We start from the raw sequence: 57,671 nt of genomic DNA, 5'->3' as shown, positions 1-57,671 counted from the left end.
CCTTCATCACAACAAGGCCATCTCGTTCGTAGCCACTCATTCGCGTTTGAGCTGTAAACTCTTGGAATGTCGCACCATCACGCAACGTATCATCAACGTGAATCCCCTTCGTAGTCGCGAGTGAAAGGATTGATTTTCCCTCTGGTGTATTGTCATCCAATGAAGCAATCACCGCATATTGTGCTAGCATTGCTTCTTGAATACCTGCGACAGGTAAAAACGCATAAGCCATTCGATTTCCATATGTAATGGTTCCCGTTTTATCTAAAATCATGACATCCACATCACCTGATGCTTCCACCGCTTTACCAGACATTGCGATAACATTAAAACGGGTAACTCGATCCATCCCCGCTATCCCAATAGCTGATAAGAGACCCCCAATTGTAGTTGGTATTAAACATACGGTTAAAGCGATCAAAATTGATGTCGGAATAGTGATGCCAACATACATCGCCAACGGTTTTAAACTTACAATCACAATCACAAAAATTAAAGTTAGTGAAACCAAAAGGGTACTTAAAGCAATCTCATTCGGTGTTTTCTTGCGCGATGCACCTTCGACCATCGCAATCATTTTATCGAGAAACGATGCCCCTGGTTCTGACGTAATTTCAATCAACAAGGCATCACTTGTAACAGTTGTTCCACCGGTAACAGAACAGAAATCGCCTCCGGGCTCCTTTACAACTGGAGCCGATTCTCCGGTAATTGCAGACTCATCAACCGTCGCAACCCCTTCAATAACTTCACCATCATTAGGGATTGTTTCTCCAGCAACAACGCGCACCCGATCACCTCTTTGCAACATGGAGGCTGCAATACGTTCAAACGATCCATCTGGCAAGATACGATTGGCCATCATGTCTTTTTTAGTTTGACGCAAAGTATTTGCTTGTGCTTTTCCCCGTCCTTCTGCCAAGGATTCGGCAAAGTTTGCGAAGAGTAATGTCAACAATAAGATGAACGCAACAATTCCGTTGATAACTTGCATAGATGCGTCTGGATCTCCGAAAGCAGTTGGCACAAAGGTCAAGATTACACTTAAGAAAAATCCAATTTCGACCACGAACATAACGGGGTTCTTGATCATATAACGAACATCCATTTTTTTGATACTATCAAGGAGTCCTTGTTTGATAATTTTTTTATTCATACGATACCTCTAGATTCCCATGCTTACTGCTTCTGCAATTGGCCCTAAGATTAAGGTTGGGAAAAATGTAAGTGCAGAAATTAAGACGATAATAACAATCAATGCAATTGTGAACAACGGCGTGTTCGTGTTTAATGTTCCGATAGATTCACTGATGCTTTGTTTCTTCAACATCATTGCGGCAATACTTAACTGGAGATACATCGTGACATATCGACCTACAATCATAACGATGCTTGTCGATACATTCCAGAATGTCGTATTGTCTGCTAATCCTTCAAAGCCCGAACCATTGTTCGCTGCCGCTGATGTAAATTCATAAAGTGCCTGTGACAAGCTGTGGTGACTCCCAGTACCTTGCATCATTACAACTGCGAGTGCAGTAAATCCTAAAATCAGTAAAGGGTGAATCACAATCACCATCGCAACACGTTTCATTTCCTGGCTTTCAATTTTTTTGCCAAGATAAGATGGAGAGCGACCAATCATAAGACCACACATAAAGACTGTTAAGAAGACATACATCATGACATTCATGAGCCCTGCACCCGAACCTCCAAAAACCACATTAAGCATCATTAGAATCATCGGTACCATGCCACCTAAAGGTGTCATTGAGTCAAGCATACTGTTGACTGAACCTGTGGTAAACGCCGACGATACTGTCGTAAATAGAGCCGTTTGGACTATTCCGAATCGGAGCTCTTTTCCTTCAAGATTCGCTGGTGAGTTCAATCCGAGATGCGTAAATAATGGATTACCTTGTGTCTCTGCAAAAACCAAGAGGACGAAAGCAAGCACAAAGAAAACGACAGAGGCTATTAGAATGGGTGTACTTTCGAGCCATCCTTTTTTTCCATGTTGTTTGCGTACATTGAAACCGAACACGAGTAACATACCGCCCGGAACCAACGTCATCGCCACCATGTTGATAAGATTACTTATAACACTTGGATTTTCAAAGGGCACTGCCGATCCTGCTGCGAAAAACCCACCACCATTTGTTCCTAAATGCTTAATGGCTTCGAAGGCAGCAACCGGTCCCAAATAGAGGGTTTGCGTGGATCCGCTGATCGTGTGCGCAGTCTGTGTCGCAAGCAACGTTTGTGGTGCCCCCTGCCAGACAAGCAAGAGACCAATTATGAATGCGATTGGAATCAGATAGCGAATTAACACGCGTGTAATATCTTTATAGAAGTTCCCAAGGGGTTGTCCGGATAATCCACGAATAAATGCAAATCCCACCGCGATTCCTGAAGCACTTGAAAGAAACATCATGACCATGATAACAAACATTTGTCCCAACATTGTTAGGCTGGTTTCAGGTGTATAGTGTTGCAAGTTGGTATTCGTAATAAAACTTGAAAGTGTGTGGATAACTTGTGATAAACTCATGTTTGATGTTATCAAAAGTATGAAACCTCCCAGTATCACAGCAATCAAGTTAATTTTAACAAGTGACCAAAAATAGGTTTTCCACGACATATTGATTTTCGAGCCATCACTCAGTGCGAGCAACGGTGACTCAACTTTAGAAAAGAATTTTTGCCCAATATGAGATGTATTGCTCATAATGGCATATAAGTAACGACCACTTAAATAAATTCCTGCAGCCGCCAAAATAAAAAACGATAATGTATACGTCATAACCATTCCCCTTAAAATTTTTCTGGATGAATAAGTGCATAAATGAGATATGCAAACACAGCAATAATTACGATACTCAGTAAGATCATAGAGAATCCCCCGTTTCTTGAGTATCCCCATTCTAGCACCAAGGATATTAAGGTGGCATTAATAATTTGACATAGAAAAAAGACCGGAAATCCGGTCCTATTTTTCATACTTTATCATGCGATAACCAACACCCACATGGGTTTGAAGGTACCGATTATCTGGATCATAATGTTCAATCTTCTTACGAAGCGTTGTCACAAAAACACGCAGTGCAGGAATGTTGTCGGAATACATGCCCCATACCTCGCGAAGTATTTTTTGGTACGTAATTACTTTCCCCATATTTTCAACCATAAGTAAGAGTAACTTATATTCTGTTGGCGTTACATGAACATCTTGGCCCGACACACTTACCGTTTTCGCGTCATTATCAACCACAAGATTGCGGTTTGTGTAGAGATTGGTCTCGTCTTCATGACGACGCATACGTCGTTGAAGAACCCGAATTCGAACCATCAATTCATCGGCTTGAAACGGTTTCGTAATGTAGTCATCAGCTCCTGCATCCAATGCTTCAATCTTATCTTTAACCTCAGCCCGTGCACTCACAATAATAATGGGGATATCAGAGCTGTTACGAATTTGGGTGACAACCCATACTCCATCTTTATCTGGAAGTCCTAAATCAAGAATCACACAATCAAACACTGCATCGTGAAACAGTTTCATCCCATGACGAGCACTTTTGGCTACAGTCACGGCATAGCCATCTTGAATTAGCGTATTCCGCATCAAATTTTGGATAACAGGATCATCTTCAATGATTAATAGCTGTGGTTTCATCAACATCATACCTCCTTAACATGATACTAAAGCACGCTCCATGCGGAAAAACATCCTCGACACTAATGCGGCCTTTGTGGGCTTTAACGATTTCATATACTAAAAATAGACCCAGTCCCAGGCCGCGACGACTGTCCTGGTCTTGCGTATAAAACATCTCAAAAATCTTTGATTTGTCAGTAATTCCCGGTCCCTGATCTTCAAAATGAACGGTAACCCATTCACGATCGACAATTTCCGTTGTTATCTTAATGAGCGTTCCTTTGGGAGTATACTTTAAAGCGTTGTCCAAAATATTCGTAAAAACTTGAATCATAAGCTTCGAGTCAACATTAACGGTTGCAAGGATATCCGAATTCACGACTTCGATGCGATGATTTTTCGCTTTCGTACGCACTCTCTGGACACTTTCGTCTACTAAATCTTCAAGGATTTCCCCTTCCATATGCAACATCACATGGTCTTGATCAATTTTCGTCATGGCTAAGATATTTTCAACCAAATCAATCAACCACAAGGCATCATTACGCACATCCTCATAAATCTCATGCGTTTTGACTGTATCTAGGGAAGCTTGCTGGAGCAAATCCATGTTCCCAAGTATCGTAGTGAGAGGCGTACGTAAATCATGAGAAATTGTTCGAAGTATTGTGGATCGCAACTTTTCCTGTTCAATCAACAACGCATTCTGATGTTGATCTTCATCCAACGACGCTTTCTCCAACGCGAGACCCCCTTCATTAATTAACGATACCAGAAGATTCTTTTCAAAGGGGTCCATGCCGTCTTCGTGATTCGCAAAACCAAGCACAGCTACAACTTTGTCTACAGACCGAATTGCAAGATATGTAAGTTTTGCGTTTGACAATGTATTGGTATGGGCACCCGCACGTTTGTTATTCTCAAAAACCCACTGTGCGATTGCACGTTCTTGTTGCGTTAAAAGTACGTCATGAATATAATCTGAACTTAAATCACTATACACAGTTGGGATAAGTTGGTCTGCTTCCAAAGTATAAATGATGACCGATGTATTGAGTAATTTCTTTACTTGATGACCCAGAGCATCGATAATCTCACTGCGATTAGATGCACTTTGCAAACGCAAACTAGTTTCAAGCAAAATATCAGTACGGTATGCCTTCTTCGCCGACTGAATATCTTTTTGCTTGAGTTTTGTGGTCAGTGTGCTGGTTACAAATGCTGCGATAAACATAAATAAAAAGGTAAAGGGATACCCAGTGTCATACGCTTGTAATGAAAATTGCGGTTGTGTAAAGAAATAATTGAAAACAAGAACGGATACTACCGATGCTAGCGATGACCAAATACGGCCCCGTGTGAGAATCGAGATGAAAAGTACCCCAAGCAAATAAACAACAATAATATTGGATTCACTAAAGCCTTGCTCGGCAAAAATTGCACCCACAGCCGTTGCAAGCGCGATGATGCCAAATGCTACAAACCCATCTTTCCATTGAAAGTATTCTTTTTGGATGATACTCGAGCGGCGATGATAATAAGATGACGCTTGATCCGGAATGACGTAAATATCAATCATCGGTGCAAATTCTGACATTTGGTCAATGATGCTTTGTCCTTTAAACAAACTTCGTTTACGAATACTTCGACCAATCACGATTTTTGAGACATTACTAATTTTTGCATACTCCGAAAGTTGCAACGCAATATCATCACCATATAATAATGATACTTGAGCATTTAATTCTTCCGCTAAACGTATATTAACTTTAAGTTGTTGGCGTGACACATCGTCCATCTCATCCGATTCGTCGTCGACATAAACTGCAGTAAACGTTGCATGAAAGGCATCTGCCATCCGAGCAGCCGTACGAATGACTTTCTCATTGGTCGGCGATGCCGAAAGACATACTAAAATGTGCTCTTTCGTAAAATAAGGGGATGTTTTATAGCTGTTTTGATTAATTTGATCAGCAGCTTTACGCAATGCAATCTCGCGTAGCGCGACAAGGTTTTCTTCTGTAAAGAAATTATCCAACGCACGCTTGGCTTGCTCCGTTTTGTATATTTTACCAGCATGTAAACGATCTATCAGATCACGCGGTGCAATATCTATTAATGCGATTGTTTCTGCCTCATCAAATATTCGATCTGGCACGCGTTCATTAACAACCACTCCTGTAATGACTTCGACGACATCGTTCAGGCTCTCAATATGTTGAATATTCACTGTTGTGTACACATTGATACCATTATGTAAAAGTTCTTCAATATCCTGATATCGTTTATGATGACGAACACCTGGTGCATTCGTATGTGCCAATTCATCAATCAAAATATACTCTGGATGGCGCTCTAAGGCAGCTTCAAGATTAAATTCTTGAAGGGCTACGTTTTGTCGATACACACTCTGTGGTTCGATTATTTCAAGATTTTTAATTTGCGCCGACGTTTCAGGACGTTGGTGTGGCTCAATGTAACCTGCTACAACATCATGACCATTTTGCTTTAAAGCATGAGCTGCCTCCAACATCGCATATGTTTTACCAACACCCGCAGCATAACCAAGAAATATTTTTAGACTTCCACGCTTCATCTGTATCACCTCATCCCAAACATACCACATACGGTATTAAGACGGTATTAAATAATACGCAACATAAAAAGCCCGTACAATGTTCCTTCTTCATCGTACAGGCTTCAAGGCTATTTAAGTGTTACTGCTACAAAATGTCCGGGGTCAATTTCATGCCAATCCGGATCAATTTGCCCTTCTCTAAAGGCTCTAAAATCAAATACCTCTGTTTCCGCTGAGAAGTAATCAAGCGCATGACGCTCTTGTGCTTTTCCAGCGATATCAGTTTTCAAAAACGCCGCAATCAAGCGTTTCGTATACGGGTGCGTGGGTTTATTGAAGAGTGCTGCGATTGGCGCCGCTTCCACAATCTTTCCCCCATGCATAACTATGATATCATCCGCCATTTGGCTAATGACACCCAAGTCATGAGTGATAAACATGATTGATGTTTTAAAATCACGTTTCAAATCATTCATTAACTTCAAAATCTCTGCTTGAATAATGACGTCCAAAGCAGTTGTTGGTTCATCCGCAATTAGTAATTTGGGATTGCATGCAAGGGCCATCGCAATCATGACACGTTGACTCATTCCGCCTGAAAGTTGGTGGGGATAAGACTTTAAGATTCGTTTAGCATTCGGAATCTTAACCGCTTCCAACATTTCAAGTGATTTCTGTGACGCTTCTTTTTTGGATAGTCCTTGATGGAGAATAAGTACTTCATTAATTTGACGTTCAACCGTAAAAACAGGATTCAAACTAGTCATCGGTTCTTGGAATATCATTGATATCTCATTCCCGCGAATCTGTTGAAGTTCTTTTTCAGGCATCGTCGAGATGGCTTTATCTTCAAAAGTTATAGTACCTTCATGAATTTTTTGATTGGCTGTAAACAGTTGGAGAATTGACATCGCAGTTTGACTTTTGCCACTCCCCGATTCCCCCACAATTCCCAAAGTTTTTCCAGCTTCAACTTTAAATGAAACACCATTAACAGCCTTTACCAATCCATGGCGGGTTGTAAAGTATGTGTGCAAGTTATTAACTTCTAAAATGCTACTCATGCTGCTTCACCTCTTTCTTTCAAATGACATGCGACAAAGTGTCCGGGTGATACTTCAAACCAATCTTTATCCGCTTCGCCCGTTTCATCAAATAAGAATTCAAATCGGGTGTCTTCACGGGACTCATACAATGGCTCATCTGCATTTAAGCGCGGAATTGCATCTAAGAGCCGTTTTGTATAAGGATGTTGTGGATTCGTAAAGATTTCATCAGCAGGTGCCAATTCCACAAGATTTCCAAAATACATAACTCCGATTCGGTCACTAATGTATCGGACAACTCCCAAGTCATGGGTGATGAATAGATACGTAAGATTTTCTTTCTCTTTTAGCTCCTGAAGTAAGTTAATGATTTGCGATTGAATGGAAACATCCAATGCACTAACCGCTTCATCACAAACAATGAATTTAGGCTTCAGTGCAACAGCGCGGGCAATCCCAATACGTTGTCGTTGTCCACCTGAGAATTGGTGCGGGTAACGATTTCGAAAGGACTTGCTAAGACCACATTTTTCCATGACATCTTCAATATATTCAATGTAACCATCACTCTTTTTACTTTCAAAAACACCATGCGTAATCAATCCTTCACCAATAATATCACCAACTGTAAAACGGGGATTTAATGATGAGTACGGGTCTTGGAAAATAATTTGGATATTATGACGTAATCCACGTAATTCTTTTGTAGATAGTGACGTTAAGTCGATGCCATGATCTAAAAATGATTCAAAGTACGCAAAGCGCTCATGACCACTTAAGGTTGCTTTCACAGTTTCTACCTCAGCCTCGATTGTTTCAAAGACTTTTGTTTCATCTGCAAACTGTGCTTGTAAACGTTTTTCATTGGCTTCTAATTTTGCATCAGTTCCAACAATTTTCAAACGGGCTTGTGTCATGTATAAATCCTGATGAATCTGAGCTAACTTTGATCCCGCACTGTATCGTTTAATCAGTAACTGACGAACAAAGTTAAGATCATCATGCACCAACAATCCACCTGCGAGCCTCAGTACGTTCCCATACTTCTTATTAAAGTCAATTTCTTTGAGACGATACGCATCGATGCTCGCTTCATCGTTTCGTTGTGCCTCCAATGCTTTTAACTCCGCAAAATCTTTATCATAGGATCCTGATATTTTCGGAATTGAGTCATAGGTTTCTTTAACGTAGGAAGGCATCAGATTTTCAATGGTATCACCATAAAACATGGTTGTACCACCAGTCTGTTCCTGAAGTTGAATTAACGTGCGACCAAATGTCGATTTACCGCATCCTGACTCACCTACAATTCCTAACGTCTCACCTTCAAATATTTCCAAGGAAATATTTTTGTTTGCCTTCACATACTCTTGGTGACGTTGGAAGACATTGGATTTTTTGACAGGGTAATATTTTTGTAAGTTTTGTATTTTAAATAATTGTCGTGTTGTCATCTTGAGTCCTCCTAATCACGCATCTTTGGATCAATTGCATCACGAATCCCATCACCCAATAAATTAAAGGCTAAAATGGTTAACATGATTGCAAGTCCAGGGTATACCGTAAGATAGGTATGTGTTCGAATATGTTCACGTCCTAAACTTAACATGGTACCCCATTCAGCAACGGATGCTTCAATCCCTAATCCGATGAAGCCAAGTCCTGCTGCAGATAAAATTGCGGAAGCAACACCCATGGTTGCCTGAACAATAACCGGTGATAAAACGTTGGGTACAATATGTTTTATCATGATTGATGTATTGGATAAGCCAATTGCATGTGCTGCTTCAATGAATTGTTTCTCGCGTACAGCCATAACTGCTGATCGTACAATCCGGGTATAACTTGGAATCCCACCAATACCTATCGCTAGAATTAAGTTCATTAAACTTGGACCAAATGAGGCAACTATCGCAATGGCAAGTAGAATCGATGGAATTGAAAGTAGTACATCTGTAAAGCGCATAATCACAGTATCGACTTTACCGCCGTAGTAGCCTGCTAGCAATCCAAAAATACCACCAAAGAATAATGAGATAATAACTGCTGAAATTCCGATGGTGACCGATACGCGAGCTCCGTATAGAATACGACTAAGAACATCACGTCCAAGCGCATCAGTACCTAACAAATGCGTTCCGTTAGGATGTTGAAGCGCATTCGACAAATTTTGTTCTGTCATGCCAAACGGTGCAATTTTGTCTGCAAAGATAGCAACAAAGACAAGAACAACAATAAAAATCAAACCTACAACCGCGCGTTTATTTTTGATTAATGCACGCCATATATCGCGAAATGATCCTTCAGGAGCTACCACGATGTCTTTCTTTTTATTTCGTTTAAACATATTGGATCTCCCTTCTATTTGTATTGTGAACGAATTCGTGGGTCAATATACCCGTATAGAATGTCAACACTTAAGTTCACAATCGTAAAGATAAAGGCAATAAAGAGAACCCCACCTTGAACTACAATTAAATCACGTTGACGAATTGCATTGACCATCAAGGTCCCAAGACCGTTAATACTAAAAACAGTCTCTGTCAGTACTGCCCCACCCAGAAGCGCTCCAAACTGTAATCCAATCACGGTTACTACGGGAAGTAATGCATTTCGTAATGTATGGACATAAATGACCCCGCGCTGGGATACCCCTTTAGCATGAGCTGTACGAATGAAATCTTGTCCCATCACATCCAGCATACTTGAGCGGGTAATACGCGCAATCGATCCTATTGAACTTGATGCAAGGGTAATAACTGGAAGGACCATTTGTTGCCATGATTCAAATCCAGTGGATGGGAACCATTTAAGTTGTAATGAGAAGACAATGATGAGTAGGAGCCCTTGCCAAAATGTTGGCATGGATACACCCAAAAGTGATACAAACATTGTTCCATTATCCACAGCTGAATAAGGCTTACGGGCTGCAAGAACTCCCAGTGGAATTCCAACGACTGCCGCTAATAAAATACTATATCCAGCAAGTTTCATTGTATTTGGAAAACGCGTCATAATCTCAGTGATGACGGGACGGTTATTGACAAACGAACGACCCAAATCAAATTTTAGAAACGCATTCCCAATATATTTGAAATATTGGATGAGGAAGGGCTGATCCAACCCCATTTCACTTCTTAATTGAGCAATTGCCTGAGGTGTCGCAGATTCACCAAGTATTAAAGTTGCGGGATCTCCTGGTGAATAGTGCATGATTGCGAAGACAATCAATGATACACCCAAGAGAATTGGAATGACCCATAGAAGTCTTTTTAGAACATATTTGTACATTGTACTCATCCTTTCTTTTAAAAAAAGAGTGGGGAGATTGTCGCCCCACTCAGTGTTAGTTACTCTCCAACCTTAACTTGGCTCAAGAAGTATGAACCTGTTGGATGGTGTTTAAATCCTTGAACATTTTTACGTGTTGCTGTGACATTCTCGCCATCTTGAACGAAAATCCAAGGAGCTTCATCACGAATGATGACTTGTGCTTCTTTATAAAGAGCTTCACGTGCTGCTGGATCCGTTGTTGTTTTACCATCATCTAGTAATTGATCAACCTTAGGATTACTGTAGAATGCACGGTTTCCAGCTTTACCAAATTGTGATGTATGGAACAATGGATACAGACCGTAATCAGCATCAGTTGTGACAGTTGTCCATCCTAAGATATACATATCACCTTCGCCTTTTCCGGTTGCATCTAAGTATGCTCCCCATTCTAATTGGTTAATTTCAACTGTAATTCCAAGTTTTGAAAGTTCTTCTTTGACAACTTCCGCAATCTTAATACGCTCAGCGTTGTTGTCACCAACAAGCAGTTTCAATGTAAACCCACCATCTGCATATCCTGCTTCAGCAAGTAATGCTTTCGCTTTATCTACATCATAATTGTATGGTTCTAATTCTGAGTTCGCACCAAATACAAGTGGATTTAACGGTCCTTGTGCGGCTTTACCAACACCTTGATATACCGTTTTAACGATTGCATCTACGTCGATAGCATAGTTAATAGCTTGACGGACGCGAACATCATTGACCGGTGTTTTACTTTGAGTGTTGAAACCAACATAGCCTGTTGATAAGTTAAGGTCACGGTAAAGTGCTAAGTCTTTATTTTCTTCAACTTTTGCAATGTCTGATGGTGCAACATCAAATGCGATGTCAATTTCACCATTCTCAAGTGCAATAAGTCGGACCGAGTTCTCTTTGATAACTTTAAATGTAATTGTTTCTGCTAAGCCTTTTTCCCCCCAGTAATCAGCAAAGCGTTCTACATTGACTTCACTTCCCGCAGTCCAGTTCGTAAATTTATATGGTCCTGTACCAACTGGTTGTGTTCCATAGTCTTGACCACCCTCTGTGACAGCTTTTTCGTTCATAATCGCTGTTGCAGGGTGTGCAAGGTGTGTTAGGAATGGTCCAAACGGTTCTTTAGTTCCAATTTGAATGGTATGATCATCAACAATTTTTACTTTTGCTGGATCAACAGCACCGACAATGTGTCCAATTTGCTCAGATGCAGCTGCACGGTTCATGGTGTATGCAACATCTTTCGCTGTAAATGCTTCTCCATTGTGGAATTTAACGTCTTTGCGAAGTTTAAATTCATAAGTTGTATCATCAATAGCAGTCCATGACTCTGCAAGTCCTGGCTCCAACTCAAGTTTTTCATTTTGTTTAATCAGTGTTTCATAGATTTGACGGGCAATTCGTGTTGTTGCTTGGTCATTCGTATTTTGGATGTCAAATGTTACGGCATCAGCACTTGATGCAATGATAAGTGAATCTTTTGCTCCTTGGCTTGATCCACTTGAACATGCGGTTAAAAATAATGCGAATGCTGCGATCATAATGATCGATAATTTTTTGCGATATTTCATATTTGTTCTCCTTCTCTTCACTGGTTTTCTCGAGTTTATCACATAACGCAAGCGCATTGCAAATATTTTCATCACAAATTGTAAAATTTTACATATTTGTAATGTAAACTTTTACATTCAGTCATTGAAAATAGTCTGTGAACAGTGGCGATTTCTTCACAATCGATAGTTTGTATTCCAAAACAATTATTAAGTAACTTTCACATTCCAAATAAGAATAAAAAAATCGGCCGAGGCCGATTAGTGTAATCTTTCAAGTAAATCAAATCTATAATAATGGTCAGTGTTTTGGGTAAAACGAACAGTGCTCACGTTTCTTATTTTCTTAAGCACTATTAAATAAGACACCAACAATTCAAAAAAACCATCTTTTTCAAAGTATGCTGCCGTACCACCAAAATCATGAATAAGCATTACATGTTCTTTTCCTTCATGCGTGATCTCCGCATGGATATAAAATGTGCGATCATCCTGGTACGTCCGCGACCCAAACTCAATGGCATCTGTGAATGTCGTATACGTTTTATCAAATACTTCGGAGACATCTGGATGTTGATCCATATACTTTGCAAAATATGCGCCTGTAAAAGCAACTAAATCTTTATTCATACATTACCCAATCTTGCATGTTTTATTGAGTTCACGATGCGTAAACCAAATACCCAGAGCAAGAATTCCTAATGATATTATTTTATAAGGTAAATTCGCTAGTGGCAAGGCATAAACAGAAAATGCAACGCCGAAGGACGCAAAGAATGCAATCACGCAAGGAGTGCAGCCATATGTCAAGATGCCAAAGATTATCGATATAAAACTAAAATTTTGGCTTTTGCTCTCTTTTCCGATGATGCTAAACTGTAAACTACTGATCATCATTAAGTAAGAAGATATACCTGCCATAACAATGTTGAGAATGATATTAATCATGACAAGTGCAAGTGAATACTGCGACTGCATTTCACCATAGCTTGTATTTAAATTATCAATAATTAGATTTACGAGTAAAAAGAAAGCAAAAAATCCGAGAAACTTGTATTTATTGTCGGTAATGTAGTTACGTATCATAGGTCACCTCATTGACTATAAATATACCACCCCCGGTATTTCATGCAAGCAACATGCTCACTCCACATGGGTAATAATCTCATCCACAACAATTGTTTTGTGTCGAATTTCGTTGAGAATCCCGATACTCAGGGCAAAAAGTACAAATAGGAGCAAAAGCATGATGACATAATGTTTATACTGTTTCATAGTAACCTCTGTGTGGAATTGTAAGTACCACCTCATAATGTGTTTCTGTATGACGGGTTGTTAGGGATCCGTTGTGGAGCTTCATTATTTTCTCTGTTAACGCTAAACCCATACCAAAGTTTTCTGATTTTGAAGTTAAGGAACGCGTAGATGTTATTCTATTTCTAATATGGAATGTGTAGTGTGTTGGTGCATCGATTCCACAAACGTGTATTGGTATCATACGATCCATCGTTGCTTCAATCGCATTCGTCATTACATTAAGAATCGCAATGTGGAATAGCCCTTCATCGAGTTCGAATGTTGATGACTCAAGTTCAATCGTAAGTGCTTGATGGGTCGACTCGGCAATGCTAACAATTAACTCAGATAGCCACTGTGTATCAAGCGTTACATTTTGAAGCACTTGCGTATTTTGACTATACAGCTTGAGTAATGAAACCGATAATGATTTGAGTCGATATGCTTCTTGATGGATTGCAACGAGCGTTGCTTCTACTTCTGGGTCTTTGTTTTGAGATAGCAAGCGGTTGATATTGCCCAATATACTAGTTAATGGTGTTTTGATTTCATGAGACAAATAACGAATGAATTCTTGTTGTGATGCGTTCGCATCCGTCAAACTCGAGAGTTGCTGGTTCACACTCGCCATCATTATATTAAACTGATGGGCTACTGCCGCAACCCGATTGCTATCAATATCATCAACCCGAACGGTTGTTTTGAGGTTACCTGCACGGACTTCAGCCATCGCTTGTGTTAGGGATTCTGTCGGTTTAACAACGTAGCGTGCTAAAATCCATGCAATAACCCCTGAGCCAAGTGTTGCAACAATCATGACACTCACGGCATTAAAGTATAAGACATTAATCGTTTGAATCGTATTCGTGAGGTCGTAGCGCAAGCTAATAACCAATGGACTAAATGCTGTTTCAATATACTCTTGTGTGACCAACATGGTTTCTGTAGGAGACTGGTAGGTTTTAATCCATACTTTGTCATAATTAACTGTACTCATGATTTCAAGTGGACCAAAAGCCGAATAGTCCTCTGATTTAAGCAAAATAGCACCGGATGTGGAACCAATGACATATTCACTCTGAAGAGTTTGGCGTAAATCATTTTCCAATGGTTCTCGGGGTGCGTCTTTTTCAATATCTGGGACCCGCTGCTTCGTTATATATTCAAGGGACTTATGTTCTTCTAGAGCCCGTTCTTGTGCTTGCTGCATGAGGCTTTGAGATGCGATGGTGAACCATGTTATCCCTACAGCACAGATAAACGTAACAAACGTTGCTAAAAGGATTGTAAAAATTTTAAGGTAAGGTTTCATAATATGTTATCCAAGATATAGCCAAATTTAAAAATAGTTCGAATATTTGTCTCGAGATGCATTTTTTTACGTAACCTTTGGATGTGTAAATCAAGCGTTCGTGTTTCATCATGATCTGTTTCCCAGATACTTTCAAGAAGGTACTCACGAGACAACGCAATTCCAGTATTTTCGATTAAAAATAACAGGAGACGGTATTCTAATGGTGTTAATGATACCGCATTTCCGTTCATCCATACTGTCGATGCCTCAAGATCAATTTGAATATTTTTATACTGTAGGTTAGTCATAGTGTTGTGATAACGTCGCAAGATTACTTTTACGCGTGCTAAAAGCTCAGGGACTTCAAACGGTTTTGTTAAATAGTCTTCGACGCCTAAGTCAAAGGCTTTAATTTTATCATCAATCGAACCGAGTGCCGTCAATATAAGAACTGGTATCTTATAGTCCTTAATCATTGGCAACAGGTCATAGCCACTATGAATCGGGAGCATAACATCTAAAATGATGAGGTCATACGAACTCGCTTCTATCGCATCGGCCCCGCGTTGGCCATCTTGCGCAACATCGACATCATAACCATGTTCTACGAGGGTTTGTTGAATCAATGAAAGAATCGATTTATCATCTTCAATAACTAATATTTTCATAAGCGCTCCTTTTAGTTCAGTATATCATGCGGTATTTTATTCTGGATACATTTCTGTTACAAGTCAGAGTTAAGATGTTTACGGAGGAATTTAATATGAAAAAATATACCCTTTTACTTTTTATACTTGGACTTTTAACTAATATGAATGTATCTACCCTAGCAGTATCTGAAACCTATTACTCAACGACGTATCTTTTGGTCAACCGAGATACGGGTGCTATTCTTGAACAATTAAACGATGAAAGGCTGATTCACCCTGCTTCCTTAACAAAAATAATGACAACTTTTGTTGCACTCGAAATGATGGATGAAAATCAACTAAACGATACGTATACCTTAACTCATGATATATTTTATGATTTAGTTTCATTGGATGCTTCTGTCGCTGGTTTTGATGCTGGTGAAACCGTCAAAATTGTTGATATTCTTTATGGAATTATGCTTCCTTCTGGCGCAGATGCTACGCGCGCAATTGCGAATTATATTAGTGGGAGTGAGGATGCGTTTGTACGCTTGATGAATCAAAAAGCGCATGAATTAGGACTCGAGAATACTCATTTTGAAAACACAAGTGGTTTAGATCATCCAAATCATTTAACAACCGCCCATGATTTACGGATCATCCTTGAAGCTGCATTGAAAAATTCAACATTCAAAAGAATATTTGCGGCCTCAGAATATCAGTCTTCGCCGACTAATTTCAAAGAGTCTGGATATACTTGGGTTGATAAAAACCTTGAATTTGCGAATGGTGTTGACCCACAAAACCCCTTAACAGGTACAAAATCTGGATATACCGAGCTCGCAGGATCGGCGTTAGCTTCAACAGCGACCGTTAATGGCTCGTCCTACATGCTAATTTCTTCAGGTGCGCCGTATAACCCTTTTGATTTTTATAACGTCCAAGATGCGCTTAAATTTTATGGATCCATAGCGCGTGACTCAAACGTCTCACAAAAAAACAATCAACAAACGACGGAACCACCGATAACCAAAATTAACGAACCGCGAAAGACTGAATTATTTTCTGCTAACTTATTCTTCCTAATTGGTTCTCTAACTACTGTGATTGGATTTATGATATATCTTATCAGTAAAGTTTTCAAAGATGCATAAAAAGAAGGTATCCACTTGGATACCTTCTTGAACTATTTCATACTGACTTTGTGAACTGTATACGTTGAATCTGAGAACTCTAGAATATAGTTATCATGTAGATACAATTTATCAAAACCTTGTTTAGAAACATTGCCCGTTCTGTCAATTAAATGTGTTTTGCCAGCTTTTCCAACAATCATAAATGGTGTTTGGAATGACAGATTCGTTGAAAGGGTCACATCAGGTTCGGCAACTTTACGGAAATTTTTGAATCGTGCGTCAATCTCTGGGAACCCATCAAAACAGGTGAATTTACGGATTGGCGTAGAATCGCAGTTAAATTTCATGATTTGATTTACTACGATTTCATAACCATTTGGCAACTCAAATTCAGTGGCTACGACTGTTTCACCTTGTGTATTGATGTATCCAAGTTTGCCATTTTCGATGACCCCAATTGCTTTATTATCAGCTTGGAAATCATGACGTGGCGTTGTAACAATATCATATTTAAAATCTAATTTTGAAACATCGATAGGTGTCCCTGCTTGCAATAGAGCAACCGCTACTTTGTCTCCAATGGTTATGGACTCAAATGTAAGTGCTTGGCTATCTTCATGATAGGTTTGACCTTCGGTCGCTACAATTTGATGAATTGGAATTAAGTTCGACTTCCCATATTCTATAATGTAGTCAATGTTAATTTCAGTTCGAATTACGCCTTCTACCAATGAGTCAACAGCATATTCATATTGGTAAAGAACGCCATTTTCAACACCGTATATTTGAGTGCTTGCATAGTAGTCACCACCATACAGCGCTTCTTCTAGAACCTTTGGTGTTCCATCCTCATTGAACATAACAGTAAACTGCGATTCTAAATCTTTTAATATAAAAGTTGGATAACGATGACCATTATCATATTTGTAGCTGAACATATTTACTTTTGATGTTTCAACAACATTGGTTGCGTTTCCGTGCTTATCAATAGCTTTTACCATACCATTATCTTCAATTACAGACCCGCCTGATGCATCAAAGAAAAATAACTGATTGTATGCGATGGGTTCGAATAGTTTTTCGAACGCATATACTGGATCGGTATTATCAACTACCGACGGTTCAACAATTGGTGGTTCAATGATTGGTGGCACAACGGGTTTAGGCTTGCGCATCAGCGCCCACACACCCACACCAACAACAAGAACACCAATAACGATCAGTACGATGGTGGTATTTCGTTTCTTTTGTTGTGCCTTTTCTTCATTCTGTGATAATTGTTTTTCGAAGTCATCCATAATTTAGTCCCCCTTTGCTAACTGTGGATTATTTCAACAACTATTTATCCTACCTTTATTTTATCACAAGATGACACTATGTACACGCTTTCATTTTTTTGTATCCGGTATTGGGGAATCTTAAATGTTACGAGGAATGAATTCGGCCTCGACGCCTTCGGATTGTGATTCACCCTTTAATAACGTTTGCACCGCAATCGCACCGACTTTGTCGAGATTCAATTGAATTGTGGAAAACTCCATTACTTGACTTAATGTTAGATTATCTTCGCCAACAATCATGAAATCTTTGCCCACATGATACCCTAATGACAGTGCTCCAGTAATAATTCCTGCGGCGTGATCATCACTGTGGGTGTAAATAGCATCTGGTACCTGTTGTGATCGAAACATTTCCAGTGCACACGCTTGGCCATCGTCGAAATGATGGGCATCACTACGATAGTAAACAATGTTGTCTGTTGTATAAAACTCATGAAACGCTCGCATTAATTCTTTGAGCGATTGTGATTCACGGGCTACAGTAATTGCAATGCGTTCCAGACCATTGCGTTGAAATGTTTTAAACATTTCCCGATAGGCCTCATAACGTTTTGTAAATACGGAGGCAATTCCTTGGGGTAGGTCGCGTTCACATACTATTAAACGATAGCCTTCATCATTGAACGCTTGAAGCACTTCCACATCATTACTGCGTGAGGTGAGAATTATTCCATCAACACGTTTGTCTTTTAGTTTATTAAGGTGTTCTAGCTCAATTGCTGCATCAAAATATGTTGGCATCAGTAGAATTTCATAGCCATTATTTATCGCCTCATGAAGTACGCCTTTCACAAAGGTATCGTAACAATGGGTATTATCAGGAATGATCACACCAATCACTTTTGTGGAACCGGTACTCAAATGAACAGCATGAACATTTTTTCGATAGTCTAACGCCTCTACCGATTTCATAATAATCGCATAGGTTTCTTTTGATACGTATCCCGACTTATTAATTGCACGTGAAACCGTTGCTGGCGAAACATTTGCATGTTTCGCAATATCATAGATGTTTGCCATTGTAATCCTCCTTTAGTCTTAGTGTATCGTACTTTTATATGTGGAAGGGATTCCACATTCTCTCGATTGACTTGACATGAAACGCGTTCCATCCATTACAGTATGGCTGAGAGGAGATGATTTTATGAAGTATATTGTAATTGAACCACTCGCACCCAATACAGACATGCATCGCTTTGAGCGTGCTGTTGCTTGGCTCAAAGAAGACGGATACCACGTCATAAACGACTTTGAAGTCGTGAACAAACGCGATGTCGCATATACCGTATCAAACGGAACTGTTTATACTCAAGATGCAGAGATAACGTATCCACTACGCTATTCAATTGCATATGACCTGGAGCGTCTAGCACTTATGATGAAGCCTGGTATTTAAGCATTCCACTCAATAATTCGATACTCACCTTCAAAATATTCGATTGCTGCAATATCGTCTAGAGAGGCATAACCTTGTTCCTTAATAAACTCATTTACCCATGATGTATCTTTACCCGTGCGCTCAAGATTATCTTTATAGATGACTTTATCAACAACTAAGAGCATTGGATATTTTGTATCGCTTTCGTGTGTGGTGATGACGAGCGACCCATTCTGTTCAATTTGTCCAGAAGTAATATGGGCAATATCTTGGATTCCTTGGAGTCTAAGTTTGAGATATAAATCAGCAATGGGAAGGCGGGCTTTTTCCACACCTTTACGTGTAATTTTACCGTCTTTAATGACATTAATGATATCACCATCAATTAATCGTTTGACAAAAATGTTATGCTTTCGTAAGAGATTCAAACTGATGGATAGAATTGCCCAAATTGTCATCACGACCACAAATTGAAGTGTCGTAATCGCAGGGTTGTAAAGCACACCTCCAATAATGCCACCCAGTATGTAATTTTGTATTTGGTCAAGTGGTGCCATGGGTGCTAAATTCGCTTTCCCCGATACTTTCATGACAAGAATGGCATACGCAATTCCAATTAACAACTTCAATAAGACGTCGATGTATTGTATATATGAAACCATAATTCCCTCCTAACACGTGATGATTTCATTATATCATGCCGACGCCATTGCCTTTATATAAAAAAGCACACTCGACGAGTGTGCTTTTCTGTGCCCATATCATGGTTATCTCATAACCTTGGCACATGTGGATTCCTATTGAATGTGCTCGATGTGAATCGGCATGGTGCGCATAACCTGTGTTGTGCAAAGACGATTTTATGTACAAACCCGTAATGAGTCATTATACGGTACGATAACTTCCTGTTGCAGATCAACACCGGGTGGTTTTGATCATAATGGGGATGGAGAAAGTATCGTGATATCAAAACAGCTGATATTGTTTGCGTGGCTGCAAGTCTTTCAATGACGCCTTGCAATGGGGCGACTAAAATCACTGTTTAAACCAACGCTTTGAGGAAGTTTGAACACTCAGATGGCTTATAAATGTACCAGTACCATTTTCAAAAACATCGTTCATTTTACCCTATAGTGCTTAGGAACCCACATTTTTTCAAGGTAGTCCGATCCTGAATCGCTGTACTGAAGCTTTTCATTGTTTCCGTTGTATTTTTTCTGAGATTGTTTTCGTATCCTGTTGCAAATACAGCAACAAAATTTTATTCCAAATATCCATATACTGTTGTTTCGGAATAACATATTCACGTTTATCGGTACAAAATAAACGCCGCAACTTCTCTTCAAATTGATTCAAAACAATCACCCCACACTTAATAGACGACTCACGTGTTTAAAAAGTCTTAATAATTCGCAATTAAAAAAGAGGGCTTAAATGCCCTCGCTATTAATTGAATAATCTGTCTGTAAAGTAACGATCCCTATGAGTTAAGAGAAACTCTGTATGTCGGGTGGCCGTATTATGGTCTGTCCACTCCCATTTCATTACTGTTTCTGTTGTATCAAATGCATACACACTCAGTTGTAAGTCATCCACAATAATCTCATTTATGCTTGCATCCCGATAGCGCAAAGTAAGAATAGGATTTTCTTCTAAAGCCGAATCCACAAGGGTTGTATCATGAACACGCCGACGAAATACATCATTAAATTGGAACGGCGTCGGTGTATTAACCGTTTTTTCACTGACACTGTCATATGCTTCGATGACTGTGCCATCGATGTCTATACTGTAGTCCGCGATTGTCATGAGCTTCGTACCATCAAGTTTTGATTCAATCACGGCATAATTATCGTAATTGGTCGAAGTGTCGTTTGGTAATACGTGCACATAATAGTTACCTTTTTTTTGAATTTTTTCTGGAGCATCAAACATATCATCAAATGAAAAAACATCGAGTGCTTTATTGTTTGTGTAACTTTGATTTGTGTTTTTGAGGGCGACCTCATAATTTTTAGTTGCATCTCCTGGAAACGCAAGTACGATCGTATCTGGTTGTGTACGGTATTTTGTCAGTGCCGTTAGCGGCGTGGTACTTTCTTTCGGATAGAATCGGATATTGGTTTCGATAGGCGACCCTTCAAAATACGTCGCTCCCGATAACATTTTGGGACGTGTTAAAGGACCCAATTTTTCAAAAATAATTGGTAGATAATACGTATCTGTTTCAAGAATATAGAGGGTATCCCGTTGATTTATGTCTTCTTTATATCCAACATCACACTGCGGGATTGTTGCGCCTATACACACTTCTTCAATGTATGCATCGGTAGAAAGCTTCCACCCTGAAACAAAGAGATACGCTCCAACGAGTGCAACCCCGATGAGTGTCGCAAGTGTTAATTTATGAGTTCTACGCATATGGCCTACTTCCTTTCTAAAACGGTCGATATCGCAACGCCGTCGTCACGATTAACCGTTATTTTTATAGATTCAGGTGCTTCCATCACATTACGAACTATAAAATAAAATTCAGTTTGCGAGTAAACCTTCAGTGTGAGTGATTCATGGGTATCGAGTGCGGCAAACCCTCCTTCAGGGATTCCTGGCATAGTATAGTTGCCGCGTTCTCCCATCTCAAGTTGCTTGTCATTAAGTGTCATCGTCCAATCAAGGTATTGGATATTCGTGCTAAAGGCCGTAAACGGCGGCGTTTCTTTACGCACTGTAATTACTAACGAGTTGTCATCGAAATATGCAAAATTTAGAAATGTATAGTTCGTGTTTGCGATTGTCATTGCCCCCTCGACCGGCTGGATAAAAGTCGGATTTTCATTTTCCAATGCCGTTGTTAGTGACGGCTTAGGAGCTCTCGCAATATCAACAGTGCGACTTAATGAAGGATAAATTGCTATAAGAATATAAACAACTGAAATCACAAGTACTATTTTCAAACCGAAATATAGCCATGCAATGATGGGGTTATGCACCGCATTCAGCTGTTTACCTATGTCTTCAGGATTTCCCATTTGGTGGACGGCTTCTAGCTCGGCATCTTCTAAAGACATTCCTAAGTCCGTAAAAGTTTCCGTCAATTCATCAAGATGATTTTCAAACTCAGCACGAATTGCGTTTCGATCAAATGGATATTTAATGTGAGCAATCAGGGTTTGGATGAATTGTTGCCGTGGTGTCATGATGACGTAAGTGTTTGCGGTGTATTCACAACTCGTTTCACAGAATTTGAGAATTGTTCCCAAATTGCACGTTCTTCTTCGAGTTGTTTTTGACCCGCAGTCGTGATGCGATAATACTTCCTTTTCTTTTCATTCTCCCCTTTTGCCATATAAGATTTTAAATATCCTGATGCTTCCATGCGATGCAAAATTGGATACAACGTTCCTTCTTTCATCTCGAAAGTATTGTCAGATCGTGATTCCAATTCTTTAATGATTTCATAGCCGTAGCGATCCTGTTCTTGGATGAGTGACAGTAACATAAATTCTGCACCGGTTCGCAACCATTCTCGATTTCGTTTCATGGTATCCCTCCTACCTATGTGTATCTATGTATATTATACCTAGAGTCACAATGTATGTCAATTTTGCCACTCACAAAAAATGAGGCCACCTAATAAGTGGCCTTTCGTGTTATTTTGAGGTAAATTTTTTGACAATTTGGTCTTGGACTGTGACATCCACACCGACTGTAGAAAGATATGATACAAACGAGCCATAACGGTCATGAATCGCATGCAGGAACTGTTCAATGGCTTCCGGTTCTGATTTCATTAAATTCATGTATCGGTGATTTAATTCAGGATCCATAGTTTGAAAACGATCTTTGATATTGATATAGGATTGTTGGTAGTCGTTGATAATATCTCGGTGTTCAACCCCCATTAAACCAAGAAGTGTCGCTGCGATGATACCTGTCCGATCTTTTCCCGCAGAGCAATGAAATACGACGGGACCTTCACTTTCCGCTATCGTGTTGAAAACATTGCGAATAAACGCATGATCGTCCATCATCATGACATACATATCGCCCAATTTCAGACTTGGGTCGGGATTTAGATCTAAATTGGAGACACTGTGATTGTAATATGCAATTGTTTCATGAACCGCAAAAGGATTCGGACTCTGGGCTAGCTCTTCTTGATGACGCAAGTCAATGACAGTTTGAAGTCCACGTTGCTCAAGATACATAACTTCTTCGGGTCTTAATAGACCCATGTCATCCGATCTAAATAGTGCATTCCATTTCGTTTGGGAACCATTCGCTAATGGATATCCACCCAAATCACGGAAATTATGAACCTGTTTAAAACGATAGCGTTTTTGCATTAGTGTTTCTCCTCGATGTTTTCGTATAAATCATGAATGTGTGCATCACTCAATTTGTCTGGACTGTCATCAAACACAATGCGTCCATGTTTTAATGCAATGATTCGCGTTGCATAGTGTTTCGCCACATCTACTTGGTGGAGGTTTGCGATTGTTGTGATTCCTTGTGCCTCGTTAACGCGCTTTAACGTATCCATGACATCTTTGGATGCTTTCGGATCTAACGATGCAATGGGCTCATCCGCCAACATCAAATCAGGATTTTGTGATAATGCACGGCATATCCCAACACGTTGCATTTGACCACCTGATAAGGCATCTGCACGAGCATATACTTTTTCACCCAATCCAATATCTTCTAACAGTCGAATTGCGTGGCGTTTGTCTTTTTCGGAATACAATCCCATAAATCCTTTGAGGGTTGACATCTGGCCCAATCGTCCATGAAGCACATTCTCGAGAACACTTGATCGGTGTACAAGATTATAATTTTGAAAGATCATCCCGATGCGAGAACGGACATTTCGCAGTTCATGCTTTGAAGCCGTTAAGACTTCGATATCTTTCACGCTTAACGTGCCTGATGTTGGTGTCACCAGACGATTAATCGAGCGTAGTAAAGTGGATTTACCAGACCCAGAAGGGCCAATAATTGCAATAAACTCTCCCTCATAAATTGTTAGATTTACATCCTTTAGAGCCTGGGTTCCATTCGGATAAATCATTGAAATATCATGCATTGCTAAGATTGCTTCCATGCTAACGTTCCTTTCGAATCCACGACACCATGCGTCGGGTTGTATATTCTGTGATCCACATTCCTATAAATATGATGAGGATCCCCATACTTGCATTTTCAAAGTTATAGGTTCCTATCGACATATTTAAGGTGTATCCAATACCTGCAATTCCGACCATTCCCAACGAAATGGTTTCTGATGTTGTTAATTCAAATCGTAGTGCGACGGTTGCGATCAGTTGTGGCATTAACTCTTGGGTGATCCCACGAAACACCATCACAAGCCAGGGGGTTCCACTCGCACTCATGGCTTCAATAATGTCATAACCTGCTTCTTCAATACGATGTGCCAAGATTCTCGCAAGGTATGAAATCGTTGGAAGAAAGAGGCCAAGTACGCCCGCTTGGGATCCAAACCCAATACTCGCAGCTCCAACCAACCCCCAAATCGTTATCGGTACTGCCCGAATCAATGAAAAGAGTGTGAGTAAGACGCGAGCTAACTTCGGAAACGGTGCTGTATTGGATGCAGTCAGATAAGCAATGGGTAGAGCAAATAGTAATGCCGTCAATAATGCGACAAAGGCAATTGCAAGCGTATCGATAAAACTTGTTAGATACGGAAGTGCCATGGTCCAGTTTGGATTCAAAAGTCGCCCGATAATTCCGTACGTTTTATCGATGTTCGCGACAAACATTGAGAAATCAAGTTTTACATACCACAACGACACAATAACAAGGATCGTTGCCCCAACCATAAAGCGTCGGTTTTGCCGTTGTGTTGGGCCATGTTTCACACGAATGCGTTTTCTTGCGACCTGCTTTGAGGTTGTTAAGGTTAAGTCTTCGGGTCTCATAAAATGGCCTTTCTAATTTTGTTGGAAATAATTTCTACCATGATCATCAATACAACAATCACCAGTATGAGTGCACTCGCATCATGATACTTAAATAAATCCAGTGATTTTTTAAGTTCGTATCCTAATCCACCTGCCCCTACCAGCCCTAAGATGGAAGATGCTTTAATATTGATCTCAAAGAGAAATAAGACCCAACCGTAAAAGGTTGGAAGAAATTCTGGAATCATAACGTGATGAATCAATGCTAACTTGGATGCGCCATTGGCACGCAACGCTTCTAACGTTCCTTTATCAATATCATCGAGTGCATCTGCGAACACACGACTGAGAAACGATACTGAGAAAAAGACAAGGGCAACCACTCCAGCTGTAATACCAATTCCCACAATGATGACAAATAGCGATGCCCATACCATCATTGGAATGTTTCGGACAAAGGCAAGAGCCCCACGTATCACAATTGCAATTTTTGGAAATGGTGTCGTTCGTTTCGCAATCAACAATGCAAACCCAAATGCAAGAAGGGCTCCGATAACACTGGCAAGAATGGAAACAAAAATTGTATTAAGAATTGGTTCCACATAAAGGGGTAACGCTGTTAAGTTCGGCGGTAAAAACTCCACGATAATAAATCGAATAAAACCTGGTATCGATGTCAGAAAGACTGCAAGATTAAAATCAATTGCTTGACTTGCGAGTATATAGAGCCCTGCAAAAAAAACCAAGACCAATAATGTTTGCCACTTATCTTTAAGCGTATGAATCATTGCGACATCGCTTCTTCAGTAAGTTTAAGTTCTTTCGACATTGTTTCGAGGCCATCGTATAAGGCATCATTGGGTGCACCATACTTACCATCTTTCATACCAAGGTTTTTGAAATAATCTGGATTTGAATATGCCATTAGGAAATCTTGAACTTGTTGTTTCACCGTAGCATCAAGATCTTCCCGAACAACGACTGGAACAGCACTAATATCAACACCTAGTTCACTGCCCGCACCACCGATAACACGCACGCTATCTTTGTCAATCACACCATTATCTTCAAGAATTTGTGGCATTTGGCAATAAGTTGCACCAACATCATACGTTCCTTGAGCAACACCAATAACCGTTTTATCATGCCCACCTGAAAATTGAATTTGTTTAAAATATGAGGATTCTAATGTTTCCAATGGAACGCCCGATTCAACTAATAATTTGTATTTAGGAATAAGATGTCCTGTCGTTGAAGCTGGATCACCGAAGGCTATTGTTTTTCCTTTAACATCATCTAGAGATTGGATATCGGAAGCCTGTGATGTAATGAAACATGCGACGTAACCATTGTCATTTGCCATGGATGGCATCTCCACATTGGCCACTAAAGAAACGCCGCCTTTGTTTCGGGCCACCACATACGAGAATGGTGTGAGTTGCACCATATCAACTTTGCCACTTGAAACGGCTTCAATCGCTGCAGAATAACTTGTTGTCTGATACGATTTAACTTCCATATTAATTGCTTTAGATAAATCTTCTTGAAAGGCTGTATTCAATTCTTGAACCGCCATTGAGTCCTCAACCGGTAAGTATGCAATCGTAAATGATTCTTGACCTTGAGCACTACAACCGACAAGGGCAAAGAGGGCAAGACCACCCGAAATAATTTTTGAAATCTTCATATTTTCCTCCCGTTTATAATGGAAATAGTGTAGTATTTGTTTGTCAATAGGATACTACTGAGGTCATCATAACACTATGTCTTGGGATTCACCGTAATGATTCTGTTAAAAGAAAGTTAAGAGGAAAATACATGAATACGGAACAAAATACCTATACAGTTTTACGTCAAATGATTCTAAACGGCGATTTAAAACGCGACCAATATCACTCAGAAGTCACCCTTTCACAACAGCTAAATATTAGCCGTACACCCGTTCGCTATGCCCTAAAACAGTTAGAGCAAGATCACTTAATAACGTATCATCGGAATAAAGGAATTCGCATCCGACAGGCAACCCCTTCTGAAGTCAAAGACGCGACTCAAATGCTACTTCTTTTTGTTTCAAATGCAATCGAACCGTTACTTCTTGGTAAAGGTACGGTTAACTTTTCATTACTTAATCAATTATGTACCCTTGGATATCAATATCGTGATGTAGGAGATATCGTCGCCTATGCTGAAACCATCCACGAAATTTATATTACCTTAATGGAACCACTCAATAATCAAACCATTATCAATGTTTCCCGTCGTGTCTCTCTGCAAACAATGACATCTGCGGTCTACATCAATCCTACCTACCGGAAGACAATACCGCCCAAACCACAAACAACAATTCAACAACTCGCGGAATTCATTGCTGCCTTAAAAATAAAAGACACGAAACGTGCCCGGAAGTTATTTGATGCATATCAAGCTTATGCGTTCGCGCAGATCGAAGAAACTGGCTCCTTACTTTAACCAATTCTCAACTTAAACGTGGGAATTTGCAACTTAAACTGCGACCATCGACTTTCCATGCTTTTATTGTTATTGTGGATTGCACCAACATTAGGAGGTCTCTTGTCATGAAAAAAACACTACTTCTTATCGGAACTGTCTGGGCTTATGCAGTTCTATGCTTTTATATTGTATTCATCAAAAGAACGTTCAACAGTCTTTCTTTATCAAATATTCTTATGGATCATGGAGACCAGGGTATCACTGAATTCTCTTTTCTTGCTTATAACTACGTCGACAACTATACTTGGATTATTGTTTTTTTACTTACTATTATTTTGTTTTTAACACTTGCCCTTATTTTTAAGAACTCGAATTGTAACATGGATACAAAGAACTAATCACCTAAATAGTTTTGCATCGCTTTTTAATAGCAAGATGCGTATAATAGAGGTACACGAAGAGGTGATCGAATGACAATTAATGATGTGGCTCGAGTAGCTGGGGTCTCTAAAAGTACTGTTTCTCGTTATCTGAATGACGGATATGTCAGTGATGAAAACCGGAAAAAAATCCGTCGAGCAATCGAAGAAACAGGCTATCAAACAAATGTTTTTGCCCGTGGATTAAAAACCAACCGAAGTAAATTGATTGCTATTATATTGCCGCGTTTGGATTCCTTTACATCCATTCAATCACTGAATGGTATGAATACTGTGTTATCACACTATGGTTACCAAATGGTTGTCGTTCCTAAAAATACAATTGAAGAAGATGAAATTACCTATCTTCGTCGAATCACAACCCAAGGATTTGATGGCATCATCGTAATGGCACATGCCATTACGGATGATCATGTTGCGATTGCGAAAGCATCACAAACCCCCATTATTTTTACAGGGCAACATCATCCACAGACTCGTTCTATTACCTTAGAAGATTTTGAGATTGGTAAAAAAGTTGCGGAATACGTCAATACATTGGATGTTCAAAATGTTTTGTATCTTTCTGTATCCGAGAGTGATCATGCGGTAGGTGTTTCCCGAAAACAAGGTTTTTTACAACATTTGAATAAACCCGTCCGTACGCTCGTCACAGGATTCCAACAAACAGATGCCTTTGAGGTTATGAAACGCGAATCCGCAACTGTAAAATTTGATATTGTAGTTGGAGCCACAGATAATATTGCGATTGGTGCATTGCGCTATTTGCATGACCAACACATCGAAGTTCCCCAAACAGTAAAAGTTGTAGGAATTGGTAACTATGATTTAAGTCACTTTATGCATCCAACACTTACAACACTGCACATTGACTATCAAACTTTAGGTCGCAATGCGGCAAATGCTATGTTAGCGCTGTTAGAAAAAGACTTCACTTCTACACTTGAGCAAGTTCATTTGGAACTCATTGAACGCAATTCAAGCAAATAAAAAAAGACCCTTCTGGATCTTTATGATAAAAAAACAAACACCACGCATTTCTAAAGCGTGGTGTTTTTACATTATTGATCTACTTTCACAAACATACGTGTCAAGATAAATGCGGTTGCAAATGAACTTGCAATAACTATGAGATAACCAATCATTGCTCCAACAGATTGTGTATAGAGAAGAAGTCCTGGGATGAATGTAATTCCCATCCCTGCAGGTGCTACCCCGAGAATATATGTTACGAACCCTCCGACTGCTCCACCAACCATTCCCATTGCGAAAGCTTTGGGATTTGGCAAGGTGACACCAAAGAGTAACGGTTCAGTAATTCCGAACAACGTCGAAGCAGAAGCAGAAATTGCATTCGATTGTTGTTTCTTATTCCTCATTAATGTTGCTACAGCAATCGCCGCCCCAAATTGTCCAGCCATTGATGCAGTACCCAATGGTTGTAGTATGTTAACACCTGTTTCAGTAATCAGTTGTATTTCGATAACGCTAAGCGCATGGTGCATTCCTGTAATAACAATCACTTGCTGAATTGCAGCATAGAAGATCTGACCAATTCCAAACGGAATTTGTGTTAGAAGTAGTACGCCATGTGTTGCAAACTGTTCGACACCATGCAGCATCGGCCCAACCACAAAGAGTACAACTGTAATAGATACAAGAATGGAAACAAATGGTGTAACAATCAAGTCCATCATAGCAGGTACATATTTACGAACATGACGTTCAACCCAAGCAACTAACCATCCAGCAAAAATTCCAGGTAAAACGGATCCCTGATATCCTACAATATTAATTGATAATCCGAAAATTGATACTACCATTGGTTCAGCACCACCAGTAGCAACTGCCCAAGCATTTGGAAGTTGTGGTGCGACCATCATTAATCCGACAACGATTCCAAGAATTGGATTTCCACCAAAACGTTTAGTTGCAGAGTAAGTAATCAATACCGGCAAGAATGCAAAGGCAATATCAGTCAACATTCCAAACAAGGTTGCGAATTCGACTGACATTTCGACACCCATGTTTGTAAGCATACCTCTAATCCCCATTAACAAACCTGTTGTCACTAAGGCTGGGATTAAAGGAATGAGCACATCGGCGAAGATTCGCATTAGCTTTTGCATCGGTTTCATATTTGCATAAGCATCTTCTTTAAAGTTGGTATCTGAAGGGGCTTTACCCATAAGTGTTTGAAACGCTTCATAAACATAATTGACTTTCCCTGTTCCAATAATAAATTGATGCTGTCCGGATTGGAAAAAGTATCCACCGATGTCTTCTTTTAATGCATCAACTTTTGCAACATCGACCACCGTATCATCTTTCACAATAATACGTAGACGGGTCGCACAGTGCTCAAAATTTTGAATATTATCTTTGCCACCCGCTGATTCAAGGATGCGTGCTGCAATATCTTGATAGTTCATATTGTTCCTCCTACAATGTGGTATCGTTACCACGTTTACATTCACAGATTAACACCGTTTTTATGATAAAGCAAGCCCTTTCAACAATTTTTCCGCCGCCATTGCACTCCTTACTAAGATATGGTAGGCTAAATATGCGGTATCGTTCCCATTAAAACGACATATTGTCTTGTGAGGTACATCCATTGAAAGATACAAAACACACTCTTAATCATATCACCAATAATCATTGGCGCACGCAATTTCATATTCAGCCACCAACCGGACTTCTTAACGACCCCAATGGCTTAATTTACCATGATGGCGTTTATCATGTCTTTTATCAATGGCATCCAGATGGACCAACACATGGTTTAAAGTCGTGGAATCATGTTACATCAACCGACCTCGTCCATTGGACTCAAGATAAACGAATTCTTCAACCTGACTCCATTTATGATAGTCACGGTGCCTATTCCGGATCTGCGCTTATCGTCGATGACACGCTTGAACTTTTTTACACCGGAAACACTCGAACACTTGACGATGTCCGTATTCCATACCAACTCAACGCACGCTTAGATTCAAACGGCATTGTGGACAAAAAGGTTGTTATTGACCATATCCCAAAAGGATATACTGACCATTTTCGCGATCCCAAAGTTTTCACAACTCCACAAGGATACGCGATGATTCTTGGAGCACAACGCCAAGATATGACCGGAACCGCTTTGTTGTATACATCAACAGATCTTAAAACTTGGCATTTTGCCAAAGAACTGACGACGTGGTTACAATCTTTTGGTTATATGTGGGAATGTCCTGATTATTTCGAACTCGATCAAAAAGGTATATTGCTATTTTGTCCGCAAGGGGCCATGAATGTTCCGCAATTGAATACAAATATCTATCCCAATGCTTACATTGTCGGAGAATATGACACAACTCATTTTGATATGAGCCATCATACCAATCCTCAATTACTCGATTATGGCTTTGATTTTTATGCCGCACAGACATTTATTGACCAGACGGGTCAACGAGTGCTCTTGGCATGGATGGGGGCTGCTGAAGGCGGATATCCAAGTGATAAGTATGGATGGGCTCATGTATTAACACTACCACGTGTCCTTACACTGATTGATAACCATCTCTATCAGCAGCCACACCCCAATCTCATTGCACTTCGCACAGATTCCGTTCCCATTGATTCCCCACTATGCTCCTACGAACTGACTGTCGATTCAATTCAAGGCGATTTGGACATTGATCTTTATCATTTTCGAGATGAGTGCATTAATCTTCGTTATGATGCATCAACACAGACATTGACCCTTGATCGTAGCGCACTTAAAAACACTTATGCTACTGAGCGAGGCGAAACTCGAACACTTCGCCTCGATGAACCACTAAAAAACCTTCATGTATTCCGTGATACATCTACCTTGGAAATATTTATAAACCAAGGTCGATATACACTGTCTCTGCGATTTTTCCCTCAACATATTGAAGGCCATGTTAAAATAAAGACACTTAACGATTCAGCATTGAAAACACTTTACCCTTTGGAGGATGTTAATCATGATCTATAGTTTAGGCGAAATGCTCATTGATTTTATGCAAGAAGATTCCCATTATGTGCCATATCCTGGCGGAGCGCCTGCAAACGTTGCAGCCCACGCGCGCCGACGTGGTGCCGATGCCGTCTTTGTTGGTAAGATAAGTACAGATTCTTTGGGTGATCTCTTGTACGCAACGCTCAAAGAACACAACATTTTGCTTCCTTTACCTCGCAGTCACAAAAACACGGCTTTAGCTTTAGTTTCGCATCAAAATGGCGATCGTAGTTTTCAATTCTATCGCAATGATACTGCCGACCTATCTTTAAACATTGAAGATATTGATACCATTGCATTCAAACCAGATGACATTTTGCACTTTTGTTCGTTAGGGCTCGTAGCTGAGAGCACAACACGGGATGCCCATCATTACGCAATCCAACAATGTCAAAAAGCTGGTGGTATTGTAAGCTTTGATGTTAACCTTCGTGAGCGGTTATGGTCATCATTAGACGATGCTTATGCTGCTGTCATGGCATTGATTCCACATGTAGATATCATCAAAGTTAATGAGGACGAATTGGCATGGCTAACGGAAACTAATGATGTTACGATCGGAATGATGCGACTTCAGACTCATAAGCAGCTGATTATTTGTACCCTTGGTGCTGAAGGGTCGAAGATCCTCAAACCAAATGGTGAACTCATTACATACAAGCCAGAGATTGTACAACAAGTCGATACTACCGGAGCCGGTGATAGTTATATTGCAATGATTTTAGCATCGCTATCGCTCTCAAGCGTTTCGTTTGACACGTGGCTAGAAACGCATCTAGAAGATGCGATTGCACACGCCAGTAATGTTAGTGCTCAGGTTGTCCAAAAACAAGGAGCAATTCCAGATATCATTTATTAATGTTAATCATGCCCTCTTCGAGGGCTTTTTTTTGTATAATTAAGGCAGTGAGGTAAGGATTATGCTGAGATTAATGGATATTTACTATGAACTACATAGTGCATATGGTCCTCAGGACTGGTGGCCAGCCAAAAGCCGTGAAGAAATGATGTTGGGCGCAATCCTCGTACAAAATACTTCGTGGACTAACGTTGAAAAAGCACTGTCTAACTTTGATAATGATTTTTCCTTTACTTCAATTAGTGCGATGTCCCTCGAAACACTCCAAACGATTATAAAACCAGCAGGTTTTTATCGCGCAAAATCAAACACCATTAAGAATCTCGTTGCGTATTTCCAACATACTAATTTTGATTTTGATGCGATTAGTCTTGATGCATTACGCAAAGATTTGCTCGCATTAAAAGGAATTGGACCAGAAACTGCAGATGCTATCCTTCTTTATGCATTTAATCAACCCTTCTTCGTAGTGGATACATATCTGAAGCGCCTGTTCAAACACGTTCATCTTCCCCAGTTTTCCACCTACAACCAGTACCAAGACTATGTTATGACGCAACTGTCACAAGATGTCACTTTATATCAAGAATTTCATGCTTTGATTGTTGCTTACGGCAAACGCAAAATTAGCGACCCTGATCCACTTGAAAATTTTGCAATTCCAATCTTTCAATATACTACCGATCACATCGACCATTTACGTACAATCGATCAACGCTTTAATCGTATCTTTGATCAGTATGGATTTGTAGATCGCCCAACAATCAATGACCCTTTTGATGCCATTGTCTCAACTATTATTGGCCAACTAATTTCGGTGAAAGCCGCAGATAGTATTTATGCACGGTATCAAGACGCATATTCCAGCTATTACGCAGTTGCAAATGATAGTGTGGAGAATTTAAAACAGATTGGATTAACAAATAATAAAGCCAAAGCAATTCACGCTATTGCTACACAGATAAAATCAAAAAAACTTAACCTGGCACGCTTAGATTCACTCGATGATATTGATTTGATCAAGTCTTTAGTTGCCTTGCCAGGTATTGGTGATTGGAGTGCACGCATGATTGCATTACACGGATATGGTCGAATGGACATGACCAGTTATGCGGATGTTGCCCTTCGAAGAGGTCTTGTTACATGGTATCAATTGGACGCGATTGATGAGTCGCAGTATAACCAACTCCTTTCTCCCTACGCTCCCTACCGCAGTATTATTTCAATTTATCTATGGAAAATTTCCAAGGAAATACCACCAAAAAAGCAAACACCTTAATCAGTGTTTGCTTTTATATTTACAGAATCTAAATACGAGAGGTCATTTGTGGTCACAATCTAAGTCTTAAAGTAGAGTTCATGATCCTTCTTTGTTAGGGTACCTTCAAGAACTAAAGTATTGATCGCACGGCTCATTGTTTCGGGTGTTATCCCCAGCGAACTCGCTAAATCTTTTTTTGTGAGTGGTAACTGCACAAGTCCGTCAGGCGTTGTATAGTGTGCTAATGCCTTAAGCACACGTTCTTTTGCGGGTACTAAACTCTCAGCAATCACGAGATCGTCACGACTCGCAATTCTTTGAATTAAAGAATCCATCATGGATAGCATCATGGTTTCGTCACGCTTCATAATCGCCCGAAATGCATCCAACTCAATTGTACAAATGGCACTCTTTTCAAGCGCAACAATATCATATTGACTTTCTTTCGAAATGAGTAATGATGCTTCGCCAAAATAATCACCTGGATAAAGGATGCTCAAAATTCGCTCTTTGCCATCTTCATTAATTTTTCGTAACTTGACTGACCCGCGATGAATAACCCCTAATGTTTCGATCACATCTGCTTCATCGTAGATGGTTTCATCTGCATGATAATGGCGTGGTTCTATCAAATCAGAGATCGCAATTAAGCGGTCCTCAGTTAACGCTTGAAACACCGGTACCTGTAGTAAACAACGGTTGTATTGATCCATTTTATCCTCGCAATCTCATTGCATTTACAATGACAATTAAAACTGATAATTCATGAATTATCATACCTAATGACATGGATACATGTGCATTAAGCACTCCAATAAATAGCACACCAACTGTGACCAATGCAATCACAATATTCTGATACATAACATTGCGAACACGACGTGCTAATCGGAACATTTTTGGCAGTTGATTTAAATCACGATGTGCCAAAATCATATCCGCACATTCCATCGCCACACGATTTTCCGAACCACCCATTGAGACTCCTAAGTCTGCTGCAATTAACGATGGTGAGTCATTCATACCATCACCAACCATCATGATATTTTCGTGTTGGTTGATGATATTGAGCTTTTCTTGCGGTAGTAACCGACTCTTAACATGGCTGATATTTACCATATCCGCAATTCTTTGAGCACTATGAGCGTTGTCACCCGTTAACATCATTAGTGTATAGTCTTGAAGTTGAGCAAGTGCATCAGGTGCTTCTGGACGTAATGTATCTTCTAAAATAACAATACCATAGAGTTCCACTTCTGTCCCGACATATACTGCACTAGACGAAACTTGAGGGACATCATAGGAGAAGAGGTTTTCTTGACCTACGCGATAAGATACGCCATCAATAGTTCCTGTAACACCCATACCACCGATTACTTCAAAGTCTGATACTTCTTTAAGCGGCAATGTATTTTTATCCAATATTGCGGATGCAATAACATGTTCGGAATAGTGTTCTAACGACGCAGCGATTTGCAGTACTGTTTCTTGGGATTGTGCATGGGCTTCAACACGAACAACACTCAGTGTGTTTAATGTCAATGTACCTGTCTTATCGAATGCGATTGTTTCAATTTTGTTTAGTTTTTCAAAGATATCAACACCTTTAATTAAGACATGATGTTTAAGAGCATGACTTAATGCTACTGAAGATGCAATCGGAATCGCAATAACGAGAGCGCCTGGGCATGATACAACAAGCAATGATAGCGCCATCCGGGTATCTTGAGTTAGAAGATACGCTACAATCGCAATCCCTATCACCGCAGGTGTATAGTATTGTGAAAAACGGTCAATAAAATTTTGAACTCTTGATTTCTTATTTTGGGCATTCTCAACCAAATCTAAAATTTGACCGTAGACAGTATCATCGCTCGTACGCTCAACGCGTATCAGTAAGTAACCTTCTTTTAGTATCGACCCCATAAAGACCTGACTAGCAACCGTCTTCTGTTGGAGGTTTGATTCACCAGTAATCGATGCTTCATCAACACTTCCAATTCCTTCATAAACACTACCATCCACCGGAATAACATTTCCAGCAACAACTTTGATATTCATACCAGGGAATACTTCATCCATCGTATAGGACATCCCATCAGCACCCACAACCGTTGTTGGCATCGAGTCAATGAGTGATTTGAGCTCCGTTTGTGTCTTGTAAAGTGCTCGCGATTCGAGATGTTTTCCAAATACATACAGGAATGTTACTGAGGCAGCTTCCCAAGGTTCACCAATCAGTAAAGATCCAAGCGCAGCTAGCGTAACAAGCAAGTCAATTCCTACAATACGGAATCGTAGATTTCGAAAACTTTGTATTGAAAAGTAGGAAGCATAAAAGATTCCTACCAGTCCAAAGATGAGTTGTGCAATCATTGTGTTGGGAACGCTCATTCGTAAGACAAGAGCAAGTCCAAATGGAAGCCACTTCTTATCGAAGTGCAAACCCTAGGTCCTTAATGCGTTGCTCGATGACATTCGCATCCACTTTCTTCTCATCAAAGCTGACTCGTACGGTCGATGTGTTAAATCCCACATCAACAGCTTCAACACCTTCCATTTGGCTGACGCCCTTTTCAATTTTCGCAACACATGATGGACATGTGAGCGTTTCTAATCTAATTTTCTTTTCCATAGTCTTTCAACCTCCATACTTATAGTATAGAGATTTCTAAGTTTGACACCTTGACCTAGATCAAGTGTTCAATACTTTTTGAATACACTTTCTAAAATCCGGAAGAATTTCTTCTGCAAATTCTGGGTGCCGTGACATCCATACCTGATTTCGTGGTGACGGATGTATCAAGGGAAAATAGTGTGGTAGAAATGCTTTATAATGGAGTACATTTTCAGTAATCGTTTTATATGCGCTCGGTTTGAGATACGCATTTTGTGCATACATTCCCACGAGGATAATCAGTTCAATATGAGGCATTGCTTCAAGAAATTGCGGATGCCATTTTTGGTAGAACTCTGGCCGAGGGGGTAAATCGCCTTGTTTTCCATGTCCTGGAAAGTAAAAATCCATGGGAAGTACAGCAATCAGGCCACTTTCATAAAATATGGAGTCATCGACCCCCATCCATGAGCGCAAGCGAACACCACTTTGATCATGAAATACACCTTTCATTTCCTGTGTCTTGGCACCTGGTGCTTGTCCAATAATAAGGATGCGAGCACGCGCATCGACCATATAAATAGGTTCCCATCCTTTTTCAGTAAATACTTTATTCTCAGAGTCATGCTTGATTTGTGTTCGTAACATTTCAAATTTATCCATCACTGCCTCCTTAGTCACGCAAGCGTTTTTGACCACTGATTGCCTGATAGGGCTTAATGTCTTGAGAGACTTCTAAGGTTCCCATGTAGGCTCCAAATTGATCCCGAACTGCATAGTACGTAATGTAGATTAGTTTCCCTTTGATTTCTATCCAAAAACTTTCTTCATCTTTCGCGCCAGATTTAAAGTCCCGTAAAATACCTTCCACAATATCCAGTGATTTTGGGGGATGGCAGTGCTGAACTTGTCGTCCAATCTGGGCTTGAGAACGGAAAAAGAGGCGATCTTTGGTTTGATTAAAATACTTAAAGGTATCATTTTTATCGACGAATGTAATATCTATCGGCAAGAGATTCAAGACAGCTTCCAGTTCTTCAAAGCGTAACGTTCCCACTTTAAAATGAAGTGAATTATCCCGTGTCGAAAGATCATCCTTAACACGGTCATAGAACGATTTACGAACAGGAACCCATTCTTGAGACGGGCTAACTAAGCAGTACCCGATTTCTTTTGAATCATGGGCTACTTTAAGCCAATCGTCTTCCGTAACAACATCAATAATCATGGGCAAAAGAATCATTTCTTCTTTGAAAATCATATCTTCGATACGTTTTCTTAGTGCTTTAAAGATTTCGTAGACCTCTATCGCTGGTAACTCTGACACCGATTGATGAAAACCCGACAGGTCAGCACGGATTTCATCGTCGACGCCCCACATAACTTGTGGCGGTGCCGTAAAACCGTGTTTTTCTAAGAGTGGAAAAAAGCATTCTTCTTTCCGTTTATAATGTTTTTCAATATCGAAAAGCTCATTAACCTGCATTAAAATCCCAAACTTAATCGAATCATCTGCTCCGTTTACATACGCTTGTAAAGTTTGGTTAAGTGTTTCTAGTAGATCCGTTATAGCTTTATTTTCTGCTTTTAAAACATGGACTGGATGACCTGGAATGTCGATATCGTTCATGCTTGCATGAATGGCTTCAATCGAGCCATTGAACACATCTGCATGGATATCACAAAGGCGTTGAATCTCTCCAATTGGCATCCCTTCTTTCACAAGTTCTTGTTCCATAGCGACAATTTCCGAAGCATGTACGCTGCCAAAGTGCTTTTGAAAATCTTCTTTGACATGCTCTGGATTTTCCCCTTCGTGAAGCCGCTTGATTAGAGATCCTAGGGTTCGACTTTCGGTTTCATGTTCATCGTTCGCTGCTATTGTCTCATCGATAAAGCGGTGCACACTCCCTTGTTCTTCTAACCACTTATTGAGTGCTTCCACGTCTTTATCAAGATGTTTGAGTCCTTTACGAATTGTCACAACTTTTCCCACCGTAGAAAATTGCAAATCGTGTTTCATCGGTTTGAACCCAAATTCAACCAAGATATTTCGCAATTCTGGGTCTTTTTGTACAATGTTATAAAATGTTTCATCGATACGTATCTTCATGGCATTCCCTCGCTTTTCTTTAATCATAGCACCCTTTCTGTAAATACATGTCCCTTACAACATCCACGATATTAAATTTACGTTCATATATAAATCAATTTCATAATTGTTGCAATCTAAATGTGCAAAAACCCACATCTTTCACAGATATGGGTTTTATCATTAACTCAGTGGGTCAGATTAGACTTTTGGTTTTGCTTGCTGTAAATTCTGGTTCGTCCCATTGTTTTTAAAACTATGTTCATACGTTTTCTTCCCAGTCTTCGGATTTTGATAATCCACATCATACGACACCGTAAAGCGATCTGGACGCAGTTCATCATTATTATAATTTATCACAACACTATAATTCGTAACCGGGTTATTGTTTTGCATATCCTCTACAATTTTACGTTCCATTTTACGCCAGCCCCCGCTTCGATTAAGAACCTCATTTTGTGCGACAAGGTTATACAATGATCCATTACCTCCTAATTGATTCGCTATCATATGACCGGCATCATCACTACTTGTATCACCCGGTGTTTTTTGTTGACGATCACAAAGGCGTTTGTTGCCATTGTATCGCTCGTCATAGTTTGCGAAGAAGAGTTCTGGTGCGTAGATATATTTTACGCGGCCTTGGTCATCTGTTTTTGCGTAATACGCAAATTCTCCTGACGCAGATATATTTACCGTTGTATTTTTTTTCAACTTTGAAGTCTTACAGTTATCAACGATGGGGGCATTTTTCATTTCTTCAAAACTGATGTATTGATTGCCCATGCTTGCATCAACAGATACAATTGGGTTCGCTTCTTTCGTAACATTTTCATGTAACGAACTAAACGCATAGTAGACTACCCCTAAAAAAGCAAGCAGCGCTAAGACTAAAACAATTTTTTTCATATCGACTCCATTAACTTATCATAGACTTGTATTATAGCTTTTATCACTTCAATCTTCCAGTCTCGAACGTTCAAAAAGACTGCACTCTCGAACAGGTTTCCGTGAATCCAGAGGAATTGGTTAGTAAACTTCTATATTTTGGAACCAAAGCACGCAGTAAGTTCGATCAACTTATTAAAACCAAATTTCGCTTAATCACCACGATAGTTCTCACTAAAGGACATAAACCATTAATCTTCACACAACAAAAAAACTCCAGAAACTGGAGTTTTCGCTTTATTGTGGTTTAACAACAAATTCATTAAGGAATGCTTTTGTTTCTTTCACGATTAATTCTGAATGTTCAAAGTGCAAGAAGTGATCGCCATCGATAAGCATCATTTTTCCATTATCAACCGAATTTGCTTGTTCCTCGTGCAATGCTTGCCATGTTGGAATTGGTTCATTGAACTCTTGAACAAATAAATAAACTGGCATATCTTTCGGTAGTGAGTAGCCCTTGGCATCATCAAAAATTTGACTTAGATTCCCTAGTTCATTGAGTAATGTGTCATTTAGACTTGTATTACGGGTAAAGTAAATGTATTGATCAACATCTTCTTCAGGAACAAATGAAGGAACCGTTGGTTTTCCAAAAGGTGGCGTCATTGTAAGCTGTAAGAAACCGAGTTTATCTGCGAGACGGAGTACCGTTGTGTCCATTGGGAACATCGGTTGTGTCGGAACACTCGTATCAATTCCAATAAATGCCTTCGCCTCTCCAGGGTATGTATTAATATAGCTTAACATGTAGATTCCTGCAATCGAGTGTCCCATGAAGATAAAGTCATCAATACCCTTCGCTTGAAGTGCCATATGAATTTCTTCAACCATGTTTGCAGTTGTACGTTCGCGGTCTGTTTGATCGCTTAATCCATATCCGAAAGGTTCTACTAAGACAACACGATAATCATCTTTAAGCTTTTCAGTCACAGGGTCGAAGCTAATTTTTGGAGCAATGGTTCCGTATCCAGGAAGTAACACAATTGTTTCTTTTTCTTCGCCTTCTCCTGTAATATACATGTTTATATTTTTACCGAAGACTTCTACTTTTTCACCATAATCTTCGATTTTCTTACGATCTGATGCTTTTCCAATTTTTCCAAAGATAAACATTGATGATAACAACACGAGCGCTGTTACAACAATACCAATAACAATGCGTTTAAAATATTTCCAAAATTTTTCCATTTTTGTACCTTCTATCTCCTAAGAATGTCTTGATTGTTCGCAAACATTCAATCGGTATGTTTATGTTAACGCGTTTAATAATAGATGTCAAATATTTACCCTCAATACAACTTGAAATGTATGTGATATAATTTTTTTGCAGTAGGGGGAACACTAATATGAAACAATCAGCAACACAAAAAGCAAAAATTATCTTTGGGTACACGGTCTATGGTTTTGGAATTGGTGGTATTGTGTCACTGATCTTAGTCGTTACCAAAAAAATACCGGATAAGTTCGAGCAGATTATGGCGATAGCCTTACCAATTGCAATCGTCTACATCACCTATAAAATAATCAAAACCTTTAACACCCTTGAACTTGGAGGTGACACGGTATGCATTCGCACTATTTTTGGCAAAACGCACATTTTTACACGCAATGATTCTGGATTTTATGGCAGTATTGGTGGTTTTACCATTTACCAACAACAATTTGCACCACTCCTGTATCTGACAGTTGTTCAAAAATCAAACGGAAGACAGCAACGCTTTCCACTTGCTGGATACGACCAAAAAGCCATCGATCACATCGAAACAGCGCTTTTTGATGTCAATGACACAAAAACGACCCTTGATTAATTATTGGGTCGTTTTTTAATTATCTTCTTGACAGTATACTAACTATTTAGTGAATGAGAAATTTTTAAAAAAACCACTACGCGTAGTGGTCAAAATATTAGTTTAAGCGTTGTGGTTCATCTTTAACAGTATGACCTTTGAGGATATTAAATAATTCGTCAAATTGACGTGGCCCTAATGGCTCGCAATTCAACATTATTTCTTGGTCACCCTTGTATACGTACAAATTAATTGTATCGGTAGAACCTTGGCTTGATACTGTTTTATAGCCAAATTGGCAATCTTCAAAATCGTAGCGAGATTCTTTAGAGCCTGACTTATATGTAAGTCCTGTTGCATCAACTGTAACCACAACCTTTTCATCAACGACTAACATTTTCAACATCCAAAGGAAGATTAATGCCGACAGCCCAATCGCAATCATTTCTTGCATCTTGGCTTCAAGGCCTGTAAATTGGAGCAAGAAATAGGCAGCAATGTAAATAAAGACAGGTGTAAAAAGTGTATATAAAAGGTTCTTTATAATGTTTATTGGTGTTCGTTTAAAGACGCGATTTGTCATTTTGTGACTTCCTCCACACTGTATAAGTTTGTATCCAAGTCATAGCTTAGACGATATGTTGTGTTTGGTGCACAGTTAATTTCAACATGCACTGGATCGGAATACGTCGTAACACTCTTATGCACAACTCCAGGTTTGGTATTTTCATAACTGACTAAGAGTTTGTTTACGCCTGGTTTAACAAGTACACCGTATTTCATCTTTTCTGAGTAATATTGTGATTCTTTGGTTGTTGCCTTGTTGAATGTTTTAAAGTCCAATTGGACAGGTTCATCGTTTACTTCATACAGATGAATGGTTGTCGTGCTGATGTATCCTTGTTGGTTCAATAGAATGCGTGCTGCATCTGGGTGATTGTCTAAAAAATCAACCTTCCCAGCTTTTGCACGTCTCATAGAAACGATTGAAAATACGACCGCGATAAGCATAAATCCAACGTATAGCCATATCATTGGATTTTCATTCACAAAACTTATAATCTTCTCCATAATTTTCCCCCTATTTATTTGGTTTACTCGTGATAAGCGTGCTTCCATCCCCTAATGCATACTAAGCAAACTAATCACAATATAATAGTTGTACCATATGTTCTGTAAGATTACCATAAACTGTATCGTTTTCTTTTCCAAACTTAACAAAAGCGCTTCAAATTTGAAGCGCTTTGACATTAAGCATCTAAATTTCGACGTTTGCGTGTTGCGTGTTTCAATGTGATTCCCATTAGGATAAATGTCAATCCCACCATGACTTGGTACGTTGACTGTACACCGGTTGCAGGTAGGCTCGGTTGAGATGTTGTGACATCCGGTGTTTTATTCACTGGACCCCACTTCGCATAGAGGGTCATTGTTTGATGGACTGTGTCCATCTCAAAGTTCCATGGTCGTGTGAGTGAAGCATCGGTATACCATCCGTCAAAAGTATAACCATCTCGCTGGGGATCCTCGGGTTGTAGAATAAGTGTATCTTTTTTGAGACCACTCAGTGTCGTAACATTTGAACCACCATTGCTATCGAAGTAAACCGAAACGGTGTCATTTGTGCTCCCACTTTCAGAGTCAGCCGGGTTCCACTTTGCGTGGAGTGTTAAGGCTTCATCAACTGAGCTCATTTCGAAATCCCAAAGGATCATCAAACCTTCATCTTGATACCAACCCACAAAACGATACCCATCACGAATTGGATCATGAGGTTGTGATACTTTTTCGCCATGAGAAACTGTAGTACTAGGAACCTCTGTTCCACCATACGTTTCAAATGAGACTGTGTACGTGTTGAGATTCCATTTTGCGTACAATGTCATTTCGCTTGTCGGATAATCCTTGTCAAAGTTCCAAGGTGTTGAAAGATCCTTGTTTTGATACCACCCATCAAAAGTATAACCAATTCGAATTGGATCTATCGGTTTTGTAACCGGCATTCCATGCTCTGTGGTGGTGCTCGGAATCACTGTTCCACCGTTACTTTGAAAATGAACCTGATAGCTATTTAGAAGCCATTTGGCATGAAGTGTCGTATCTTTCGTCAGCAACTCGGTCTCAAAATCCCATTTTTGAGTCAACGTATCATCATGATACCATCCTACAAATTGATACCCTTCCCGTATTGGATCTGCTGGTTGGGGTACTTTTTCACCATGGTTGATATCTTCGATGGTCGCCACTGGGGTTCCGCCATACGATTCAAACATTACGTTGTAACGTTGGTAATCCCAGAGTGCATGCAGAACCGTATCATCAGTCACAGTGTCTGTTGCAAAATTCCATTGACGTGTAAATGTTGCGTCATGATACCATCCATCAAAACCATATCCTTCGCGATGTGGTGCAGCAGGCTCCTTTATCGTTTGGTCGTACTTTACATTTTTTATTGGTGCAACAGGTGTGCCACCACCGGTTTCAAACGTAACAGTATATTTTACTTCGTTCCATGCTGCATACAAAGTCATATCATTGGTAACTGTATGTTTTTTGAAGTCCCATTTTGTTTTTAGTGCCGGATCAGAATACCAGTTTTTGAAGGTATAACCGGGACGTGTTGGTGGCGTCGGAGCCGGAATTGTTGTGCCATGATGGACATCTTGGATCTCAGCAATCGGCGTTCCACCATTACTTTCAAATTCAACCGTGTAGATGGATTCATTCCACGACGCATAAAGTGTTATTGGTTCTGTCACAACATCATGATCAAAGTCCCAAATATCTGTGAGTAGTGCGTCTTTATACCATGCCCCAAAGCCAAAACCATCACGGAATGGTTCATCTGGTTCTACCAATAACTGACCATATGGAGCATTGGTGATTGGTTGTACTGTCGTCCCACCATTACTGACAAAGCGTATCGTATAAACCTCCGGGGTCCATTTCGCATATAAGGTTACTGCTCCGGAAATTTTGTCATTATCAAAATTCCAAGCCTGAGTTAGCGCTTCATCATGATACCAACCAGCAAATGTGTGTCCAACTTTCGTTGGGGATTCAGGCTCAACGAGAAGACTCCCATGTTCAACGTTACTTAGAGGGTTCACCGGTGTTCCCCCATTTGTCTCAAACGAAATCGTATAGACGTCCATTTTCCATTTTGCAGTGAAAGGAGCGTCCCCAGCCTCAAGGTTATCAAGTTCATTCCACGCAACACCAGCATTAGTTAACCAATACAAAAACGTTCCACCCTCACGGGTCGGAATTTCATAATCATCATAGAGCGTGATTGGTTCGCCATAATACTGGCGAATCGAGTTGAATTCATAGCCCGTGCTAAACGTTCCACCGGCTGCATCATAACGCATCGTCTTCGGTGAAATAGGGTTATAGGATGATGACCCTCGTTCGATGGAATAGTCTAAGGTCTCATCAAGAACGACATCAACCCGTTTAGCACCATTGCTTAAGCTGCTCATTTTTTGTTTGAAATTATACGTCGTGTCCGTGGGACCTGTAGCGTAAACTTCTTCTTTAATTACCGTTCCACCAACTTCTTGGTCGTAATACAATCCGCGTAAGGCAATGCCTTCAGGCACCATTTCCTTCGTATCGGTACGACGAACAACGGTCGACACTTCAAACTGAACATTATTCTTAAATTGCTCCGATATCAAAATGTCTCCACGATTAACAATCGCTCGTGTGTCATCATTCGCATATCCTAGATTTAGGTTACTCATGAATACTGTCGTTAGCATTAATAAAACAAGAATGACCTGCACTGCTTTTTTTCGTATGTTCATTTGCCCCTCCTCAAATTTGAAACATTTTTTTATCAAATAGTGTGAGACGCGGATCCGTTAGCGACTGCATTGGCATGCATTTTAGATTTCAATATTTGGTTTTATTGACTCATGACTATAACTTCCCCACATTTCTAACCTATTTATACTTATAATATCGTAATTCTACACCATACTGTATTAAGTAAGTACAAATGTTATGTGAAAACCAAGGATATGTAGTCTTTGTGAATCCTCTTAAAGTTAGATACATACGACAAATATTCATAAAAAAACCCACACACTGGTGGGTCTTCTTTCTTACAAGTTGCGGTACAAATCGCGATAAGCTCTTGCGGATTCTAGCCAATCAACATCCGTTTTCATAGCATTTGTTTGTAGCGTCTTCATGAAGCGCTTATCGCCAAAGACGCCCACTGCACGTTCAATTGCACTGTAAAATTCGTCATTGTTGAAGTAAGTAAACGAAACACCTGTTCCTTCACCTGTATACACATTATAAGGGATTACGGTATCTCGTAAACCACCTGTTTCGTGAACAATTGGCAGTGTCCCATAACGCATTGATATAAGTTGGGAAATTCCACACGGTTCAAAGGCTGATGGCATCAAGAAGAAGTCACTACCAGCATATATTTCATGAGCAAGGTTTTCATTGTAGCCTTTATAGAAACATACATTTTTAGGGTACTGGTAAGCAAGGTATGCGAGACGATCTTCATAGTGCGGATTTCCAGATCCCAACACAATTACTTGTGTCCCCATCCGTACAAGGTCTTCCATCGTATCAATCAAAAGCGTCACGCCCTTTTGATCTGTTAGGCGTGTAACCATTCCCAAAAGCGGAATATCAGCATCAACCGTTAATCCGTAGTTTGCTTGTAAGGATGATTTGTTTGGTGCTTTGAGATCAAGTGAATCAACATCGTAAACCGACGTTAACAACGTATCTTTTGCAGGATTCCAAAGCTTTGTGTCAATGCCATTGACGATCCCCACTAAGTCTGGCTCACGCAATCGAAGCACACCATCCATGCGCTCTCCAAACTCAGGCGTTAATATTTCTCGCGCATACGATTGAGAAACTGTTGTAATCTTGTCTGCATAAAAGATACCACCCTTCATGTAGCTGATACCATCATCAAAGTTTACACTGTTGTCGTATACCAAATCCATTGTAAGGTCAAAGCAATCTGTTAAAACACTATTAGGGAAATTGCCTTGAAATGCGAGATTATGAATGGTGTAAACATACTTTAAGTGGGCAATCCGTTCATGCCATTTGAACAACGTTTTGCCAAGTACAGGAATCATTCCAGTATGCCAATCGTGGCAATGGATTACATCGAAAACGGTATCATGTTCTAATATAAAATTCATAACAGCCAATTGAAAATATGCAAAACGTCCGCCATCATCAATATAACCATACAAATTATCGCGTTCAAAGTACTCACGGTTTTCCACAAAATATGTGGTAACGCCACTCATTGTATGAGCAAAAATGCGTGAATCTGTATCGAACATTCCATGCTTCACATGAATGGTCTTAACATACTCTAACTCAGGCATCATTGTTTCGATAATTGTTTGATACAAAGGCATTATCACCGAAACAGTTACTGCACGTGTTTTTAACTTAGCTGGGAGTGAACCGACAACATCTGCAAGTCCTCCACTTTTGGCGTAAGGCAAGCCTTCACTTGCGGCAAATAAAATATTCATTTTGTCTCCTTTAGTCTTTCGGACTGCTTCCTTTATTCTTTGATGAACATCATGCTACCAAAAGGCGCAATGCGTGTCCGAATTCGATAATCGAATTGATGTAGCGGTTCGGCGGTGCTGGATAACTTAGAATAGTTCGTCATATCACAGCCTTCATAAATTGCTTTCTCTGAATTAATTAATTCCCGATATACACCTGATTCCGGTACGCCAACGTCATAAGTTTCATAAGCGTTGGGTGTCATATTAAGAACTACAACAATGGTACTTGTCGTGCCAACCCGATAATAACTAAAAATACTCAAGTCACTGTTATCAACCTCAATCCACTTAAATCCATCTAAGCAATAGTCCTTTTCAAACAAAGCATCGTGATGTGTATAAATGTGATTAAGATCGTGCATATACCTTCTAAAAGCATCGTGGCGCGAATAATCAAGCAAAAACCAATCCAGTGGTTTTTCTTCGTCCCATTCGCGAAAATGCGCAAGTTCATTACCCATAAAATTTAATTTTTTCCCAGGGTGCGTCATCATGTACATGTATAAATTTTTAGCCAACGCAAATTTTTGGTCATAATTACCCCACATTTTATCGACAATCGTTTTTTTACCATGCACAACCTCGTCATGAGATAAGGGCATTAAAAAGCGTTCACTGTAGAAATACGCCATGCTAAATGTCATCGCATGATGGTGATCTTTTTTATACACTGGATCTAACATATAATAACGAAGTGTATCATTCATCCACCCCAAGTCCCATTTGTAATCAAACCCAAGTCCACCGTCCGCTACCGGATGGGTAACTTTGCCGTAATCACTGGAATCTTCCGCAATTAACATCACTGTTGGATAGGTTGCTTTCAAACAACTGTTCATCGTTTTTAAGAAGTGAATCCCTGGTTCGTTGACACCATGGTCACGATTGCCTTGGTAATAGATTAAATGTGAAACAGCGTCCATTCGCACTCCGTCAATGTGACACATTTCAATCCAGTAAGCGATGCTCGATAAGAAAAACGTTTGATTCGCAACGCGAGAGTAATCAAAATATAAGGTCCCCCACTCAGACTCATCCACGTTTTCATAAAGTGCACTGCCATCAAACTGACGTAACCCATGCGCATCTTTTACAAAATGAACAGGTACAACATCTAAAATAACGCCGTAACCATGTTGGTGCAAAACATCAACAAACAGTTTAAATTGTTCTAAAGACCCGTACCGTTCCGTCACAGCAAAAAAACCTGTAACTTGATAACCCCACGACCCTAAAAAGGGATGCTCTGTAATCGGCATCAGTTCGACATGCGTATATTGCATAAAACGTAAGTAGTCTACGAGCTTATATGCGAGCGATTCGTAGGTATCAACACCATCATGAACCCATGATCCTAAATGCACTTCATAGATGTGCATGGGTTTATCCATATTCGTCGTACGTTGTTTCATCCAGGCATCATCGTTAAATTGATAGCGGTTGATATCAACAACTTTGCTGGCATACCCGGGTGCTAATTCGTGATAAAAGCCGTAAGGATCCGATTTTTCGACATAGGTCCCTTGATGGTTAAAAATACCAAATTTGTAGACGGCCCACTCACCGATACCTGCAACAAATAATTCGTAAACTCCAGCATCATTAATACGATGCATCCAATCTTGGCAATAATTCCAACCATTGAATGCACCCGCAAGACTTACTTTTGCAGCGCTCGGTGCGTAAACTCGAAAGACGACACCACCCTCAACAAGATGCGCACCAAAATAACGGTACGCATCATGGCTGAGTTGATGTGGAAACGTTGTAACATCAAAACTCATAAAAGTTCTCCTTATCAGTAAATTACAGGGAATCTTGGCATTCGACACATGCACCTTTGCCAATAATTATTGGTGCATATTTGGTTCCAACTACAACAGCATTCGGTTGAACAACAGCACCTTTTTCAATAATTGCGTACTCAACACGAGCCCCTTCACATACTTTGACACCCGAGTGGATAATGCTATTTGACACATGGGCATTTCGTGCTATGGACGATTTTCGGGAGATGATGGATGAATCCACTGTTCCTTCTATGATGCATCCCGTTGCCAGCTCGGCATTATGAACCGATGCACTTTCAGCATAATAGGTTGGTACTCCACTCTTCGAACGTGTATTGATGGTATTGCTGCCTTTAAATAAGGCATTTAAGTTTGTAGGCTCAAGCATCGACATATTTGCAGCATAGTACGAAGCTAAAGAATTAATAACTTCTAAATATCCGGTATATTCATACATACTTGTGCGATACAAGAGTGAATAACTACGGATTAGTGATCCAATGTCTACGAATAGATTTCCTGCCTCAGCACGGTTAAAGATATCGAACAAGACTGCTTTATTTACAAGATACACATGACCATCGATGGCATGACGCTCATCATCTTTGGTGTTACCCAACATGACCCCTTCAAGATAATCTTCATCATCAATGCGGTAGTATTCGTCGGCTTTGTATGATTTTGTTTTTTCCGTAGGGATTGATTTATAAGCGATGGTTATTTCAGCATCACGTTGTTGATGGAATTTCGTTAATGCTTTAACATCAACATTATGGACTGCGTCCCCTTCCATGATTAAGACATAATCGGCTTCCGAACGATCAATGAAGATACGTTGGTTTTCGTAGTAACGTTCTCCCGACTCAAGCATCAAGAAATCTGCGAGTTTACGACGTTGTTGCGAAAATGTAAAGATACCACCACTCACAGCACCGTGTAGATCCCATTCACGACCACTTCGGACATGGTCATAAATGGCACGACCACTTTCCTCGATAAAAATTGCGACGGAATTGATGTGTGCTGATGAAATTGCTGATAACGAAAAATCGATAATTCGATAACGTCCTGCGAACGGTAAGGCCGCGATTGGACGTTGCTTCGTTAATGGATGCAATCGAGTTTCATGACCTGCTAAGTTAATAATTGCACATACACTATTCTTTTTCATTATTTCTTTACCCCCACAACTTCGTGATAACCAATTACTTGAATCGCATCTTTACTTCCGATGACTTGAGATCCATCCGCAATCACTGCATGTTCACCGACAATTGCATATTCAACATTGACATTTTTGCCAATGGACGCCCCTGCCATAATAATTGATTGCAAGACTGTACTATCAGCACCCACTTTAACATCTTGCGATAATACAGAGTGTTGGACAGTACCATCGATATAGCATCCGTCACCAATCATTGCGTGCTTCACAAACGCATTTTTAGCAATGTATTGGGGTGGTGATATGGTATCCTTCGTATAAATTGGCCAGTGGCTATCCCGTATATTTAAGCTGTGATCCAAATCCAAGAATTCCATGTTCGCTTCCCATAAGCTCTCAATGGTTCCGACATCTTTCCAATATCCCTCAAAGGCGTACGCAAAGACACGCTCTCCATTCGCAATGTATGCCGGAATAACATTTTTACCAAAGTCTTCCATACTACGTTCTGTTGCTTGATCATGAACCAACATAGCACGCAATTTAGGCCAATCAAAGATATAAATTCCCATCGACGCAAGTGTACCTTTAGGTTCCTCTGGTTTTTCGTGAAATTCAATGATACGACCTGAGGTATCTGTTTCCATGATGCCAAAACGTGAAGCTTCTTCTAAAGGAACATCGATAACGGCGACCGTTAATGCTGCTTCGTTTTCTTTATGGAAATCAAGCATCGCTTCATAGTCCATTTTATAGATATGATCCCCCGACAATACCAAGACATAATCCGGATTTTTAGAATCGATATAACTGATATTTTGATAAATTGCATTAGCAGTTCCACGGAACCATTTTTCGCCATCTTGACTTGAGAAAGGTTGTAGTATTTTTGCGCTACTATTACGTCGTGAGAGTCCCCACGATGCCCCATTTCCGATATGCTCATTCAGCTCAAGTGGTTGGTATTGTGTTACTACCCCCACATCAAAAACATTTGAATTCGCACAGTTACTTAATGTAAAATCAATAATTCGATACTTGCCACCAAACGGAACAGCAGGCTTCGCAGTTTCTTTGGTTAATTTACCCAAACGCGTTCCTTGCCCTCCCGCCAAAATCATTGCTACCATTTCATGTTTCATACTACTTCCTCCTGTAGTCCACAGTAAAAAGCAACATATACCCCCCCATAGCATATTTTGAATATTATCTACGTTTAATATATGTCAACTTCCCAACAAATTAACAGATATTGCGCCAGCATTTTTCATTGATAAGAACACTAAGTTATCGCCTAAATATGAAAAAAAACCACCCAAAGATTACTTTTTAATGGTACTTCACTAAAAAAATAACTTTGAATGGTTAGCTCTAACTTATGATTAAATTATAGCTATTTTGGTGTGTTTTGTCAATGGTCGAAGAGACTTCGAAGCGTAATTTATTATGTTTGTTTGTACGATAATGACGTTCCCTCACAAACCTGTTTCCCACTTACAAAAAAACAAAAAGCGCATCCCTGAGGATACGCTTCTTGGTGTAGGTGTGATGTACATTTTCTATTTGTATGCACGCTCTAATCGACTTAAAATTTCGTGTGCCCGGGCGCTGTTGTCAGTGGGTTTAGGTGCATAAATGACTGCCTCAACTTCGTCACTTAAGTTCTTTTGAAATTGTGTCGATTGATTAGGGTATGCGAATGGTTCAGCATTTGCAGAGCGTGACTGTAAATGCTCCATATGGGTATTCTCTTGATAATAGTCATTATTCTCTTCAATGTCTGCGGGAGCAGATCCAATAACTCGCGCAAATTCTTTTTGGCACAGTGGGCGGGCCATGTACTGTGCAACTTGTGCAGCTTTTTGAGGATCTTTTGAATCCTTACGAATAGCGAGGGCATTAGAATACAGCGTTCCGTTCTCATGGCCAGTTCGTGATGGCATGGGGATTAGATCGTAGTTCATATCTGGCGCTTCATCTTGTAGAAGCCCAATGTACCATGTTCCGGCCGTAGTCATGAGGGCGGCACCATCTGCAAAGGCGGCACCATCCCACGTATATCCTTCATCTTTTGGGTTCATAGCTAGTCCCTCGTCAAACATCGTAAAAATGTAGGTTAATGCCTCACGATTCGCTTCCGAATTAATTGCGGATCCAAAACGCCACCCGCCTCCAAATGAATTCATGTATTGCGTTAGATGGTAGGTATCTTCTGTATTAATAATTAAGCCCTCAACACCATATTTTTCAACTTCCTTGGAAATTGAGCGAACATCGTTCCATGTTTTTGGATAAGCACCTAAATTATACGCATCCCACATATCACGATTAATCGCCAAGACCGCCGGTGAAGCAGTTAACGGGATTCCATATTGTTTGCCCTTATAATTCCATACATTCACTGCAGAAGGCTTTGAAGTTTCCAAGTTGATATTAAATTCATCCAAAGGCAACAAAAAACCTGCCTCAATGTATTCCAAATGATTTTCATTCGTGAGTGAAATAACATCAGGAACTTTGACGCTCTCATCCCGATTAACCATTGCACTCCAAAATGCAGTCGCACTTTCATATTTATGTAACTCCACACGCGTATTTGGCACCACATCTTCGATGCCTTCAATTGCAGTTTGATATACTAAATCTTCTCTTACGTCTCCCCAATACGCAACAGAGATTATACTTTCTTTATCTTCATTTTTCTTGCCTGTTGAACATCCCGTAGTGATCAACATCAGTACAACAAATAAAGATATGATTTTCTTTCGCATGGCACATCTCCATCTTCTACAAAAAGTATAATATAGATAGTTGCTTCCTTTTATTCTCTATATTTGCACTTCATTAATGAATTTTGTCATTTCTGTATAAATTGTGTCCTTAGACAAATATTCTATATATTTCTTACTTGAAAGTGCAAAAATAATTAAGAAAATGCAATTATTAAAGGGGGCACAAAACGCATTATATTAACTATAATTTAAGTAGATTTAGAAGACAGCTAGCACACACATCAACATATCATGATGTGAATTACTAGTTTAATAAGCATTAGGTCGGGGGGGCTAATGTTTATCGACTCCACCTTGCAACATATCATACAAGGTTATGCTAAATCTACATCGAATGCGTCGGACACTTGAACATAATCTAAGCACGATTGACATTCTACACACCAATGATTGTTGGGTCGGGGGGGCTAACATTCATATGGAATATCTGGTTTCCTACCAGATCGCCTTTCAATGAAGAACAGATATCGTATTTACAAGTGTGCAAGCACAAAAGATACCAAGGATACAACCTATATCCTTGGTATTTTTTTGTCCTTCATTCGTGTTGGTCTAATTCCCACCAAAATGTGTACTGTGTTATAATGTGAATAGTATTTCAAGACTTTATACTTATGACGTCAACCTTGCCCCCAAATTGCAATCACAGACGTCGTTACACAATCAAAATAGGAAGGCCTTGGGAGATTACGATATACAATCGCCACCCCATGTAAACCCATGAAAAAAAATTCAATTAAACATGATATTATTAAAAAACAACTGCTTTTGATTATCCCAATTTTGACCTTGGTTTTTGTTCTGTCATTCTATACGATTATTAAAACTTTCACCGAGCGGATTACACAAACCAGTAATATTAGTTTGCATCAGATCGACAACATGCTTGATACCAGTCTTCGCCAGTCTATCAAATCCCTCGAAGCACCATATGCAAGTCAAGAAATGATGGATATACTTCGCCAGGACGCTACCGTTTATAGCAATGATGCCTGGGCTAAACAAACCGATACAATTCAGATGAATCAACAACTCCGTTATCGAATTTTAAATGCCAATATTTCTATTTCTAACGTGTCACTGATTCCAGCAAACCGTGAAGAAGTATATCGCAGTGCACTCGATTTTGCCGAAGCTGATACCGGAACTTACGCGGACGCAATAACCTCAGACTGGTATCAAAAAGCATTAAACCAACAATCTTACTTCTTACATATTGATAAGAGTTGTGATGATTGTAAGAATCTCTCAGTCGTCCAACGCATCAATGATCCAATAACTCAAAACACGCTTGGCGTTCTAAAATTGGATGTTGATATGAAACAACTTGAGAACTTTGCCATCAATGCTTTAATTAATCCCGACGACTTTATTATTATAGGAATTGGTGATGAGAACTTACAATATTCTTTAGTTGAATGGGAAATTGTTAAAGTCCCCAATACCGCAGACTTCTTTGTAATTACCGAGTTTGAAGGAACTTATCCTGGATTTTATTTCTCTTACATCACCAACTATAGCAAGATGTTTACCGTGCTTGCGATCCAATCTCTTATCTTATTAACAGGGTTTATTCTACTAATTTACATTGTGATGCGTAACATCACCAAAGTGACTGATTCAATTGCCTCCCCTGTCCTTAGCCTTAAAAATGATATGCGTGAAGCCATGGATGGTGATCTAGCTGTTAGAAGTCCGCAACTTGAGGGGGAATTCCAAGACCTCAGTGATGCCTTCAATAGCCTGATGGAACAACTCGAAATTCAAGTGGAAGACATTCGCCAAGCAGAAATTGATAAGAGTGATTTACGCTACGAAATCTTATTAACCAAAGTGAATCCACATTTCTTATACAATACGCTGAATGCATTAAAATGGAAGGCTGAGTCAATTTCTGCCTATGAACTTGCAGGCTCAATCGAAGCGCTTGTTAATTATCTAAAATCAATTCTCAAAAATGATAGTAGTACAAATACCGTTGCTGAAGAACTCGAATTACTCGAAAGTTATATCAAAATCATGAGGCTTCGTTATTCTGATGAAGTTGATATTGACTATGACATCGACGAAGAAACCTTTGATATTGAAATCATGAAATTCATTCTTCAACCACTCATCGAAAATGCATATATTCATGCATTTACCAACGAATCAAACAATCAAGTGATTCAAATCTCAATCACGAAGTACGATCATGAAATGCTTATTAAAGTGCGTGATAATGGAAAAGGTGTACCGACCACCAATCTTGAGGCGTTAACGCGCAAACGCAACAGTTCGAGTACTCAAGTCGGCTTAAACAATCTTAACCAACGCCTAATTCAACATTATGGTGAAGTGGCAGCCTTAGAGATTGAAAGTGATGCACAAAGCTATACGCAATTCACGATTCATATACCCTTGGAGGACATTAAATGATGAAAATACTCTTTGTCGATGATGAAAAAAAAATCCTTCAGTATCTAAAAATATTAGTTAACTGGGAAGAGCATGGATATGAGTTTTTGACCGCAAGCAATGGTAAAGAGGCGGTCGACATGCTACAGGAACAACAAATTGACGTCATGTGTTTGGACATTACGATGCCTATCATGACAGGTTTGGATGTCCTTGAATGGATGTCAACCCGAGACTTCGCAACACGCGTTGTCGTTATGTCTGCTCATGACGAATTTGAAATTGTGAAAAAAGCAATGCTTTATGGTATTCATGACTATATTCTTAAAACGGATATTTCTCGCGATAATATTATCAAAATGATTGATGGCGTAAGTGCTGAAAATGAAGCAAGACGTACTAATGGCCAGAAAGACTCCCTCATTGCCGAATATCAAGTTAAAGAAATCTACAATGAAACACTCGCACAATTTGAACATTGGTTGTTTCAACGAAGCAATACCATCCCCAATTTATCGGTGATTGATTTACCACAACAAATGCCACATTACGTTCCCATGATTATTGCGATTGAAAATTTTGACCACGTCCTTGAGCGTTACGCAGAGCGGGATATCCTCGAATTTGACTTTGTCTTAAAAAACATAATTCAAAATACATTTCAAGAGTGTAAGTTCCTTCACGTTACCGAGAAATCTGGTGCTTATGCAATTCTACTGAACATGCACAATTCTTATTTCTTTGGAAGCTTCACGAAAACAATTCAAGACAAAGCCAATCAGTTGCATAAGAGCCTTAGCAAATTCTTAGATATCCATAATTCAATTTACTATGTTGACGAAGTTATTGCACTTTCTGACGTCAAAGATACATTCAAAAGCCTTGAGGCCTTACATGAAATGCACCGTTTGAAAGATGATGCAGCAGTTCATAACCTTACAGAATTTATGTTTATTAATGATTCTAAACAGGCTGGAAGCCAACAATTTTTGAGTGATTTACATGCTGCTTTCGACCAAGAAAACTTTGGTTCGATTGAACTTGTAATGGATCAATATATTGAACAAATATTCAACGAAAAAATCATTTTAACGTATGACCAATTTGCACTAATGATACATAACGCCTTCTATGTTTTCATTGAGAAGAAGAAACTTGAGTTTCCAAATTTCAATTTAACCAACATGCCCAATTTGGAAGTTATGAAAGCTACCCTTCGAGATTTTATGTTACCAATGCAAGATAAGGAACTTGCGAGTTCATCCAACTACATCGTAAATAAGGCAATGATGTATATTAAAAATCATTATTTTGAAGACATTCATTTAACCGTCATCGCAGAAAATGTCGATGTTACCCCTTCATACTTGAGTCGGCTCTTCCCCAAAATTATTGGAAAATCTGTTGTCTCGTATATCAATGAGGTTCGTATTATAAAAGCCAAAGAACTCATTGAAAACGAAAGTCTTAAGTTTTATGAAATCTCTGAGATGGTTGGCTTTAGCTCACCGATTATCTTCTCAACGACTTTCAAAAAGGTAACCGGAGAAACACCGGGTGACTATCGTAAGAATTACTTTGCCAATCAAAAGCAATAGAAAAGACCACGGAGTCGTATCGACAACCGTGGCCTTTTTTATAAGTATTATCAATGTTTGTTACGCCTTTAATTCTAGAGAACAGCATTGTCTAAATACCGCTCAATTAGGCTTTCTACAAAAAGTTCTCCTGAAAACGTGTATTCTTTTCTGTTATTGTGTTTACGTGTCACAAGCCAATCAAAGTTCAAGTACGCATTGACATCATTAACCTGTAAATTATTATTGATCACAAAGTTAGCCAGAAAGTCTAAATCGTCAAAAAGTGAAGATTGGAGTAGATTGAGTGATGAAATCATCGACTTGTTTACCAACTTCTCGAATTCTAGCGTTTTATCTTCTTCGAAGTACATCATTAACAACTGTACTACCTCATAGTCGTGTCTGTACAGTTGCAAGATTGCATGTCGGATAAAGTTATCTAAATATTGTATATCATCGTTTCTTACATCAAAGAGTGCGAAACTTAATTTAGTCTGTTCATTAATTACAAGTAAACATATTCTACGTTGAACGTAGAATATTTTCATGCCCCAACGAAATAACGGCTCATTTTGTCCGGATGAATCCATAATATTTATTTTAAATCGCTCGACAGTTTTTTGTGTTGGACTAATTATCATATAGATCTCCCTTGCTTTTATTATAACGAAATAATGATAATTATGTCGTTTGATTCATATATTTAGGTTATTTATCGAAAATATTTTGAGATTTAGAG

General features: G+C 39.6%; 54 protein-coding genes (1 of these 54 running past the window's edge). 11 read left to right on the top strand and 43 right to left on the bottom strand.

Features of this window, described 5'->3' with window-relative positions:
* The 15 genes from kdpB to GVV20_RS04040 all read right to left on the bottom strand — a co-directional run.
* A protein-coding gene (gene kdpB, locus GVV20_RS04100; RefSeq protein ID WP_159740208.1) for a potassium-transporting ATPase subunit KdpB crosses the window boundary here: on the bottom strand, positions 1-1,156 show its 5' portion. 872 nt of this gene lie to the left of the window's left edge; the window shows 1,156 of its 2,028 coding nt (coding positions 1-1,156); it begins with the start codon at positions 1,154-1,156; its stop codon lies off the left edge, out of view.
* Between the two features lie 9 nt (positions 1,157-1,165).
* Positions 1,166-2,803, bottom strand: coding sequence for a potassium-transporting ATPase subunit KdpA (gene kdpA / locus GVV20_RS04095; RefSeq protein ID WP_159740207.1), 1,638 nt, complete (start codon positions 2,801-2,803; stop codon positions 1,166-1,168).
* Between the two features lie 11 nt (positions 2,804-2,814).
* Positions 2,815-2,892: a K(+)-transporting ATPase subunit F gene (gene kdpF / locus GVV20_RS10670; RefSeq protein WP_159649673.1), complete on the bottom strand. Its 78-nt coding sequence runs from the start codon at positions 2,890-2,892 to the stop codon at positions 2,815-2,817.
* A gap of 97 nt (positions 2,893-2,989) precedes the next feature.
* On the bottom strand, positions 2,990-3,676 hold the full coding sequence (locus tag GVV20_RS04090; RefSeq protein ID WP_201287500.1) for a response regulator transcription factor: 687 nt from the start codon (positions 3,674-3,676) through the stop codon (positions 2,990-2,992).
* Positions 3,651-6,254, bottom strand: a complete 2,604-nt coding sequence (locus GVV20_RS04085; RefSeq protein WP_201287501.1) for a sensor histidine kinase — start codon at positions 6,252-6,254, stop codon at positions 3,651-3,653. Before GVV20_RS04085 ends, GVV20_RS04090 begins: the two co-directional genes overlap by 26 nt.
* A gap of 110 nt (positions 6,255-6,364) precedes the next feature.
* Positions 6,365-7,300 carry an ABC transporter ATP-binding protein gene (locus GVV20_RS04080; RefSeq protein ID WP_159740205.1) on the bottom strand — a complete coding sequence of 312 codons (936 nt, stop codon included), beginning with the start codon at positions 7,298-7,300 and terminating at the stop codon, positions 6,365-6,367.
* The gene (locus tag GVV20_RS04075; RefSeq protein ID WP_159740204.1) at positions 7,297-8,736 is read right to left on the bottom strand and encodes an ATP-binding cassette domain-containing protein; all 1,440 of its coding nucleotides are present in this window, start codon (positions 8,734-8,736) and stop codon (positions 7,297-7,299) included. Before GVV20_RS04075 ends, GVV20_RS04080 begins: the two co-directional genes overlap by 4 nt.
* An 11-nt stretch (positions 8,737-8,747) precedes the next feature.
* Positions 8,748-9,629 carry an ABC transporter permease gene (locus GVV20_RS04070; protein WP_159740203.1) on the bottom strand — a complete coding sequence of 294 codons (882 nt, stop codon included), beginning with the start codon at positions 9,627-9,629 and terminating at the stop codon, positions 8,748-8,750.
* 14 nt (positions 9,630-9,643) lie between these two features.
* On the bottom strand, positions 9,644-10,573 hold the full coding sequence (locus tag GVV20_RS04065; protein ID WP_159740202.1) for an ABC transporter permease: 930 nt from the start codon (positions 10,571-10,573) through the stop codon (positions 9,644-9,646).
* 59 nt (positions 10,574-10,632) lie between these two features.
* The gene (locus GVV20_RS04060) at positions 10,633-12,168 is read right to left on the bottom strand and encodes a glutathione ABC transporter substrate-binding protein (protein WP_159740201.1); all 1,536 of its coding nucleotides are present in this window, start codon (positions 12,166-12,168) and stop codon (positions 10,633-10,635) included.
* 240 nt (positions 12,169-12,408) lie between these two features.
* Positions 12,409-12,777: a hypothetical protein gene (locus GVV20_RS04055; RefSeq protein WP_159740200.1), complete on the bottom strand. Its 369-nt coding sequence runs from the start codon at positions 12,775-12,777 to the stop codon at positions 12,409-12,411.
* Between the two features lie 3 nt (positions 12,778-12,780).
* A complete protein-coding gene (locus GVV20_RS04050) occupies positions 12,781-13,233 on the bottom strand; it encodes a hypothetical protein (RefSeq protein WP_159740199.1) in 453 nt (150 codons plus the stop codon).
* 57 nt (positions 13,234-13,290) lie between these two features.
* The gene (locus GVV20_RS10620; protein WP_268891075.1) at positions 13,291-13,422 is read right to left on the bottom strand and encodes a hypothetical protein; all 132 of its coding nucleotides are present in this window, start codon (positions 13,420-13,422) and stop codon (positions 13,291-13,293) included.
* Positions 13,409-14,755, bottom strand: coding sequence for a sensor histidine kinase (locus GVV20_RS04045; RefSeq protein ID WP_159740198.1), 1,347 nt, complete (start codon positions 14,753-14,755; stop codon positions 13,409-13,411). Before GVV20_RS04045 ends, GVV20_RS10620 begins: the two co-directional genes overlap by 14 nt.
* Positions 14,752-15,405 (bottom strand): response regulator transcription factor, encoded by a 654-nt coding sequence (locus tag GVV20_RS04040; protein ID WP_159740197.1) that lies wholly within the window; start codon positions 15,403-15,405, stop codon positions 14,752-14,754. The genes GVV20_RS04045 and GVV20_RS04040 overlap by 4 nt, the downstream gene beginning before the upstream one ends.
* A 95-nt stretch (positions 15,406-15,500) precedes the next feature.
* Here GVV20_RS04040 and GVV20_RS04035 point away from each other — a divergent pair, with 95 nt between their 5' ends.
* Positions 15,501-16,523 (top strand): D-alanyl-D-alanine carboxypeptidase family protein, encoded by a 1,023-nt coding sequence (locus tag GVV20_RS04035; RefSeq protein ID WP_159740196.1) that lies wholly within the window; start codon positions 15,501-15,503, stop codon positions 16,521-16,523.
* Between the two features lie 32 nt (positions 16,524-16,555).
* Here the strand turns inward: GVV20_RS04035 and GVV20_RS04030 are convergent, their stop codons facing one another.
* Together GVV20_RS04030 and GVV20_RS04025 are read right to left on the bottom strand one after the other, a co-directional pair.
* Entirely contained in the window at positions 16,556-17,803 is a 1,248-nt protein-coding gene (locus tag GVV20_RS04030) for a hypothetical protein (protein ID WP_159740195.1), read from the bottom strand.
* Between the two features lie 120 nt (positions 17,804-17,923).
* The gene (locus GVV20_RS04025; protein WP_159740194.1) at positions 17,924-18,865 is read right to left on the bottom strand and encodes a LacI family DNA-binding transcriptional regulator; all 942 of its coding nucleotides are present in this window, start codon (positions 18,863-18,865) and stop codon (positions 17,924-17,926) included.
* Between the two features lie 124 nt (positions 18,866-18,989).
* On the opposite strand from GVV20_RS04025, the gene GVV20_RS04020 reads away from it, so the two are divergent.
* A complete protein-coding gene (locus GVV20_RS04020) occupies positions 18,990-19,241 on the top strand; it encodes a hypothetical protein (protein WP_159740193.1) in 252 nt (83 codons plus the stop codon).
* Here GVV20_RS04020 and GVV20_RS04015 read toward each other — a convergent pair.
* The 9 genes from GVV20_RS04015 to GVV20_RS03975 form a co-directional block, all read right to left on the bottom strand.
* Complete coding sequence (locus GVV20_RS04015; RefSeq protein WP_159740192.1) at positions 19,238-19,885, bottom strand: DUF421 domain-containing protein; 648 nt, start codon at positions 19,883-19,885, stop codon at positions 19,238-19,240. The genes GVV20_RS04020 and GVV20_RS04015 overlap by 4 nt on opposite strands.
* A gap of 784 nt (positions 19,886-20,669) precedes the next feature.
* The gene (locus GVV20_RS04010) at positions 20,670-21,644 is read right to left on the bottom strand and encodes a hypothetical protein (RefSeq protein ID WP_159740191.1); all 975 of its coding nucleotides are present in this window, start codon (positions 21,642-21,644) and stop codon (positions 20,670-20,672) included.
* A gap of 5 nt (positions 21,645-21,649) precedes the next feature.
* Positions 21,650-22,483, bottom strand: coding sequence for a permease prefix domain 1-containing protein (locus GVV20_RS04005; protein ID WP_159740190.1), 834 nt, complete (start codon positions 22,481-22,483; stop codon positions 21,650-21,652).
* A complete protein-coding gene (locus tag GVV20_RS04000) occupies positions 22,417-22,764 on the bottom strand; it encodes a PadR family transcriptional regulator (protein ID WP_159740189.1) in 348 nt (115 codons plus the stop codon). The genes GVV20_RS04005 and GVV20_RS04000 overlap by 67 nt, the downstream gene beginning before the upstream one ends.
* Before the next feature lie 109 nt (positions 22,765-22,873).
* Positions 22,874-23,569 carry a tyrosine-protein phosphatase gene (locus GVV20_RS03995; RefSeq protein WP_159740188.1) on the bottom strand — a complete coding sequence of 232 codons (696 nt, stop codon included), beginning with the start codon at positions 23,567-23,569 and terminating at the stop codon, positions 22,874-22,876.
* Positions 23,569-24,327: a phosphonate ABC transporter ATP-binding protein gene (gene phnC, locus GVV20_RS03990; RefSeq protein WP_159740187.1), complete on the bottom strand. Its 759-nt coding sequence runs from the start codon at positions 24,325-24,327 to the stop codon at positions 23,569-23,571. Before phnC ends, GVV20_RS03995 begins: the two co-directional genes overlap by 1 nt.
* Position 24,328: 1 nt before the next feature.
* The gene (locus GVV20_RS03985) at positions 24,329-25,165 is read right to left on the bottom strand and encodes a PhnE/PtxC family ABC transporter permease (RefSeq protein ID WP_159740186.1); all 837 of its coding nucleotides are present in this window, start codon (positions 25,163-25,165) and stop codon (positions 24,329-24,331) included.
* On the bottom strand, positions 25,162-25,935 hold the full coding sequence (phnE, locus tag GVV20_RS03980; RefSeq protein ID WP_159740185.1) for a phosphonate ABC transporter, permease protein PhnE: 774 nt from the start codon (positions 25,933-25,935) through the stop codon (positions 25,162-25,164). Before phnE ends, GVV20_RS03985 begins: the two co-directional genes overlap by 4 nt.
* The gene (locus GVV20_RS03975) at positions 25,932-26,834 is read right to left on the bottom strand and encodes a phosphate/phosphite/phosphonate ABC transporter substrate-binding protein (protein WP_159740184.1); all 903 of its coding nucleotides are present in this window, start codon (positions 26,832-26,834) and stop codon (positions 25,932-25,934) included. Before GVV20_RS03975 ends, phnE begins: the two co-directional genes overlap by 4 nt.
* 131 nt (positions 26,835-26,965) lie before the next feature.
* On the opposite strand from GVV20_RS03975, the gene GVV20_RS03970 reads away from it, so the two are divergent.
* From GVV20_RS03970 to GVV20_RS03960, 3 genes are all read left to right on the top strand, one after another.
* Positions 26,966-27,616, top strand: coding sequence for a GntR family transcriptional regulator (locus GVV20_RS03970; protein ID WP_159740183.1), 651 nt, complete (start codon positions 26,966-26,968; stop codon positions 27,614-27,616).
* Between the two features lie 107 nt (positions 27,617-27,723).
* Positions 27,724-27,996, top strand: coding sequence for a hypothetical protein (locus tag GVV20_RS03965; protein WP_159740182.1), 273 nt, complete (start codon positions 27,724-27,726; stop codon positions 27,994-27,996).
* A gap of 72 nt (positions 27,997-28,068) precedes the next feature.
* Positions 28,069-29,028 (top strand): LacI family DNA-binding transcriptional regulator, encoded by a 960-nt coding sequence (locus tag GVV20_RS03960; RefSeq protein ID WP_159740181.1) that lies wholly within the window; start codon positions 28,069-28,071, stop codon positions 29,026-29,028.
* Between the two features lie 71 nt (positions 29,029-29,099).
* Here the strand turns inward: GVV20_RS03960 and GVV20_RS03955 are convergent, their stop codons facing one another.
* A complete protein-coding gene (locus tag GVV20_RS03955) occupies positions 29,100-30,470 on the bottom strand; it encodes a PTS transporter subunit EIIC (protein WP_159740180.1) in 1,371 nt (456 codons plus the stop codon).
* Between the two features lie 185 nt (positions 30,471-30,655).
* On the opposite strand from GVV20_RS03955, the gene GVV20_RS03950 reads away from it, so the two are divergent.
* From GVV20_RS03950 to GVV20_RS03940, 3 genes are all read left to right on the top strand, one after another.
* A complete protein-coding gene (locus GVV20_RS03950) occupies positions 30,656-32,041 on the top strand; it encodes a glycoside hydrolase family 32 protein (RefSeq protein ID WP_159740179.1) in 1,386 nt (461 codons plus the stop codon).
* A complete protein-coding gene (locus tag GVV20_RS03945) occupies positions 32,031-32,924 on the top strand; it encodes a carbohydrate kinase family protein (RefSeq protein ID WP_159740178.1) in 894 nt (297 codons plus the stop codon). Before GVV20_RS03950 ends, GVV20_RS03945 begins: the two co-directional genes overlap by 11 nt.
* 61 nt (positions 32,925-32,985) lie before the next feature.
* On the top strand, positions 32,986-34,203 hold the full coding sequence (locus GVV20_RS03940) for a hypothetical protein (RefSeq protein ID WP_159740177.1): 1,218 nt from the start codon (positions 32,986-32,988) through the stop codon (positions 34,201-34,203).
* A gap of 59 nt (positions 34,204-34,262) precedes the next feature.
* On the opposite strand, the gene GVV20_RS03935 is transcribed toward GVV20_RS03940, so the two are convergent.
* The 7 genes from GVV20_RS03935 to GVV20_RS03905 form a co-directional block, all read right to left on the bottom strand.
* Positions 34,263-34,898: a Crp/Fnr family transcriptional regulator gene (locus GVV20_RS03935; protein ID WP_159740176.1), complete on the bottom strand. Its 636-nt coding sequence runs from the start codon at positions 34,896-34,898 to the stop codon at positions 34,263-34,265.
* A gap of 1 nt (position 34,899) precedes the next feature.
* The gene (locus tag GVV20_RS03930; RefSeq protein ID WP_159740175.1) at positions 34,900-36,630 is read right to left on the bottom strand and encodes a heavy metal translocating P-type ATPase; all 1,731 of its coding nucleotides are present in this window, start codon (positions 36,628-36,630) and stop codon (positions 34,900-34,902) included.
* Positions 36,617-36,820 (bottom strand): heavy-metal-associated domain-containing protein, encoded by a 204-nt coding sequence (locus tag GVV20_RS03925; protein WP_159740174.1) that lies wholly within the window; start codon positions 36,818-36,820, stop codon positions 36,617-36,619. The genes GVV20_RS03930 and GVV20_RS03925 overlap by 14 nt, the downstream gene beginning before the upstream one ends.
* 60 nt (positions 36,821-36,880) lie before the next feature.
* A complete protein-coding gene (locus GVV20_RS03920) occupies positions 36,881-37,465 on the bottom strand; it encodes a uracil-DNA glycosylase family protein (protein WP_159740173.1) in 585 nt (194 codons plus the stop codon).
* Between the two features lie 10 nt (positions 37,466-37,475).
* Positions 37,476-38,915 carry a DUF438 domain-containing protein gene (locus GVV20_RS03915; protein WP_159740172.1) on the bottom strand — a complete coding sequence of 480 codons (1,440 nt, stop codon included), beginning with the start codon at positions 38,913-38,915 and terminating at the stop codon, positions 37,476-37,478.
* A 180-nt stretch (positions 38,916-39,095) separates the two neighbouring features.
* On the bottom strand, positions 39,096-39,803 hold the full coding sequence (locus tag GVV20_RS03910) for a DNA/RNA non-specific endonuclease (RefSeq protein WP_159740171.1): 708 nt from the start codon (positions 39,801-39,803) through the stop codon (positions 39,096-39,098).
* Between the two features lie 276 nt (positions 39,804-40,079).
* Complete coding sequence (locus tag GVV20_RS03905; protein ID WP_159740170.1) at positions 40,080-41,033, bottom strand: alpha/beta fold hydrolase; 954 nt, start codon at positions 41,031-41,033, stop codon at positions 40,080-40,082.
* 158 nt (positions 41,034-41,191) lie between these two features.
* Here GVV20_RS03905 and GVV20_RS03900 point away from each other — a divergent pair, with 158 nt between their 5' ends.
* Positions 41,192-41,653, top strand: coding sequence for a hypothetical protein (locus GVV20_RS03900; protein ID WP_159740169.1), 462 nt, complete (start codon positions 41,192-41,194; stop codon positions 41,651-41,653).
* Positions 41,654-41,750: 97 nt separating this feature from the next.
* Here GVV20_RS03900 and GVV20_RS03895 read toward each other — a convergent pair whose 3' ends face one another.
* From GVV20_RS03895 to GVV20_RS03860, 8 genes are all read right to left on the bottom strand, one after another.
* A complete protein-coding gene (locus GVV20_RS03895) occupies positions 41,751-42,215 on the bottom strand; it encodes a hypothetical protein (protein WP_159740168.1) in 465 nt (154 codons plus the stop codon).
* Positions 42,212-42,703 carry a hypothetical protein gene (locus GVV20_RS03890; RefSeq protein ID WP_159649628.1) on the bottom strand — a complete coding sequence of 164 codons (492 nt, stop codon included), beginning with the start codon at positions 42,701-42,703 and terminating at the stop codon, positions 42,212-42,214. Before GVV20_RS03890 ends, GVV20_RS03895 begins: the two co-directional genes overlap by 4 nt.
* A 179-nt stretch (positions 42,704-42,882) precedes the next feature.
* The gene (locus tag GVV20_RS03885; RefSeq protein ID WP_159740167.1) at positions 42,883-45,441 is read right to left on the bottom strand and encodes an InlB B-repeat-containing protein; all 2,559 of its coding nucleotides are present in this window, start codon (positions 45,439-45,441) and stop codon (positions 42,883-42,885) included.
* Positions 45,442-45,741: 300 nt separating this feature from the next.
* Positions 45,742-47,166, bottom strand: a complete 1,425-nt coding sequence (gene glgA, locus GVV20_RS03880) for a glycogen synthase GlgA (RefSeq protein WP_159740166.1) — start codon at positions 47,164-47,166, stop codon at positions 45,742-45,744.
* Between the two features lie 32 nt (positions 47,167-47,198).
* Positions 47,199-48,992, bottom strand: coding sequence for a 1,4-alpha-glucan branching protein GlgB (gene glgB, locus GVV20_RS03875; protein WP_159740165.1), 1,794 nt, complete (start codon positions 48,990-48,992; stop codon positions 47,199-47,201).
* A gap of 22 nt (positions 48,993-49,014) precedes the next feature.
* Positions 49,015-50,169, bottom strand: a complete 1,155-nt coding sequence (glgD, locus tag GVV20_RS03870) for a glucose-1-phosphate adenylyltransferase subunit GlgD (RefSeq protein ID WP_159740164.1) — start codon at positions 50,167-50,169, stop codon at positions 49,015-49,017.
* Positions 50,169-51,305: a glucose-1-phosphate adenylyltransferase gene (locus GVV20_RS03865; RefSeq protein ID WP_159649632.1), complete on the bottom strand. Its 1,137-nt coding sequence runs from the start codon at positions 51,303-51,305 to the stop codon at positions 50,169-50,171. The genes glgD and GVV20_RS03865 overlap by 1 nt, the downstream gene beginning before the upstream one ends.
* A 417-nt stretch (positions 51,306-51,722) precedes the next feature.
* A complete protein-coding gene (locus tag GVV20_RS03860; RefSeq protein WP_159740163.1) occupies positions 51,723-52,934 on the bottom strand; it encodes an ABC transporter substrate-binding protein in 1,212 nt (403 codons plus the stop codon).
* 741 nt (positions 52,935-53,675) lie between these two features.
* Between GVV20_RS03860 and GVV20_RS03855 the strand changes: the two genes are divergently transcribed.
* Both GVV20_RS03855 and GVV20_RS03850 read left to right on the top strand, forming a co-directional pair.
* Positions 53,676-55,373: a sensor histidine kinase gene (locus GVV20_RS03855; RefSeq protein ID WP_159740162.1), complete on the top strand. Its 1,698-nt coding sequence runs from the start codon at positions 53,676-53,678 to the stop codon at positions 55,371-55,373.
* Entirely contained in the window at positions 55,370-56,950 is a 1,581-nt protein-coding gene (locus GVV20_RS03850) for a response regulator (RefSeq protein WP_159740161.1), read from the top strand. The genes GVV20_RS03855 and GVV20_RS03850 overlap by 4 nt, the downstream gene beginning before the upstream one ends.
* Positions 56,951-57,024: 74 nt before the next feature.
* Here GVV20_RS03850 and GVV20_RS03845 read toward each other — a convergent pair whose 3' ends face one another.
* Positions 57,025-57,573 (bottom strand): DUF6933 domain-containing protein, encoded by a 549-nt coding sequence (locus tag GVV20_RS03845; protein WP_159740160.1) that lies wholly within the window; start codon positions 57,571-57,573, stop codon positions 57,025-57,027.
* Between the last annotated feature and the right edge of the window lie 98 nt (positions 57,574-57,671).

The organism is Erysipelothrix aquatica, from assembly GCF_009828775.2.
In the GTDB taxonomy this organism is placed as follows: Bacteria; Bacillota_I; Bacilli_A; order Erysipelotrichales; family Erysipelotrichaceae; genus Erysipelothrix; species Erysipelothrix aquatica.
Note: the sequence above shows the minus strand (reverse complement) of the source record. Positions and strands in the feature narration are given on the sequence as shown.

Excerpts from the sequence above, each read along its gene's own strand:
- kdpA (WP_159740207.1), bottom strand. The coding sequence starts at position 2,803 with ATGACGTATACATTATCGTTTTTTATTTTGGCGGCTGCAGGAATTTAT.
- kdpF (WP_159649673.1), bottom strand. The coding sequence starts at position 2,892 with ATGATCTTACTGAGTATCGTAATTATTGCTGTGTTTGCATATCTCATT.
- GVV20_RS04090 (WP_201287500.1), bottom strand. The coding sequence starts at position 3,676 with ATGAAACCACAGCTATTAATCATTGAAGATGATCCTGTTATCCAAAAT.
- GVV20_RS04085 (WP_201287501.1), bottom strand. The coding sequence starts at position 6,254 with ATGAAGCGTGGAAGTCTAAAAATATTTCTTGGTTATGCTGCGGGTGTT.
- GVV20_RS04080 (WP_159740205.1), bottom strand. The coding sequence starts at position 7,300 with ATGAGTAGCATTTTAGAAGTTAATAACTTGCACACATACTTTACAACC.
- GVV20_RS04075 (WP_159740204.1), bottom strand. The coding sequence starts at position 8,736 with ATGACAACACGACAATTATTTAAAATACAAAACTTACAAAAATATTAC.
- GVV20_RS04070 (WP_159740203.1), bottom strand. The coding sequence starts at position 9,629 with ATGTTTAAACGAAATAAAAAGAAAGACATCGTGGTAGCTCCTGAAGGA.
- GVV20_RS04065 (WP_159740202.1), bottom strand. The coding sequence starts at position 10,573 with ATGTACAAATATGTTCTAAAAAGACTTCTATGGGTCATTCCAATTCTC.
- GVV20_RS04060 (WP_159740201.1), bottom strand. The coding sequence starts at position 12,168 with ATGAAATATCGCAAAAAATTATCGATCATTATGATCGCAGCATTCGCA.
- GVV20_RS04055 (WP_159740200.1), bottom strand. The coding sequence starts at position 12,777 with ATGAATAAAGATTTAGTTGCTTTTACAGGCGCATATTTTGCAAAGTAT.
- GVV20_RS04050 (WP_159740199.1), bottom strand. The coding sequence starts at position 13,233 with ATGATACGTAACTACATTACCGACAATAAATACAAGTTTCTCGGATTT.
- GVV20_RS10620 (WP_268891075.1), bottom strand. The coding sequence starts at position 13,422 with ATGAAACAGTATAAACATTATGTCATCATGCTTTTGCTCCTATTTGTA.
- GVV20_RS04045 (WP_159740198.1), bottom strand. The coding sequence starts at position 14,755 with ATGAAACCTTACCTTAAAATTTTTACAATCCTTTTAGCAACGTTTGTT.
- GVV20_RS04040 (WP_159740197.1), bottom strand. The coding sequence starts at position 15,405 with ATGAAAATATTAGTTATTGAAGATGATAAATCGATTCTTTCATTGATT.
- GVV20_RS04035 (WP_159740196.1), top strand. The coding sequence starts at position 15,501 with ATGAAAAAATATACCCTTTTACTTTTTATACTTGGACTTTTAACTAAT.
- GVV20_RS04030 (WP_159740195.1), bottom strand. The coding sequence starts at position 17,803 with ATGGATGACTTCGAAAAACAATTATCACAGAATGAAGAAAAGGCACAA.
- GVV20_RS04025 (WP_159740194.1), bottom strand. The coding sequence starts at position 18,865 with ATGGCAAACATCTATGATATTGCGAAACATGCAAATGTTTCGCCAGCA.
- GVV20_RS04020 (WP_159740193.1), top strand. The coding sequence starts at position 18,990 with ATGAAGTATATTGTAATTGAACCACTCGCACCCAATACAGACATGCAT.
- GVV20_RS04015 (WP_159740192.1), bottom strand. The coding sequence starts at position 19,885 with ATGGTTTCATATATACAATACATCGACGTCTTATTGAAGTTGTTAATT.
- GVV20_RS04010 (WP_159740191.1), bottom strand. The coding sequence starts at position 21,644 with ATGCGTAGAACTCATAAATTAACACTTGCGACACTCATCGGGGTTGCA.
- GVV20_RS04000 (WP_159740189.1), bottom strand. The coding sequence starts at position 22,764 with ATGAAACGAAATCGAGAATGGTTGCGAACCGGTGCAGAATTTATGTTA.
- GVV20_RS03995 (WP_159740188.1), bottom strand. The coding sequence starts at position 23,569 with ATGCAAAAACGCTATCGTTTTAAACAGGTTCATAATTTCCGTGATTTG.
- phnC (WP_159740187.1), bottom strand. The coding sequence starts at position 24,327 with ATGGAAGCAATCTTAGCAATGCATGATATTTCAATGATTTATCCGAAT.
- GVV20_RS03985 (WP_159740186.1), bottom strand. The coding sequence starts at position 25,165 with ATGAGACCCGAAGACTTAACCTTAACAACCTCAAAGCAGGTCGCAAGA.
- phnE (WP_159740185.1), bottom strand. The coding sequence starts at position 25,935 with ATGATTCATACGCTTAAAGATAAGTGGCAAACATTATTGGTCTTGGTT.
- GVV20_RS03975 (WP_159740184.1), bottom strand. The coding sequence starts at position 26,834 with ATGAAGATTTCAAAAATTATTTCGGGTGGTCTTGCCCTCTTTGCCCTT.
- GVV20_RS03970 (WP_159740183.1), top strand. The coding sequence starts at position 26,966 with ATGAATACGGAACAAAATACCTATACAGTTTTACGTCAAATGATTCTA.
- GVV20_RS03965 (WP_159740182.1), top strand. The coding sequence starts at position 27,724 with ATGAAAAAAACACTACTTCTTATCGGAACTGTCTGGGCTTATGCAGTT.
- GVV20_RS03960 (WP_159740181.1), top strand. The coding sequence starts at position 28,069 with ATGACAATTAATGATGTGGCTCGAGTAGCTGGGGTCTCTAAAAGTACT.
- GVV20_RS03955 (WP_159740180.1), bottom strand. The coding sequence starts at position 30,470 with ATGAACTATCAAGATATTGCAGCACGCATCCTTGAATCAGCGGGTGGC.
- GVV20_RS03945 (WP_159740178.1), top strand. The coding sequence starts at position 32,031 with ATGATCTATAGTTTAGGCGAAATGCTCATTGATTTTATGCAAGAAGAT.
- GVV20_RS03940 (WP_159740177.1), top strand. The coding sequence starts at position 32,986 with ATGCTGAGATTAATGGATATTTACTATGAACTACATAGTGCATATGGT.
- GVV20_RS03935 (WP_159740176.1), bottom strand. The coding sequence starts at position 34,898 with ATGGATCAATACAACCGTTGTTTACTACAGGTACCGGTGTTTCAAGCG.
- GVV20_RS03925 (WP_159740174.1), bottom strand. The coding sequence starts at position 36,820 with ATGGAAAAGAAAATTAGATTAGAAACGCTCACATGTCCATCATGTGTT.
- GVV20_RS03920 (WP_159740173.1), bottom strand. The coding sequence starts at position 37,465 with ATGGATAAATTTGAAATGTTACGAACACAAATCAAGCATGACTCTGAG.
- GVV20_RS03915 (WP_159740172.1), bottom strand. The coding sequence starts at position 38,915 with ATGAAGATACGTATCGATGAAACATTTTATAACATTGTACAAAAAGAC.
- GVV20_RS03910 (WP_159740171.1), bottom strand. The coding sequence starts at position 39,803 with ATGAAAAAAATTGTTTTAGTCTTAGCGCTGCTTGCTTTTTTAGGGGTA.
- GVV20_RS03905 (WP_159740170.1), bottom strand. The coding sequence starts at position 41,033 with ATGGAAAAATTTTGGAAATATTTTAAACGCATTGTTATTGGTATTGTT.
- GVV20_RS03900 (WP_159740169.1), top strand. The coding sequence starts at position 41,192 with ATGAAACAATCAGCAACACAAAAAGCAAAAATTATCTTTGGGTACACG.
- GVV20_RS03895 (WP_159740168.1), bottom strand. The coding sequence starts at position 42,215 with ATGACAAATCGCGTCTTTAAACGAACACCAATAAACATTATAAAGAAC.
- GVV20_RS03890 (WP_159649628.1), bottom strand. The coding sequence starts at position 42,703 with ATGGAGAAGATTATAAGTTTTGTGAATGAAAATCCAATGATATGGCTA.
- GVV20_RS03885 (WP_159740167.1), bottom strand. The coding sequence starts at position 45,441 with ATGAACATACGAAAAAAAGCAGTGCAGGTCATTCTTGTTTTATTAATG.
- glgA (WP_159740166.1), bottom strand. The coding sequence starts at position 47,166 with ATGAATATTTTATTTGCCGCAAGTGAAGGCTTGCCTTACGCCAAAAGT.
- glgB (WP_159740165.1), bottom strand. The coding sequence starts at position 48,992 with ATGAGTTTTGATGTTACAACGTTTCCACATCAACTCAGCCATGATGCG.
- glgD (WP_159740164.1), bottom strand. The coding sequence starts at position 50,169 with ATGAAAAAGAATAGTGTATGTGCAATTATTAACTTAGCAGGTCATGAA.
- GVV20_RS03865 (WP_159649632.1), bottom strand. The coding sequence starts at position 51,305 with ATGAAACATGAAATGGTAGCAATGATTTTGGCGGGAGGGCAAGGAACG.
- GVV20_RS03860 (WP_159740163.1), bottom strand. The coding sequence starts at position 52,934 with ATGCGAAAGAAAATCATATCTTTATTTGTTGTACTGATGTTGATCACT.
- GVV20_RS03855 (WP_159740162.1), top strand. The coding sequence starts at position 53,676 with ATGAAAAAAAATTCAATTAAACATGATATTATTAAAAAACAACTGCTT.
- GVV20_RS03850 (WP_159740161.1), top strand. The coding sequence starts at position 55,370 with ATGATGAAAATACTCTTTGTCGATGATGAAAAAAAAATCCTTCAGTAT.
- GVV20_RS03845 (WP_159740160.1), bottom strand. The coding sequence starts at position 57,573 with ATGATAATTAGTCCAACACAAAAAACTGTCGAGCGATTTAAAATAAAT.